A 57,347-nucleotide genomic window follows, 5' to 3' on the forward strand; every position below is an offset into this window, starting at 1 on the left:
AGATGGGAATGCCCAGACTCGCATGACCTCAATCCCTCGAACCGCCCGGTGCGGACCCGCATGCCGGGTGGTGTGGCAGGGGTGCGATCCGCAAGGATCGCCCCCCTATGCCGATGCAGGAAGCGGGCAGGCGGGTCAGCGCCGGGGCAGGGCGATCACCTGGCCTGTCTGCCCGTTGTCGTCCCTGGATGCCGACCGGCCCGACAGGATCCGCCATCGCGGCAGCCAGAGGGTCACCGTCGTGCCGATGCCGACGGCGCTTTGCAGGGTCAGCCGGCCGCCATGCTGCTCGATCAGGGCATTGGCCAGCGGCAGGCCCAGGCCGGTGCCCGGATGCTGGCGGCGATAGGCGGATTCGACCTGTCCGAAAGGCGCCAGAATGACGTCGAAATCCTTCTCTGCGATGCCGATGCCGGTGTCGCGGACGCTGATGCCGAAATCCCGACCGGGATCGTCCAGGACAGACAGGACGACGGTGCCGCCCTTCGGTGTGAACTTCAGGGCATTCGTCAACAGGTTGAGCAGCGCCTGCTTGAACTTCCGCTCGTCGACCCGCAGCCGCAGGGATGGCGTCTCGATCTCCGTCACCAGGTTCAGGCCGGCGCGTTCCGCCCGGTCGCCCAGCAATGTGCGGGTGCGGGCGAACAGGTCGGCCAGGCTGATTTCCGCCTCCTCCAGATCGCTGTGGCCAGCCTCGATCTTCGACAGGTCGAGGATGTCGTCGATGATCGACAGCAGGTGGCTGCCGGAGGAATGGATGTCGCCGGCATAGTCGGCGTAGCGGCGCGCGGCGCCTGAACCGAACATCTGCTCCCGGATCACCTCGGCGAAGCCCAGGATGGCATTGAGCGGCGTGCGCAGCTCGTGGCTCATATTGGCCAGGAATTCCGACTTCGCCCTGTTGGCGATCTCCGCCCGCTCCTTCTCGAGGCGGAGGGAGCGACTGTCCATGATCTGGCCGGTCACATCCGTGCCGACGCCGCGAAAGCCCTGGAAGGTGCCGTCGGCGTCGAAACAGGGCTTGCCCGCCAGGGCCCAGAAGCCCGGCTCGCCGCCCGGGCGGGCGAGGCGGATCTGCAGGCCGCGGAACGGTCGCCGTTCGCGAAACGCCGCCAGTCGCTCGTCGGAAGGGCCCTCGGCGACATGGTCCTCCATGAAGCGGATGCCGGAACGGTCGAGGATATCCGACGGCCCGTACTCCGTGGTCTCGAAGAAGCGCTCGGACAGGAAGCGGATATTGTGGCCGGCATCCGTCTCCCAGTACCAGTCGGATGCGACATCGGCATAGTCGCGGAAGCGGCGTTCGCTGCGCGCCAGTCGGCGGTCCGCGGCGAGCTGCCGGCGGAGCAGCCGCGTGGCGAAGGCCATGCCGACCGCCCATAGGATGAAGGTCGTGCCGCCCAGGCCGAAGACCACCAGGTTCTTGGCGGCCCGCGCGGCCTCCCCCATGCGGGTGGAGAAATTGTCCTCCAGCCGGGTAAGCCGGTGGTCGATCTCGTCGATCCGGGTGAGGGTCGCCATCCGCGCGCCGTGGCCGGCGCCGCTCTGGACCAGGGCATGCAGGTCCTGTCCCGCGGAAAGCAGCTCCGCCACCAGGGCATCGCCGGTTCGCCAGTCCGCCACCGCTGCCGCGAACGGTCCCCACCAGTCGAACAGCCGGAACAGGGTGATCAGCCCCCAATGGTCGTCCGGGTGGTTCTGGCCCCGCAACAGCCCGTCGCGCAGCACCGCGATATCGGGGACCGCCGCCTCCAGCTGCAGGCGTGCGTCCCGGTCGCCGCGCGGCACGTCGATCGCCTGCAGGAAGGCCCGATAGTCGGCGGCGCTGCCGCTCTCCGCATAGCGGTGGAGGTTCAGGACGGCGATCTTCTGTGCCTTGGAATAGCGCCCTTCGCCGGTGGCATAGGCGCGGGTGGCATTGACCACCTCGATCCCGGCCCAGCTTGCCGCGATGGAGACCAGCAGCAGGGCGACGAAGGTCGTGCCGATGAAGATGAAGCTGCGCTTGTGCCGGCGGACGATGTCGTCGGGACTGTCATTGAAGGGGGGCAGCGCGCCGCCCCCGGCGCCGATATAGGGGGCGGACCCGGCATGGAGGGCAGCCCTGGATGGCATATGCTGTCGTCCGCCAGCCATCGTCCCGCTTCGTCCCCCGCCGGGCCGGGGCGAAACGCCCCGGCAGTGAGGCCGCCTGTCGCGCGACCGGCAGGCGGCATGCATCGCTGCAGGCAGAGGACCGTCGCGGCCGCCTGCTGGCGCTCGATCGCTTCGGTGTTCCAGACGGCCGCGAACCGGCTGCCGGGGCGGCAGGCGCAAAAGGCCGCGGACCGCACAAGACGCTCCCGCGATCCGGCGGTTTCCCCCATACATGTCCAGGCATGCCGGCACCGGATCACCGCACGCCAATGTAGGCGATATCAATCCGCAATACATTTCGATTTTATCCCAAAATCGAGATATTTGCGCGGTTTCGCGCCTTTCGGACGATGGCTCGATATCGTTGGCAGTGCTAGCGGTAGGTGATGGAACATGCACCTCTGCATCCGACCCTGGCGGACGCGCCGTCGGAGGCGATCCGCGAACTGCTCGACCTCGTCGCAGCGGCAATGTTCATCGTCGATATCGATCCCGACGGTACGTTCCGGTTCGGCGGGCTGAATCGCACGCACGAGGATCTCACCGGCATGCGCAGCGCCGATGTCATCGGCCGGAAGCCGGAGGAATGCCTGCCGTCGGATGTGGCGGCGGCGGTCACCGAGCGCTATCGCCAGTGCATCGCGGCCGACGCCGCAATCGACTATCGCGAATGCATCGAGCATCCGGCCGGCCTGCGGTGGTGGCGCACCACCCTGATGCCGATGCGGGATCCGGCCAGCGGGCGTATCATCCGGCTTGTCGGTTCCGCCCTCGACATCACCACCGAGGTCGCGGCGCAGCAGCAGATGGAGGAACAGGCACGCCTCTACCAGGAGACCTTCGACCGGACCCCGGTGATGAAGCTGACGCTGGGCCCGGACCGACTGATCAAGCGGGTGTCGGACTACATGCTGCGGCGCCTGGGTTATGGTCGCGACGAGATGCTGGGTCACCTGTCCGGCGAGTTCATGACCGAAGAATCCGCCGCGCGCGGCCGCAACCAGGTGGTGCCGCAGACCCTGCGCGACGGCGCGGTGCATGACGTCCCCTATACCCTTCTGACGAAGGCGGGGGCGGAGGTCGACGTCCTGATCTCGGTGATCGCGATCCGGGACGGCGCGGGCGAGGTGATCGAGTTCAACCTGGTCGCGCTCGAAATCACGGAGCTGAACCGCGCGAACATGGCGCTGGCCGCCACCGTGGCGCGGCTGGACGATGCCCAGCGCCTGAACCAGGAGATTTACGACAGCACGCCCGCAATGCTCTACACCGTGGCCCCGGATCGCACGATCGTCCGGGTCTCCGATCATTGGCTGAAGGTCATGGGCTATGATCGGGAGGCGGTCATCGGGCGGACCTCGATGGACTTCATGGACCTGCCCTCGGCCCGCTATGCCCGCGAGGAGGTGATCCCGCGTTTCCGGCGCGAGGGGCAGATCACGAACATCCCCTACACCTTCCTGAAGGCGGACGGCACGCCGATGGAAGTGCTCCTCTCCTCCACCATGGTCTACGACGATGACGGCCGGGAACGGCGCGCCAACACCGTCATGGTGGATGTCACCGAGCGCAACCGGGCCTTCCGGGACCTGGACCGGGCGCATCGGGAAATCGTTGCCCAGGAAGAGCTGGAGCGCGAGCGCTATGACCGGACCCCGGCCATGCTCTACACCCTGGGTCCCGATTTCCGGATCATCGGCGTCTCGGACTACTGGCTCAAGGCGACGGGCTATCGGCGGGACCAGGTGATCGGGCGCCTGCCCTTCGACTTCATGACCGAGCGCGCCATGGTGCGTGCGCGCGAGGAGGTCATCCCGACGATGCTGGAGCGGGATCGCGTCGACGAGATTCCGCTGGAGCTCTTTCGCGCCGACGGTTCGGTGATGGAGGTCCTTCTGTCCTCCGTTGGGGAGCGGGGCGAAGAGGGCGGTTTCGAGCGCATCTTCTCCGTCATGCGCGACGTCACCGAGCGCAACCGGGCCCATCGCGACCTGGAGGCGGCCTATCGCGAGCTCGAGGAGAAGAACCAGGAGCTGGAGCATTTCGCGCATATCGCCTCCCACGACCTGCGGGAACCGCTGCGCAAGGTGCGCGCCTTCGCGGATCGGCTGCGGCGCAAGGCCGCCGCGGATCTCGGTGCCGAAAACCTGATCTACCTGGAGCGGATCGAATCCGCAGTCGACCGGATGCGCGACCTGATCCAGGACCTGATGGCCCTGTCGGTCGCCGGGTCGCGGGAAGTCCTGTTCGACCATGTCGACATGAGCACGCTCGTTCACCATGTCGCGGCGGATCTGGATCACGCGATCCAGGCCGTCGGCGGCACCGTGACGATCGAGGGCGATTTCTGCGCCGTTGCGGGCGATGCCTCGCAACTCGAACAGCTCTTCGCAAACCTTGTCGGCAATGCGCTGAAATACCGTGCCGCGGACCGGCCCGTGGAGGTAAGGATTGCTGCCCGGCAGGACGACCGGAACCTGTACCTCAGCGTGTCGGACAACGGCATCGGCTTCGAAAGCGACTATGCGGAGCGCATCTTCAAGCCCTTCGTCCGCCTTCATGGCCATGGCGCCTTTGAAGGCACCGGCATGGGGCTCGCGATTTGCCAAAAGATCGTTTCCCGCCACAATGGCAGCATTTCGGCCGACGGACGCCCCGGAGAGGGCGCCAGATTCCGCATCACCCTGCCGCGGGAGCGGCCGGCAGCCATCGGCCTGAGAGGGCCCGGAGCGTGAAGGGGCCGGGGATGCCCGTCTCGGTTGCGGAGGAGAAGACAGGCCCGATGGCCACGATCCTGATGGCCGACGATGACGAGGATGACCGCCTCCTCGCCTGCGAGGCGATGGGCGAGGCCGGGCTGAGCCACGACCTGCGCTTCGTTGCCGATGGCCAGGAGCTCGTTGACTACCTGACAAGAGGCGGCGCCTATGCGCCACCCGCTGCCGCGCCGCGACCGGCGATCGTCCTGCTGGACGTCAACATGCCGCGCATGAACGGCTGGGAAGCGCTGGTGTCGATCCGACGGCATCCGGAGCTGAAGGGCCTGCCCGTCGTCATGATGACGACGGCCTGGACCGATCGCGATGTCCGGCGCTGCTACGAACTTGGTGCCAATTCCTTCATCCAGAAACCGGGCTCGTTCGGCGAGCTCGTCAGGATCCTTGAGAATGTCGATCGCTACTGGTTCGGAACGGTCAGCCTCCCGGGCGCTTAACGAGGCCGCGGCCGTCGATGTCGTCCGGGTCGGCCTGATCGACGAGGACGGCTACGATGCCGAACTCTACCAGGACTATCTGGACGAGGTGTCGCCGGGCCGCTACCGGGTGCACTGGTACGGCGACGAGGTGCAGGGCGGAGAGGCGCTGCGCGGCAACGCCGCCGACATCTTCCTGGTCGACCATCGGCTGGGCGGGCATAGCGGCCTGGACATCGTGGACAAGGCCCGGCTGACCGGCCTCGACCGGCCGATCGTCGTGCTCACCGGCCAGGGCAGCCGCGCCATCGACCTGGAGAGCATGCGGCTGGGCGCCGCCGACTTCCTTGACAAGAACACCCTGTCGCCGGCGCTGCTGGAACGCTCCCTGCGCTACAGCCTGAAGCAGTGGCGGGTGGTGCGGCAGCTGGAGCGCACCAACGAGGAGCTGGAGACGGCGCGTCAGCAGGTGGAACTGCTGGCCAATACCGACTACCTGACCGGGCTCGCCAACCGCCGCCATTTCATCGAGCTGTGCGAGCGGATGCGCCAGCGGGCGCGCTTCGGCGGTACGGTGAACTGTTTCCTGCTGATCGACCTCGATCATTTCAAGCGGATCAACGACACCTTCGGCCATTCCGCCGGCGATTATGCGCTGCAGGCCTTCGGCCAGCTGATGCGGCGGGTGCTGCGCCCCAACGACATCATGGGCCGCATCGGCGGCGAGGAATTCGCCGCCCTGCTGCCCAATTGCGACCTGGACGGGGGCCGCGCGGTCGGCGAGCGGCTGCGCCAGGCGACGGAGGAGGAGGCGATCCGCCACCTGGACACCGAACTGGCCCTGACCGTCTCCGGCGGGGTCGCCGCGGTCGATACCGAACCGGGGGCGATCGACCGGGCCATGTCGCTGGCGGATTCGGCGCTCTATGCCGCCAAGCAGGCCGGCCGCAACCGGGTCTTCATCGCCGACTGACCATGACGCGGACAGCCATCTCGCCCCGGCGCCTCGCCACCTTGCGGGCGGGCGGCTAGACTTCGCCCGCCGCGGCCGGTGCCGCTGCCGCGCCGCCGGACGGGTCGCTGCCGATACGCTCTGGCGGCCGGCCGCCGCCGGCAGCCAGAGGGGGAACAAGAATGTCCGAAACGGCCTTCCGCTCCGCAACCGACCTTGCCGGCGCCATCCGCCGCAAGGAGATCGGCGCGCTTGAACTGCTCGACCACTACATCGCCCGGGTGGATCGCCACGACCCGGCGCTGAACGCCGTCGTCGTTCGGGATTTCGACCGGGCGCGGGAGCGGGCGGAGGCCGCCGATGCGGCGCTGGCCCGCGGCGAGGACTGGGGCCCGCTGCACGGCCTGCCGATGACGGTGAAGGAGAGCTACAACGTCGCCGGCCTGCCGACCACCTGGGGCGTGCCGGAGATGAAGAGCAATGCCGCACGCGCCAACGCGCTGGCGGTCGACCGCCTGCTGGATGCCGGCGCGGTGATCTTCGGCAAGACCAACGTGCCCTACCTCCTGTCGGACCTGCAGAGCTACAACGCGATCTACGGCACCACCAACAATCCCTGGGACCTGACCCGCGGCCCCGGCGGCTCTTCCGGCGGCGGCGCCGCGGCTCTGGCGGCGGGCCTGACCGGGCTGGAGATGGGCAGCGATATCGGCGGCTCGATCCGCAACCCGGCGCATTTCTGCGGCGTCTACGGCCACAAGCCGACCTGGGGGATCCTGTCGCCGCGGGGCCATGCCCTGGTCGACGTGCTGAACCCGACCGACATCTCCGTCATCGGGCCGCTGGCGCGCAGCGCGGAAGACCTGCAGCTCGCCGTCTCGCTCACCGTCGCGCGCGACCCGCTGGACGCGCCCGGGCTGAAGGTCGACCTGAAGCCGCCGCGCGCCCGCGCCCTGAAGGAGATGAGGGTCGCGGTCTGGCGCACCGACCCGATCATGCCGGTCGGCCGCGCCGTGGCGGAACGGCTGGAGCATGTGGTGCAGGCGGTCCGCGGCGCCGGCGCGGAGGTCACGGAGATCGAGCGTCCGCCTTTCGACGTGGACGAGGCCTGGGAGATCTACCAGTTCCTGCTGTTCGCCGTTCTCGCCGCCCGGCAGCCGCCGGAGCGCCATGCCGCCATGGTGCGGGAGGCCGAGGCCCTGGCCGCCGACGACATATCAGACCGGGCGATCATGCTGCGCGGCTCCACCTGCCGCTTCCGCGACTGGGCGGCCTATAACGAGCGGCGCGCCCGGCTGCGGGCGCATTGGGCGGAATTCTTCCGCGACGTCGACATCCTGCTCGCGCCGATCTGCGTGGTTCCCGCCTTCCCGCATCAGCAGCAGGGGGAACCGGCGGAACGCAAGTTGGATGTTGACGGCAATGCGGCCTCCTACTGGCGGCACATCTTCTGGGCCGGGATCACCGGCGTCTCCTTGCTGCCGTCGACCGTCTTCCCGGCCGGCCTGACGGGAGAGGGCTTGCCGGTCGGCATCCAGGCGGTCGGGCCGGAATATGGCGACCTGACCTGCATGGAATTCGCCCGCCTGGTCGGCCAGGTGATCGGCGGCTTCCAGCCCCCGCCGGGCTACGAGTAGGGAGCGCGGGCCGGCCGGGCAACGATCCCTCTTCGCAAGGGCGGGCGGCGGTGGCTAGACTGCCGCCGCCGCGGCGCTTCCGGCGCTGCCGAACGGGGGAACGAACATGTCCGACCTGGCTTTCCGCGCCGCGACCGACCTGGCGGCGGCGATCCGGCGCAAGGAGATCGGCGCCGTCGAACTGCTGGAGCACTACCTCGCCCGGGTGGAGAAGCATGACGGCGCCCTGAACGCCGTCGTGGTGCGCGACTTCGACCGGGCGCGTGCGCGGGCGAAGGAAGCCGACGCGGCACTCGCCCGCGGCGAACTCTGGGGGCCGCTGCACGGCCTGCCGATGACGGTGAAGGAGGCCTTCAACATCGCCGGCCTGCCGACCACCTGGGGCGTGCCGGAGATGAAGGGCAATGAAGCGGCCGGCAATGCCTATGCCGTCGACCGGCTGCTGGAGGCCGGCGCGGTGATCTTCGGCAAGACCAATGTGCCGCTGCTGCTGTCGGACCTGCAGAGCTACAACGCGATCTACGGCACGACGAACAATCCCTGGGACCCGTCCCGCGCGCCGGGCGGTTCCTCCGGCGGTTCGGCGGCGGCGCTGGCCGCCGGCATGACGGCCCTGGAGCTGGGCAGCGATATCGGCGGCTCGATCCGCAACCCGGCGCATTTTTGCGGCATCTACGGCCACAAGCCGACCTGGAACGCGCTGCCGCAGAACGGGCATGAGCTGTTCCCCCTGATGAACCCGGTCGATATCGGCGTGATCGGGCCGCTGGCACGCCATCCCGACGACCTGGCCCTGGCGCTGGACCTGCTGTCGGGACCCAACCCGCTGGATGCGGCCGGCCTGAAGGTCGACCTGCCCGCGCCGCGGACAAAATCCCTGCCCGAGATGAAGGTGGCGGTCTGGCGCGACGATCCGAAGATGCCGGTCGGCCGCGACGTGGCTGCCCGGATCGAGCATGTCGTCCAGGCGCTGCGCCAGGCCGGCACCGAGGTGCGGGAGATCGAACGCCCGCCCTTCGACGTCGAGGAGGCCTGGGACACCTACCGTTTCCTGCTGTTCGCGGCGCTGAACGCGCTGCAGCCCGACGAGCCCTATAACGGCATGGTCCAGGCCGCCGCCGGCCTGGACCCGTCCGACAGCTCCGAGATGGCGGGGATCCTGCGCGGCTCCACCTGCCGCTTCCGCGACTGGGCGGCCCACAACGAGAAGCGCGCGCGCTTCCGCGCCCACTGGGCGGAATTCTTCCGCGATGTCGACATCCTTCTGGCGCCGATCTGCCCGACCCCGGCCTTCCCCCACCAGCAGGAGGGAGAGATGGTCACCCGCAGCATGGAGGTCGACGGGCAGAGCCGTTCCTACTGGATGCAGGTGTTCTGGGCCGGCATCTTCGGCATGGCCTACCTGCCGGCGACTGTCTTCCCGGCCGGCCTGTCCGCAGGCGGCCTGCCGGTCGGGCTGCAGGCGGTCGGCCCGGAATATGGCGACCGCATGTGCATCGAGTTCGCCCGCGCGATCGGCCAGGTGGTGGGCGGTTTCCGCCCGCCGCCAGGCTACTAGCGGCGGACGGGCCCGACGCTTTCGTCGGGACGGGGTCAGGCCGCGCGGATTCCAGAGAGGAAGGTCGAGACCCTGGACTGCAGGGCTTCCGAGTGGGTCGACATGGTGGTCGAGGAGTCCAGGACCGCGCGGGCGGCCTCGCCGGCTTCAAGGGCGGCGCCGAGGACGCGGCTGATACTGTCGGAGACGCCCTGCGTGCCGGTGGCGGCTTCGGTGACGTTGCGACTGATTTCCTCGGTGCTGGCCGACTGCTGTTCCATCGCGGCGGCGATCGAGGCCGCGATGCCGTGCATCTGCATGATCGTGGCGCCTATCGACTTGATCGCCTCGACCACGCGGCCGGAAACCGCCTGAACCGCCGCGATCTGATGGCCGATATCGTCGGTGGCGCGGGCCGTCTGGTCCGCCAGCCCCTTCACCTCGGAGGCGACGACGGCGAAGCCCTTGCCGGCCTCGCCCGCCCGCGCCGCCTCGATCGTCGCGTTCAGTGCCAGCAGGTTGGTCTGCGCGGCGATGTCCTGGATCAGCTGCACGATGGTGGTGATCCGTGCCGTTGCCTCGGACATCTCGCCGACGATGGAGTCGGTGGCGGTGACCTCGCCCGCCGCCTGGTCGGCGATGGCATTGGACTGGGCCACCTGGCGGGCGATTTCGCGGATGCTGGCAGCCATCTCCTCACTGGCTGCCGCGACGGTCTGGACATTGGCGCTGGTCTGCTCCGCGGCGCTGGAGGCGGTAGTCGCCTCGAGGTTGGCGGTCTGCGCTATCTTGCTCATCTGGCCTGCGGTCTGGTTCAGATGCCCCGCGGCGGTTCCCAGCGCGTCGAGCGCTGCCGATGCGTTGCTGTCGAAGTCGGCGATCAGGGCATCGATCGCGGCTGCGCGTCGCGCCTTCTCGGCCTGCTCGGCGGACTGCGCCGCGACCAGGCGGCGGTTCTCCACCAAGCCGTCCTTGAAGACCTGGACGGCGCGGGCGATCGCGCCGATCTCGTTGGCGCGCTCGGCTCCACTGATCGGCACTTCGAGGTCGCCTTCCGCGAGCCGGCCCATCGCCGCCGTCACCGCGCTGAGCGGCCGCGAGATGCCGATCAGAACCGTGTGCAGCGAAAAGGCCATCGCCGCCAGGCCGGACAAAATCAACACGGCCATGATGATCTGGGATTGGGTGACCGCCTCCCGGTTTTCCGCATACCGGGCGGCTGCGACTTCCAGCTGGATCTCGATGAGGCCAGAGATCGCCTCGCTCAGCGGGTCGATCCCGGGATACAGTTCGCGCGAGACAAAACCCTCCAGCGACGCCATGTCCTGTGCCTGGAAGATGCCCCGGAGGCGTTCCACCAGAATGTCGGCCGTGCGCATCCGATCCGCCACCTCGGTGGCGAGGCTGGCCTCCTGCGGCACCATGCGGGTGCCGGCATAGGCCGACCAGGCGGAACCGATCCCGGCCTGCGCTTCGCCGAGGGATTGAAGTCCGCGCTGCCAGTCGATGCTGCCGGAGCGGACCTTGTGCGCGGTGTCGACGATGTTGACCGCATAATGATCCGCGACGAGCTTCAGGTCCCGCAGCGGCACGACCCGGTCCTGGTATATCTGCGCCAGCCGGCTGTCGGCTGCGTCCAGTGCGAACCAGCCGCTGCCGGCAATGCCCAGCAAGACCACTCCAAGAATGCCGAGTGCCGTCATCAGTTTCGCGCGGATCGTCTTCATCGTCTCTTCCTGGTTGAGTTCGGACTGGCCTCCTCCTTCCGCGCATCGCGCAACGCGAACCACGGGCACAGCACAGGGGGGCGACAGCGAAAGGGGGCCGACCCCGGTGAATATGATCGCTAAGGGTTATCGGTTCGTTGCCATTTGACAAAAATTGTAATTATGTCAAGGCCAATTGTTGCCTGTGGGCAGCAGTCGCCCGCCCCGGCGAAGCCGACGTTCTGCTCCCCTACTCGTCACCGGGGTGCAGAGGAACGGGCCGGCTCGTCACGGAAAGGACCCCGCCGTGTCACAGACGCGCCGCAGTCGTGGGGCATTCCGGACCCCGTGGTCGCAATGGACCGAAACCGGAGGCCCGAGCAATGTTCCGTCCATCGCCGTCGCCAGTTGCGCGCTCCCGCAGCCCCGCCTGGCTGCGCCGGCTCGCCCCCGGCATCCTGTTGGTCGTGGCGACGGCGCTCCCCGCCGCCGCCGAGGAACAGGCCGATCTGCGGGGGGAACTCGCGATCATGAATTCCACGCCTGGCAATGCGCTATTGGAGATGCGCTGCCATTCCGACAGCAATCGCAGGATCGCGGGGATCTCGGTGCCCGCGCGCGGTAGCAAGCAGACCAATTTCAGCGGATCCTGCGATGCTTACTACGCCTATGGCGAGGCTTCTGGCGCCGGGGATTCATTCACCTATACCTGCCGGGCATCGGTCGCGACCAAGCGCCGCGCTCATGCAGTGATGATTGTTCGTCCCAACATGCCCTGCGAGATCACGCAGTATTGAGAACCGCAGGGCCGGCTGCAGCCTGAACGCCCCCACCGCGGCGCCGGTGCCCTGGGCGCCCACGCTGGCCTTTCGCAGAACGCCTTGCTGGCCGTCCATGTTGGCAGGGCCGGACCGAAACACGATAGAGTCGGGAGCGCTTTGTCGGTCGGCAAGGAGGGATAGGCCGGCACATTTAGGGCGGTGTCAGCTGGGCTGGGGGATCACGGTGGAGCTTGTACAGGCGGCGCATGGGCAATGCAGGCGGGCGGCAGGGCTGTCCCGGCCGTCCATCCCCGACCGGTGGTTTGCCTCCCTGCCCCCCGGCGGCAAGCCATGGCGCCACGGCCGGTACGACCCGGGGTATGCCGGCTACGGACGGGCCCGCCACCGGATCCGGGACTGATGGTGTCGGGGCAGAGGAAGATGCCGCTCTCTCTCCGCCTCCCGCTGCAACTCGCGGTCTTTGGTACCGCCTATTTCCTCGGCGCGATGGCCTATGTCGCGCTGTACTGGCGCACCGGCGACCTGCCGCCTGTCTGGCCGCCGGCCGGCCTCTACCTCGCCGCCCTGCTGCTGGTGCGTCCGGTGCGCTGGCCCTGGTGGATCGCCGCGGCGGCACCGGCCGGCCTGGCGGCCTTCCTGATCGGCGGCTACGGCCTGTCGACCGCCATCGGCATGTTCGCGGCCGATACCGTGGCGGCCGCCACCGGCGCCTGGCTGGCGCAGCAGGCCTGCGGCCGCCCGTTCCGCCTGGCGGGGCTGCGCGACTTCGCCGTGCTGATCGGCGCGGGTGCGATCCTGGCGCCGATGCCGAGTGCGCTGATCGGTGCACTGGTGCTCGCCATCGGCGAAGGGCTGCCGTTCCAGGTCACCGTCGTGAACTGGTGGTCGGGCGATTTCACGGCCGTCGTGCTTGTCAGCCCGCTGATCCTCCTCTGGGTATCCGGCGAAAAGGTCTGGCCGCGACATTGGCGGCCCGCCGCAATGGGCGCAGCCCGCACCGCCGAACTCCTGGCATTGATCCTGGCGACCCTTGCCGTGCCGGCGGCGATCCTGACCTGGCTGGACTGGTCGTTCAGCTTCCTTGCCATGCCGGTGCTGCTGTGGGCGGCGATCCGGTTCGGTCCGCTCGAGGCGGCCCTGTGCAACCTGCTGCTTGCCGCTGTGGCCATCACGCAGACGATGAGTGGCCTTGGCGTCGGTTCGGCGGACTCCGGCGCGGTGGCGGAGCGGCTGCACTACCTCCAGGCTTTCCTCTCCTTCATGGCGATCGGCGCCTCGCTCACCGTTGCCCTGGCGCTGCGCGACTGGCGGGAGGCCGACCGCGCCCGTGCGTTGGGAGAGGCCCGCTGGACCGCGATGCTCGATCATGCGCCGGTGGCGATCGCCGTACTGGATACCGATGGCCGGGTGATCTCCACCAACAGGCGCTATGTGGAGTGGTACCGCCCCGACGGAGGGGAAGTGACCGGGACGAGAGCTGCCGACTATTTCCCGGCCGAGGTGGCCGAGCGGATCGCCCGGAACCTGCGCCGTGTCGTGCACGACCGGCAGCCTTTCGCCAGCGAGCATGACCTGCCGCAGACCGAGGGCGGACCGCGCCGGATCGAGGTGCTGCGCTTTCCGATGACCGACGACGCGGGGCGGGTGGTGGCGATCGGGGTCTTCGTCACCGATGTCACCGCGACCCGGCGCGCACAGGAACAGCTTGTCCAGGCCCAGAAGATGGAGGCGGTCGGCCAGCTCACCGGCGGCGTCGCACATGACTTCAACAACCTGCTGGCGGTGATCATCGGCAATCTGGAACTGGTGCAGGAGCAGCTGCCGCCGGACAGCGCCATGGCCCGCCATGTGGTTGCCGCGTTCCGGGCGGCGGAGCGCGGCGAGGCCCTGACCCGCAGCCTTCTGGCCTTTTCGCGGCGCCAGGCCCTGCGGCCGCAGTTGGTCGACCTGAACGAGGTGGTGCGCGGCATGCTGCCATTGCTGAGCCGCACTCTGGGCAGCCAGGTGCAGATCGAGATGGTGACCGCCGCCGGTCTGTGGCGGAGCGAGGTCGATCCGGCGCAGGTGGAGAGCGCACTGCTGAACCTGGCGATCAACGCGCGCGACGCCATGCCTGGCGGCGGCAGGCTGACCATCGAGACCGCGAATGTCCGTCTCGACCAGGGTTATGCGGGCAGCCTGGCGGAGGCCGTGGCGCCGGGCCAGTACGCGATGATCGCCGTCTCCGATACGGGCGAGGGGATGCCCGAGGAGGTGCGCGCCCGCGTCTTCGAGCCCTTCTTCACCACCAAGGAGGCCGGCCGCGGCACCGGTCTGGGCATGTCGATGGTGCAGGGCTTCGTACGGCAGTCGGGCGGCCATGTCGCGATCTACAGCGAGCCCGGTCATGGCACCACGGTGAAGGTCTATCTGCCGCGCAGCCATCGGCAGGAACCGGCGCCCGGCCGTGTGGCGGAGGATCCGGCGACGTCAGTGGACGACGGGTCTTCGACGGCCCGCAGGCATGTGCTGGTGGTCGAGGACGATCCCGACGTGCGTCAGCTGGCGATCGAAATCCTGGAGGCGGAGGGGCACCGGGTCATTGCCGCAGGCGATGGTGCCGCCGCGCTTGCCCTGGCCGCCGTCGAGGCGCGGATCGATCTGCTGCTGAGCGACGTCATCCTGGAGGGCGGCATGAGCGGGCCCGACGTTGCCGCTGCGCTGCAGGCGGAGCGGCCGGACCTGAAGGTGCTCTACATGTCCGGCTATACCGCGAACGGTGTCGTGCATCACGGCCGCCTCGATCCCGGAGTCGAACTGCTCGAGAAGCCGTTCCGGCGCGACCAGCTGCGCCGTTTCGTCCGCGACGCGCTCGCCGGTGACGCGGCGGCGGGTCAGGATTCCGCGGCACCGGGGTGAACCGCTTCGGTGCCGCCGCGGCGGGCCGCCGCCGTGACCGCCAGCACCATCAGCAGCAGGGCCAGTGTACTGGCGCCGGCCCGCAGGTGGTTCCAGAACAGCCAGGGTGTGGAGAAGTCGCGCCAGACCTGCGTCGGGTCGCCGAGGGCGGTGGCATCGACGACCGCCAGCGCCTGGTTCATCGGGACGTGGATCGCCACCGTCGTCGCGAAGGCGGCGAGCCAGGCGATCACCGCGCCGAACGACAGCAGCCCCGCCGCCTGCAATCTCCACGGCCGGAAGGTCAGGCAGGCGAGCGCGGCCGCTGGCAGGGCCCCGAAGAAGGACAGCGCGAAGAGCGGGTTGCGGACCGCGCGGTTGATGCCCTGCATCGCCTCGATCGCGGCGACCGGAGGGGCATCGTCCAGCCCCCAGAGCACGCTGCAGGAATAGGCATAGAAGAAGCCGGCCGCGAGGGCGAACAGGACGATGGACAGCAGCTGCAGGAGCCGGGCGAGGGCCGACATCTCGGGTCTCTCCGAAAAGGGCGGGCGGCAGGGATGCGCCCGCCCGCCGGCGCTGTCAATGCACCCGCGCATGCGCGGAGAGGCAGCCGGGCCGGGCATCAAATCGTCCCGATGCCGTCATCGCCGGGCCATTTTTCGCGACGAAGGTCCGCACCGCTCGGGACGGCGGCAGCGCGGCAGCCCCGGAAGGAGCCAAGGCAGAAGCAGACTGCCGGACCAGAGCCGCCATACCGGCGGCCTCGGAACAGGAGGTGCAAAGATGCGCAACGAGAACCACCCCGCGACCCCATCGGCAGGAGCCGGCATCGACCGTCGCACGCTGCTGGCGGGCAGCTTCGCGCTGGGCGCCGCCCTGTTCCTGGGCGGCACGGAGGGCGCACAGGCAGCCCAGCTGGACGCGCTGACCGGCGGGACCGTCGACCTGCCTGCCTTCCTGGCCCTGTCGCAGCGCCTGACCGGTCATGACGATCTGGACGAGGATCACGGCGCGGCCCTGCTGGAGGCCCTTCGCGGGGCCGGCCATGGCGGCGCCCTTGCAAATCTCCACACCGCAGTACGCGCGGCGGGCGCCGCGCCGGAGGCGGTGGCCGCCGCCGCGGCAGGCGAGGCGGTCGCAGCCCGCGCCCTGCTGCGCGGCTGGTATGTCGGCCTGGTGGCGATGCCCGGCGGGCAGGAGCGGCTGGTCGGCTACGACACCGCCCTGATGGCGGCGGTGACGGCCGACTTCATTCCGTTGCGTTCGTTCTGCGGCGGCGCGCCGCATTTCTGGGCCGCGCCGCCGGAACTCGACGACCTGCCGCTCTGACCGCAGCCGAACCCATCCCTGCAGGGGAGACGAGATCATGACCGACATGGCAACCGATATCCTGGTCGTCGGCTCCGGCGTTGCCGGCAGCCTGATCGCCTGGCGCCTGGCGAAGGCGGGGCGGAAGGTGACGATCCTGGAGGCGGGCCCGCGCCTGGACCGCTACGACCTGCTGGAGCGCTACCAGGCCGCGCCCGACAAGGACGACTACATGGCGCCCTATCCCGGCACCGCCCATGCGCCGGAGGCGGGCGGCAGCTCAGACTACATCATCGAGAAGGGACCCGACCCCTACGGCACCCAGTATATCCGCGGCGTGGGCGGCACCACCTGGCACTGGGCGGCGGCGACATGGCGCCTGCTGCCGTCGGACTTCCGCCTGCGCTCCACCCACGGTGTCGGCCGGGACTGGGCGATCTCCTACGACGAGCTGGAGCCCTGGTACCAGCGCGCGGAACTGGCGATGGGCGTGGCCGGTCCCGATCCGAAGGCCGAGGATCTGGGCTCGCCGCGCTCGGCGCCCTTTCCGCAGAAGGCCCTGCCGCTGAGCTACATGGACCGGCAGTTCGCCGACCGGCTGAACGGCAACGGCTTCCGCGTGGTGACCGAGCCGGTGGCCCGCAACAACGACATCTTCGACGACCGCCCGCCCTGCTGCGGCAACAACAACTGCATGCCGATCTGTCCGATCGGCGCGCAATACGCCGCCGAGGTGCATGTCGACAAGGCCGAGGCGGTGGGCGCGCAGCTGGTGGCGGACGCCGTGGTGCACGAAGTGCTGACCGATGCCGACGGCCACCGGGTCACCGGCGTGCGCTACAAGGCGCCGGACGGCAGCAGCCACAAAGTCACCGCGAACGTCGTGGTGCTGGCCGCGCATGGCATCGAGACGCCGAAGCTGATGCTGCTCTCCGCCTCCGAGCGGCTGCCGCAGGGGCTGGCGAACCGGTCGGGCATGGTCGGGCGCAACCTGATGGACCATCCGGCGATCGCCGTCTCCTTCCTGTGGGACCGGCCGGTCTTTCCCGGCCGCGGCCCGCAGGAGATGACCTCGGTCGTCAACTTCCGGGACGGCGATTTCCGCGCCCGTCATGCAGCAAAGAAGATCCACCTGGGGAACGTTGCCGACTATCAGGGGGTTACCGAGGCGCTGATCGCCGACGGCCGCATGGGGCCGGATCTCGACCGCGAGATCCGGGACCGGGTCGCCCGGAAGGTCAGCATCTCCTGTTTCCACGAACAGCTGCCCGACCCGGCGAACCGGATCCTGCCCAGCGCCGCGCACCGCGACGCGATCGGCATCCCGCGGCCGGAGATCCACTACAGGATAGAGGATTATGTCCGTGAAAGCGCCCGCCATACCCGCGATACCTACGACCGCATCGCCCGCCTCCTCGGCGGCACCGAGATCCGGCACCGCGACGGCTTTACCGGCAGTTCGCATATTATGGGGACCTGCATCATGGGGGCGGACCCGCGCGACTCCGTGGTCGATGCCGACTGCCGGAGCCACGATCATCCGAACCTGTTCGTCGCCGGTTCGGCGGTCTTTCCCTCATCGGCCTGCGTCAACCCGACCCTGACGATCGGCGCGCTGGCCCTGCTCAGCGCCGACACGATCGCCCGGGAGCAGGGCTGAGCCGGTGGCGGGCCGGCGGCAGCTGCGGTTTCCGGTGATGCGGTCCGCACGTATCATGGCGTCAGGAGGGCGCCATGCGGACCTGTCCGATCGCGATACCTGTCCTGGCTTTGCTGCTGGCCGCCGCCACGGCGGGCCAGGCCCTGGCCTGCGGCCCGCGCGCGGAGGTGCTGTTCACGGAAGGCGCGCCGGACAGCTTCGAGATCGTCAACCGCAGCCCGCCGGGCTGGGAGATCGAGAGCCTGCAGATCGACCTGCGCGGGGCGGTCGGCGGCCTCTATTTCGATCCGACCGAAGGCGGTGCCGGGACCAGCATGCCGGACCCGTTGCGGCCGCTCGGGAGTCCCGACGGGGGCACGGTGCGGCTCGTCGGCGCCAGCCCGGTCGCCGATGGCGATACCGCATTGCTGCTGGCGTTCGAAGGCTTCGCCGCCGGCGCCCGCTACATCCTGACCATCGACCTGGACAATCTGGGCGGCGGCTATGCGAATGCGGTGATCGAGCCGGGAGAGTTCGCGGGCGCGAGCCTTTTCGCCCGCTTCGCTGCCGGCCCGCACCGGGCGGAGGGCGAGGGGCTGTTCGACGGCGCCGGCCGGGCGGAGACCCTGGACAACAGCGCCTGCTCCTGAGCCGGCCCCGGACTGGCCAGCCGGCGGCGGGCATGCTGCAATCCCGCTGCAACCGAAGGGAGGAAGAGCCATGACCGAACGTGTCTGGAAGGTCTATCTGTCGGGCGAGATCCATTCCGACTGGCGGGAGCGGATCGCCGACGGCGTCGCCGCCGCGGGCCTGCCGGTGCATCTCGACGCGCCGGTCACCGAACATGCGGATTCCGACGATTGCGGGGTGGCGATCTTCGGCGCGGAGCCGGACAAGTTCTGGCACGACCGCAAGGGCGCGCAGCTCAATGCCATCCGCACCCGCCGGCTGATCGAGGATGCCGACCTGGTCGTCGTGCGCTTCGGCGAGAAGTACAAGCAGTGGAACGCCGCCTTCGATGCCGGCTTTGCCGCGGCGCTGGGCAAGCCGCTGGTGATCCTGCACCCGCCGGAGCACGACCATGCCCTGAAGGAGGTCGATGCCGCCGCCAATGCCGTGGCCCGCGATCCCGATCAGGTGGTGCAGGCCCTGGCCTACGTGATTCGCGGCGAGATGCCGGGCCGTACCGCCGGCCGCCTCGCCGCCGTGCCGAACTGAGGGACGAAAGATGGCCGAGAGCCTTGCCACCGGCGCCCCCGCATCTGCGAGGACATCGTCGGCGCTGCCGCATGCCTATACGGCGGCGCTGGCCCTGCTGTCGCTGGCGGCGATCGCCGCCGGCAGCTTCTGGCCGCTGATCGTGCTGGGCTGGCTCTTCCTCGGCCATGTCGCGTTGGAGGTAGTGCTGGGCAACCGCTTTCCGGCCCGCGACCCGGCACCGGTCGCGGAACACTGGACCTTCACGGCGGTGCTGCTCGCGGTCCTGCCGCTGCAGGTGGCGATCCTGGGCTTCGGCCTCTGGCGCCTGACCCTGTCGGCGGCGCCGGCAACCGTGCTGGAGTGGATCGGCATCGTGGCGCTGATGGGCTCCACGGCCGGCAGCTTCGGCATCACAGCCGCGCATGAACTGGTGCACCGGCGGGAGGGCTGGCAGCGCGCGGTCGGGATCGCGCTGCTGCTGATCGCGCATATCCCGCATTTCCGCATCGAGCATGTGCACAACCACCATCCCAATGTCGGCACGCCGAAGGACCCGGCCACCGCGCGGGAGGGGGAAAGCGTCTATGCCTTCTTCCCCCGCAGCATCGTCGGCCAGTACCGCTCCGCCTGGCGGATAGAGGCCGACCGCATGCGCCGCCGCGGCCGCAATGCCTACGGTGCCGGCAACCGCATGCTGCACTATCTGGCGCTGCAGGCCGTGCTGGATATCGGCGTGCTGCTGGTCTTCGGCTGGGCCGGCCTGGCGGTGCTGCTGGCACAGGCGCTGATCGCGGTCTGGCTGCTGGAGACGGTGAACTATGTCGAGCATTATGGCCTCCGCCGGAAGCCGCTCGACCCGGAAGGCCGGCGCTACGAGAAGCTTTCGGCCGCGCATTCCTGGAATGCCGGGCAGTCGGCGACCAATGTCGTGCTGTTCAACCTCGGCCTGCATTCCGCCCATCACATGGAGGCGGCACGGCCCTATCCCGCGCTCTACAACAGCGCCGACCTGCCGCAGCTGCCGACCGGCTATTCCGGCTCTGTGATGCTGGCGATGAACCCGCCGCTCTGGTTCCGCATCATGGCGCCGCGACTGGCGGCGGCGCGACTTGATGGTTGATGGAGTCCGAACTCCGCGTGTCCTGCGCCGCAGATAGCGCTTGGATGCGGCTGCGCAGGAAACCGGAGGGAGCCATGTCCGACGCCGATCTGTTCAGGCAGCTGCACCAGGGACCGGAAGTTCTGGTCCTCCCCAACGCATGGGATGCCGGCACCGCCCGGCTGTTCGCCGATGCCGGCGCGCGTGCGATCGCCACCACCAGTTCCGGCATCGCCTGGTCGCTGGGCTGCCGCGACGGCGACCGGGTGCCGCTTGATCTCTATCTGCAGGTGCTGCGGAACATCCGGCGGGTGGTCGATCTGCCGGTCAGCGCCGATATCGAGGGCGGCTATGCCGACGATCCGGCTCTTGTGCGGGACAAGGTCGCGCGCTTCCTGGATGCCGGCGTGGTGGGCATCAACCTGGAGGACGGCACCGCGGATCCCGACCTGGCCTGTGCCAAGATCGAGGCGGCCCGGCAGGCGGCAACGGCGGCAGGCATCGCCCTGTTCATCAATGCCCGGACCGACATCTGGCTGCGCGGACTCGCCGCCGGCCGCGAAGTCGAGGAGGCCCTCGACCGGGCCAGGCGCTACAGGTCGGCGGGATGCGACGGCCTGTTCGTACCCGGGCGCACGGACGCTGCCGGGATCGCGGCCGTCGCCGGCGGCACTGAGCTGCCGGTGAACGTGATGGCGCGGCCCGGCCTGCCGCCGCTGGCAACCCTGGCGGAACTCGGGGTGCGCCGTCTCAGTGCCGGCGGCGCCATTGTCCAGGCGGCGTGGGGGCATGCCCGCCATCTGGCGGCGGCCATGCTGCGCGGCGACAGCGAACATCTGTTCGACGGGGCGCTGGCCTATCCCGCCACCAATGCGCTGTTTCCAGTGCAGGGCGCGGAAAGCTGAGCTGTCGCGCGCTGGTGTCGGTCAACCCAGCATGACGGCGGTGCCGGCCGCCGCCAGGGCCTTGGCCAGCGCCGACGGTGGCGCCGTGTCGGTGACCAGGGCCGCGAAGCGGGCAGGCGGGGCGATCCGCAGCACCGCGTCGCGGCCGAACTTTGCCGCATCGGCGACCAGCACCGCCTTGCGGGCATGGGCCAGGGCCGCCTGCTTCACCGCCACCTTCTGAGGGTCGAAGTCGGTGGGCGCGCCGTCGGGCGCGAAGCCGGAGCAGCCGATTACGGCGATGTCGACCGCCATCGCGGCCAGCATCGCCGTGGCTGCGGCGCCGACCAGGGAACCGTCGGCGCCCCGCACCTGTCCGCCGGTCAGGTAGGTCTCCGTGCGCTGCGCCGCCGCCAGGATCGTCGCCGCGCCCATGGAGTTGGTGTAGATGGCGGTCAGCCGCCGCGGCAGCAGCGCCGCGGCCACGGCTTCCGCGGTGGTGCCGACATCCAGGTAGACCGAGGCGCCGTCCGGGACCAGCGCCGCCGCCGCCGCGCCGATCCGTGCCTTCGCCGCCACCGCGATGCCGCGCTTCTGGCGGTAGCTGAGGCGCACGCCGTCCTCCGGCAGGCCGGCGCCGCCGTGGAAGCGCTGCAGCAGCCCGGCCTCGTCCAGGCGGATCACGTCGCGGCGCACCGTCTGGGCGGAGACGCCATAGGCCTCCGCCAGTGCCTCGATCGTCGCATAGCCGCTGCCGCGCACCGTCTCCAGGATCGCGAGCTGCCGCGGGTTCAGATCCGCCTCGATATCCTCAGTTCCGCCCATGACAATCCCGGATGGCTGTGTAAGATAATTTACATCGCTGGCGCTGCCGGGCAATCCTTCCATGGCGGGGTCGTGGATGCGACCCCGTCCGCCTGTCTGCCGCCGGCTTTTCGCCAACCGAACCCGTTCGAGTGACGCATGCTGAGCCTCTGCCCGGACCGCGACCTGCTGTTGCGCACCGGTCCCGAAACCTGCCTGCCCTTCGACCCCTGGCGGCTGACCTGGCGCGACGCGGCGGTCCTGCCGGGTGCGGCGGCGCCGATCGCGCCCGCGGCGGCGATGGGCTGGCTGTTCGCGCGTTCCGACGCGCGCCGGGTGCCGGTCGCGGTGATCGGGCCGAAGGCGGCGACCGACCGCCACCGCGCGGTGGCGGAGGAGCTGGGGGCGGCGATCGGGCGCCTGCGGCTGCCGCTGATCACCGGCGGGAGGGGCGGGGTGATGGAGGCGGCGAGTCGCGGCTGCCTGGCCGCCGGCGGCCAGCCGATCGGCATCCTGCCGGACGATGAATGGCAGACCGCCAACGATTTCGTGGCGATCCCCCTGGCGACCGGCCTGGGACCGGCCCGGAATGCGGTGATCGCGCGCGCCGCCTTCGCCCTGGTGGCGATCGGCGGCGAGTACGGCACCCTGTCGGAGATGGCCTTCGGTCTGCATTTCGGGCGCCTGGTCGTGGCGCTGGAGAATGCGCCGGAGGTCGCCGGCGCCCGGCGCTGCGACAGTGTCGAGGAGGCCCTGGATGCGGTCGCCCGGCGCCTGTTCGCGCTGGACGGTTCGGCCGGGACGCCCGGGACGGGAGCTTGACCAAAGCCGGGTGCAGCCCGGAGAGGTATGTCATAAAACGATCACGAGAGTCTGATATGGAGGTTTTCGAAACTTCCAACGGCCTCCGTCAGGGTGGAAACATCGCATGACCCTGCGTCTGGTCACCGGCGCCTACCTTCTGTATCTCGCCGCCCCGATCCTGCTGCTGGTGGTGGGATCGTTCGGCGCGAGCTGGAGCAACACCCTGCTGCCCAGCGGCTTCACCACCGACTGGTATGCCCAGCTGGCCGCCGACCCGAGCTTCGTCCGCGCCTTCGAGACCAGCCTGCTGGTGGTCGCCGCGACCTGCCTGGTGAATGCCCTGGTGGGCGTGCCGCTGGCCTATGTCATCCACGGTGCAGCCCGCGCCGGGGTGCGCTTCGCGGCGCGCCTGGTCTCCCTGATGCCGATCGCGGTGCCGGAACTGGTCCTGGCCTTCGGCTTCATCCTGGTTTTCTCCAGCGACACCCTGCCGTTCCTGGGCAGCACCTGGCTGCTGGTGATGGGCCATGTCGTGCTGACCCTGCCCTACCTGCTGAACGTGCTGCTGGCCGACATGACCGCGCTGCGACTGGACGAGATGGAGCGGGCGGCGGCGACCCTGGGTGCCGGCTTCTGGCAGCGCTTCCGCGACATCGTCCTGCCGGGGCTGCGGCACAGCCTGCTGGCCGGGCTGATCACCGTCGCCGCGATCTCGATCGGCGAGTTCCAGCTGTCGAACCTGGTCGCCGGCTTCCTGAACCGGCCCTATCCGGTGGTCCTGCTGCAGGCCTTCTATGGCGCCACCGGCTTCGCCTGCGCGGCCACCGTGGTGCTGCTGGGCCTGGCGATGCTGGCGGCGGTGGCCGGCGCGCTGACCGCCCGCGCCAGCCGGGCGGGGGCCTGACAGTGGGGATCGATTTCCGCCAGGTCGGCTTCCGCTATGCCGCCGGGCAGGATGGTCAGGCCGCCGGGGTCGCCGATATCGACCTCGCGGTGGACGATGGCGAACTGCTGGCACTGATCGGGCCGTCCGGCTCCGGCAAGAGCACCCTGCTGAAGCTGCTCGCGGGCTTCTTCGACCCCCATGCCGGGCAGATCCTGGTTGACGGGCAGGACGTTGCCGGACTGGCGCCGGAGCGCCGCCGGCTGGGCATGGTGTTCCAGAACTACGCCCTTTTCCCGCATATGAGCGTGGCGCAGAACACCGCCTATCCGCTGAAGGTGCGCGGCATCGGCCGCGCCGAACGCCTGGCCGCCGCCGACGCCATGCTGGCCCGGGTCGGTCTGGCGGGCATGGGCGGGCGGGCGCCGGCCAGCCTGTCCGGCGGGCAGCAGCAGCGGGTGGCGCTGGCCCGCGCCCTGGTGTTCGAGCCGCGGGCGCTCTTGCTGGACGAGCCGCTGTCGGCACTGGACGCCGGCCTGCGGGTGGCGATGCGCGACGAGATCCGGCGGGTCCAGCGCGAGGCGGGGATCGCCACCATCCACGTCACCCACGACCAGGAGGAGGCGCTGTCGATCGCCGACCGGGTCGCGGTGCTGCGCGACGGCCGGCTGGAGCAGGTCGGCCCGCCGCAGGCGATCTACGACCGGCCCTGCAGCCGCTTCGTCGCCGGCTTCGTCGGCCAGGCCAATTTCATTGACGGCGTGCTGCGCGACGGTGGCGTGGTGGAGACGCCGCTGGGCGCCCTGCGCCATGCCGGCATCGCCGCACCCGGCCTGGTCTTGGCCGACGGCGCCGCTGTCACCGTGCTTGTCCGCCCGGAACGGGTGGAGCCGGCCGCCACCGGGGCCACGGGCCATCCGAACCTGCTGCCCGGGACACTGGGCGAGGACCGTTTCCTCGGCGCCGTGCGCCGCTACGACTTCCGGGTCGCCGGCGGGTTGCTGCGGGTCGAGAGCCGCCATCGCGACACGCCGGACGCGGTCGCGATCCCGCCGGAGGCGATCCGGCTGCTTCCGCCCGCCGCGGAAGCGTCCACCGAGGGGAGACCACCGACATGAACCGTCTGCTTGCCCTGGCGGCCGCCGCGCTGATCTCAGCGCCGCTTGCCGCCCCAGTTTCCGCCGCCAGCCTGGAGGGCCCGGAGCTCTATCCGGGCGAACAGGCGCTCTACGACGCCGCGGCCGAGGAAGGCCTCGTCGTCTCCTTCGACACCGGCCCGACCTGGGCGAACTGGGGCAGCCAGTTCAAGCGCTTCAAGCAGCGTTATCCGGAGGTGGAGATCGTCTATAACGACCTGGGTTCCGGCGCGACCGTGGTGGCGCTGGACAAGTCGCGCAACCGGCCGCAGGCGGACACCGCCTATTACTTTGCCGGCTCCGCCCTGGACGCCACCGACAAGGGGCTGACCGCCGCCTTCCAGCCGGTCAATTTCGACAAGCTGCCGGAGCCGTTCCGCCACCCGGAGGGCAAGTGGTTCACCATCCACAGCCTGAACGTCGCCTTCCTGGTGAACACCAAGCTGGTGAAGGACGTGCCGCAGAGCTTCGCCGACCTGCTGAAGCCCGACTACAAGAACAGCATCGTCTACCTGGACCCGCGCTCCACCGGCCAGGGCCAGGTGGTGACCTTCGCCGCCGCCTTCGCCAATGGCGGCGACATGGACAAGGTCGCGCCGGGCATCGACTATCTGGAGAAGCTGCACAAGTCGGGCAACGTCCTGCGGGTCGTCGGCACCACACCCTATGCGCAGTTCGTCAAGGGCGAGATCCCGATCTGGATCGGCTACGAGAATGACGGGCTGAAGGCGAAGTATACAGACGGCATGGGCGACGATGTCGCCGTGGTGATCCCGCAGGAGGCCTCTGCCGCCGCGCCCTATGCGATCAGCCTGGTGGAAGGCGGGCCGAACCCGAATGCCGGCAAGCTGTGGCTGAACTACATCATGACCGATACCGGGCAGACCACCTTTGCCGAGGGCTTCGTACGGCCATCGGTGCCGGGTATCGCCCTGCCGGCGGAGGTGCAGGAGAAGCTGCCGAACGCGCCGCAGATCCAGCCGCTGGACGTCGCCAAGGCGAAGGCCGCGAAGCCGGAGATCGACGCCGCCTGGGCGAAGCAGGTGCTGGGCCAATAGCGATCCGGCCAGGTCGAAGGGGGAGGGCGTGGCCATGGCTGCTCCGGGGATGACACCCGCCGGAATCCGGCTGGGCATGGCCCTGCCGGGCATCGTCATCGCCCTCCTGTTCTTCGCCCTGCCGCTGTCGACCGTCGCCGTGGAGGCGGCGGCCGATGGCGGCAGTGCCTTCGGCCGGCTGTTCGCCGACCCGGTTTTCTGGCGCGGCCTGCGCGGCACCCTGGTGCTGGGAATCACCGCGCCGCTCGCCTCCCTGATCGTCGGCACCGCGGTGGCGATGCATCTGGCGCGGCTGGCGCCGGCGCGGCGCACCGCCATGCTGTTCGTGATCTCGCTGCCGCTGACCTTCTCCGGGCTGATCGTGGCCTATGGCTTCATTCTGGTGTTCGGCCGGGCGGGCTTCGTCACCCTGTCGCTGGCGGAACTGGGCGCCGACCCGGCCGTGGTCGGCGGCTTCATCTATTCGCCGCTGGGCCTGGGCACGGCCTATGCTTATTACCTGATCCCGCGGGTGGTGCTGGTGGTGCTGCCGGCACTGCTGAACTTCGACCAGGGCCAGCTGGCCGCCGCCCGGACCCTGGGGGCGGGGCGCCTGCGGGCGCTGGCCGACATCCTGCTGCCACAGATCCTGCCCAGCCTGGTCGCCGCCTTCGGCCTGACCGCGGCGGTGGCGATCGGCGCCTACGGCACCGCGCTGGCCCTGGTCGGCACGCAGGTGAACATCCTGCCGCTGGTGCTGTATTCGCGGATCTCGGAGACCGGCTCCGACTTCCCCGCCGCCGCCGCCCTGTCGGTCGTGCTGATGGGAATCTGCTGTGCCGTCATCGCGCTGGCGGAGGTGGCGACCCTGCGCCGGACGCCGCTCTCCGCCCGCCGGGGGGCGTGACTGCCACGCGGCCGCGTTATCCGCTAGACTGCGGCGGCTGCGCGGCGGAGTGGATTGAATGCGGCGGACTATCGCTATCCTGACAATTGCAGTGTCTGTGCTGGCCGGCACCCTGTCCGACGGAACGCGGGCTCTGGCCCAGGACGGGGCCGTACCGGGGGTCACCGACAGCCGGATCCTGTTCGGCCAGTCCGCCGCGTTCGAAGGGCCCGCCGCGGCGCTGGGGCGCGACATGCGCACCGGCATCCTGGCCGCCTTCCGGGAGGCGAACGATGCCGGCGGCGTGCTGGGCCGGCAGCTGGAGCTGGTCTCGCTGGACGACGGCTACGAGCCCGCCCAGGCGATCGCCAATACCCGCCGCCTGATCGAGCAGGACCGGGTCTTCGCCCTGATCGGCGAGGTCGGCACGCCCACCTCCCGCGCCGTGCAGCCGCTCGCCACCGAGGCCGGCGTGCCGTTCATCGCGCCGTTCACCGGCGCCGGCTTCCTGCGGGCGCCGGAGCTGTCCAACGTGGTCAATATCCGTGCCTCCTACGCCCAGGAGACGGAGGCCTGGATCCACCACCTGACCAACGACCTGGGACTGAACCGGATCGCCATCCTGTACCAGGACGACAGCTTCGGCCGCGCCGGGCTGGAAGGGGTGCAGGCGGCGCTGGAGCGGCGCGGCATGGCGCTGGTCGCCGAAGGCGTCTACATGCGCAACACCACGGCGGTGAAGCGGGCGCTGCTGACGATCCGCAAGGCGCAGCCCCAGGCGGTGGTGATCGTCGGCGCCTATGCGCCGGCCGCCACCTTCATCACGGTCGCGCAGCGGATCGACTTCCGCCCGCTGTTCGTCAACATCTCCTTCGTCGGCAGCAAGGCGCTGGCGGAAAGCCTGGGTCGGGCCGGCGAGGGGGTGGTCGTCACCCAGGTCGTGCCGCTGCCGACCGATGCCGGCCTGCCATTGGTGGCGGCCTACCAGGCCGCGCTGCAGCGCCAGGATCCGAAAGCGGAGCCCGGCTTCGTCTCCCTGGAGGGGTATATCGCGGCACGACTGACCATCGCGGTGCTGCAGCGGATGGGCGAGCCCGTCACCCGGGAGCGTTTCCTGGAGGCGGTGACCGCCAGCGAGGCGATCGACCTGGACGGGCTGGAACTGCGCTTCGGCCCGCGCGACAACCAGGGCCTGGACCGGGTCTTCCTGACCGTCCTGCAACGCGACGGCAGCTATCGCGCGGTGGACCGGCTGTCGCGCAGCACCCTGCCGGCGGCGGCCCTGCCGCGCCCGGCCGACGCCACGCAGTGAAGGGCAGGGAACGGGGGGCGGTGGCCGGCACCGCGTCCGCCCCGGTCCGCTTCGGCATCAAGGCGCGCCTGTTCCTGGCGGTCGGCCTGCTGGTCCTGCTGACCCTGCTGGCCAGCCTGGTGGCCTGGATCGTCTTCCGCGACATCGAGGCGGCGGTCGGCCGGGTGACGGCGCAGAGCCTGCCGGCGATGGTCACCGCCCTGTCGCTGGAGGAGATGAGTTCCGAGGTCGCTGCCGCGGCGCCGGCGCTCGCCGCCTCCGCCACCGCCGCGGAACTGGCGCGGCGCGAGGCGCGGATGGACCGCAGGCTGGCCGACATGGCCGGGCTGGTGGAACAGCTACGCTCCGCCGAACTGGTGCCGGAGGCGACGGCGCATCTGACCGGCCACCAGGCCCAGGTCGGGGCGACCCTGGAGGACCTGACCGCATCGACAGGGGCCGCGCTGCGCGACGGCGACCGGCGGGAAGTGCTGGTTGCCCGCCTGGCGGACCGGCACCAGAAGTTCGCGGAGACCCTGGAGCCGCTGATCGACGATGCCGTGTTCGACATGGTGATCAGCGGCGAGCGCGAGGCGAGCCAGGGGCGGCGCGCGATCTCCCGCCTGGTGGAGGGCGGCGTCGGCCGGATCGACGCCCTTCTGACCATCGAATCGCAGACCAACCTGGCGGCCGGCCTGATGGGCCAGGCAGCCTTCGTCGAGGATCCTGCGCGACTGCCGCCCCTGGAGGAACGCTTCACTGCCGCGGCGGATACCATCCGGCGCCGGCTGCAGGACTTGGCGCCGCGCGGCGGCATTGCCGGCGGCGAACTCGGTGCGCTGCAGGAGGCGGTGGAGGCGATGCTCGCCTATGGCGACCCGGCCGGCGGCATCTTCGCCCAGCGCGCGGCCGTCGCCGGCGGCGGTGGCACGGGAGAGGAGGTGGCGGTCCTGGGCCAGGAGGCCGCGGCGATGCGGCAGGCGCACGAGGCGCTGCTGCTGCAGCTGGCGCCGATGGTCGACGACGCCTCCTTCAACCTGGTGACCGAGACGGCCGAGGTCTCCCGCACCAGCGGCGAGATCGTCACTGGCCTGATCGACATCGGCACCAGCCTGCTGCACACCCTGCTGACCATCCGGGCGGAGGGCAACCTGGTCTGGGGCCTGTTGTCGGATGCCGCCAACGTGCCGGATCCCAGCATGCTGGGGCCGCTGACGGAGCGCTTCACGGCCGCCGAGGCCACGATCGCCCGGATGCTGGCGGAGCTGCCGCCGACCCTGCATCCGGAGCCGATCAAGGCGGCGGCGTCGGGCCTGCTGGACTTTGGCCGCGGCGAGGACAGCCTGTTCACGACGCGCCGCGACGAGCTGCACCACCAGGCGCAGGCGGCCGCCGCGCTGGAGGACAGCCGCCGTCTGGCGGACGCGATCGGCACGGAGGTCGCCGCATTGGTCCGGGCCGCCCGGGCCCAGAGCGAGGCGGCGGCGAGCGGCACCTCCGCCGCGATCAGTGCCGGCCAGCTGGCGATGTTGCTCTTCACCGCGATCAGCCTGGTCGCGGCGGCGATCCTGCTCGGCCTCTATGTGGTGCCGCAGATCCTGCATCCGCTGGAACGGATCACCGCCTCGATGTCGGCCCTGGCCGGCGGCGACACGGCGGTGGACATTCCCGGCCGCGACCGCCGCGACGAGCTGGGCCGGATGGCGCAGGCGCTGGGCGTGTTCCGCGACACGGCGATCGAGATGCAGCAGAGCAACCTGCGTGAGATCCGCGAGACCCGGTCGCGCCTGCAGGACGCGATCGAGAGCATCTCGGAGGGCTTCTCCCTCTACGATTCCGACGACCGGCTGGTGGTCGCCAACACCAAGTACCAGCAGCTGATGCATCCCGGGCTGGCCGGCGAGGTGGTGCCCGGCATGACCTTCGAGCAGATCATCCGCCGCTCCGCGGAGCGCGGCTATGTGCAGGATGCCAAGGGCCGGGTCGACGAATGGGTGGCGGAGCGGGTCGCCAAGCACCGCAATCCGGGACCGGCCCATATCCACCGTCGCGGCGAGCTGTGGGTGCTGGTGTCGGAGCGCAAGACCGAGGATGGCGGCACGGTGGCGCTCTATTCCGACATCACCGAGCTGAAGCAGCGCGAGCAGGAGCTGGCCAGCAAGACCCAGGCGCTGGAGCAGCTCTCCAGCCAGCTTGCGAAGTATCTGTCGCCGCAGGTCTACGAGAGCATCTTCACCGGCCGGCAGGAGGTGAAGATCGCCAGCCAGCGCAAGAAGCTGACGGTGTTCTTCTCCGACATCGCCGGCTTCACCGAGACCGCCGACCGGATGGAATCGGAGGACCTGACCCAGGTCCTGAACCAGTACCTGACCGAGATGTCGAAGATCGCGCTCGCCCACGGCGCCACCATCGACAAGTATGTCGGCGACGCGATCGTCATCTTCTTCGGCGACCCGACCTCGAAGGGTGTGCGCGAGGACGCGCTGGCCTGCCTGCGGATGGCGGTGGAGATGCGGCAGCGGATGCGCCAGCTGCAGAAGATCTGGCGCGATGCCGGCATCGAGAAGCCGATGCAGACCCGGATGGGCATCAATACCGGCTATTGCACCGTCGGCAATTTCGGCAGCGAAGACCGGATGGACTACACCATCATCGGCGGCGGCGTGAACCTGGCCGCGCGGCTGGAAACGGCGGCGCCGCCGGGCGAGATCCTGGTCTCCTACGAGACCCATGCCCTGGTGAAGGACGAGATCGCCTGCGAGGAGCATGGCAAGATCACGGTGAAGGGGATCGCCGAGCCGGTCACCACCTACCGCGTGCTGGACGCGGAGGAGGCTGCGGCCCAGGCGCAGCGCCGGATCCGTGCCGAGGCGGCGCATCTGAAGCTGGAGGCCGATCCCGACCTGATGTCGCCGACGGAGCGGGCGGAGGCGCAGGCCATGCTGCGCCAGGCGCTGGAGCGGCTGTCCGGCTGAACCTGCGTCAGTTTGCGGCCGTTACAACCTCCGGTCTGTCGTCCTACCAAGGGGCATGCGCGGGCGGCCGATCCGCCGTGGCACCGGCACGGAGAGGGCGATGGCCGACCTCACCTTTCGCACCGAGGGGCTGACGAAGGTCTATGGCGAGGGGCCGGCGGCGGTGCATGCGCTGCGCGGCGTCGACCTGGAGATCCCGCACGGCGAACTGGTGGTGCTGCTGGGCCCGTCGGGCAGCGGCAAGTCGACCCTGCTGAACATCCTGGGCGGGCTCGACCGGCCCAGCGGCGGCCATGCCTGGTTCCGCGACACGGAGCTGTCCGCCCTCGACGATGACGGGCTGACCCGCTACCGGCGCGACCATGTCGGCTTCGTCTTCCAGTTCTACAACCTGATGCCCAGCCTGACGGCGCTGGAGAATGTCGAGCTGGTGACCGAGATCGCGCCCGACCCGCTGCCGGCGCGGGAGGCGTTGTTCCTGGTCGGGCTGGGCGAGCGGGTGGGGCATTTCCCGGCCGAGCTGTCCGGTGGCGAGCAGCAGCGGGTCGCCATCGCCCGCGCGATCGCCAAGCGCCCCACCGTCCTGTTCTGCGACGAGCCGACCGGCGCGCTGGATTCCCGGACCGGCACCGCGGTGCTGCAGGTCCTGCAGGACCTTAACAGCCGCATGGACACCACGGTCCTGATCGTCACCCATGCCGCCGCCACCGCGCGGCTGGCCGACCGGGTGATCCATTTCGCCGATGGCCGCATCCGCGAGGTGGTGCGGAATGCGGAACCGGTCGCCGCGACCGAGATCGCCTGGTAGCGCCGGCCATGCGACCGACCTTCACCGCCCTGGACCGGAAGCTCGTCCGCGACCTGTGGCGGATCCGCGGCCAGGCGCTGGCCATCGCCCTGGTGATCGGCTCCGGCATCGCGCTCTACGTGATGTCGGCCGGCATGCTGGCGGCCCTGTCCGATACCCGCGCCGCCTATTACGAGCAGTACCGCTTCGCCGACATCTTCGCGCCGACGGTGCGCGCGCCGCGCCGCACCCTGGCGCAGATCGCCGACCTGCCGGGGGTGACCGCGGTCGCCGGTCGTGTGGCGGCGCAGGTCCTGGTCGACCTGCCGGAGGAGGCGGCGCCGGTCTCCGGCCGGGCGGTGTCGCTGCCGGCGGGCGGCAATGGGGCCGGTGCGGCGAACCGGATCCACCTGGTCTCCGGCCGCCTGCCCGAAGCCGGCGCCGCCGATGAGGCGTTGCTGCTGGCCCCCTTCGCGGAGGCGCGCGGGCTGGGCCCCGGCGACCGGCTGCAGGTGACGATGAACGGGCGCCGGCGGGCGCTGGCGATCACCGGCACTGCGCTGTCGCCGGAGCATGTCTATTCGATCCCGCCGGGGGAACTGACCCCCGACGACCGCCGCTTCGCCGTGGTCTGGCTGGACGGCGACAGCCTGGCCGCGGCGTTCGACCTGGACGGCGCCTATAACGAGGCCCTGGTGACCCTGTCGCCCGGCGCCTCGGCACCGGCCACGATCGCCGGCATCGACCGGATCCTGGCGCCCTATGGCGGCACCGGCGCCTATCCGCGCAGCGACCATGTCTCCGACCGCTTCCTGACCGAGGACCTGAAGCAGCTGCACATGATGGGGCGGGTTCTGCCGCCGATCTTCCTGGCGGTGGCGGCCTTCCTGCTGAACATCGTGGTGTCCCGCCTGATCGAGTCCGAGCGCCAGGAGATCGGCCTGATGAAGGCCTTCGGCTATGGCGACCGCCAGGTGGCCGGGCATTATGCCCGCTTCGTCGCCGCGATCGTCCTGGCCGGCGGGCTGTTCGGCTGCGCCACCGGCAACTGGCTGGGGGCGGAGATCGCCCGCGTCTACCAGCAGTTCTACCACTTCCCCTACCTGATCTTCCGGCCGCCGCCGGCGGCGATGGCGGTCGCGGTCGCCGCCGCCCTGGCGGCCGCGGCGCTGGGGGTCGTCCTGGCGGTGCGCCGCGCGGTGCGGCTGACCCCGGCGGAGGCGATGCGGCCGCCGGCGCCGCAGGTCTATGCCCGTGCCGCGGGCGGCCTGCGCCGGCTGGAAGGTCTGCTCGACCAGCCCAGTCGCATGGTGCTGCGGCGCCTGGCGCGACAGCCGCTGCGCGCCGGCCTGACCTGCTTCGGCATCGCCGCGGCGATGGCGCTCACCGTCACCATGAACTTCAACCGCGACGCGGTGGCGGCGATGATCGACATCAGCTTCCACGTCGCGGAGCGGGCGGATGTCACCGTCACCTTCCGGGAGCCGCGCGGCCCGGACGCGGCGCTGGCGCTGCGGCAGATGGACGGCGTGATGGCGGCGGAGCCGGTGCGCGAGGTCGCCGTGCGGCTGGTGGGCGGCCGTTCCAGCCGGCTGGGGAGCATCACCGGGCTGGGGCCGCAGCCCCGCCTGAGCCGGGCCCTGACCGCCGACCTGGCGCCGGTGGCGATGCCGGAGCGCGGCATCGTCCTGTCGCGGGCGCTGGCGGAGCTGCTGGGCCTCTCCGCCGGCGAACAGGTGCTGGTCGAGGTGCGGGAGGGACGCCGGCCCACCCTCTCCGTCCCGATTGCCGGTATCGCCGACACCCTGATCGGCACCGGCGCCTATATGGACCTGGAGCGGCTGAACCGCCTGGCGGGGGAGGGGCCGCGGATCTCCGCCGTGCATCTGAGCGTCGACCCGGCGCAGATCGAGGCCCTGGCGGCAGGGCTGAAGGAGATGCCGCAGGTCGCCGGCGTCAGCATCCGGGCCGACGCGAAGGCGGCCTTCCGGCGCATGGTGGACGAGGGCTCCGGCGTGTTCCGCTGGACGATGACCCTGTTCGCCGCCCTGATCGCCATCGGCGTGGTCTACAACGCGGCACGGATCGCGCTGGCGGAACGGGCGCGGGACCTCGCCTCGTTGCGGGTGCTCGGCCTGACCAGGGGGGAGGCCGGCTACATCCTGCTGGGGGAGCTGGCGGTGCTGACCCTGCTGGCCCTGCCGCTGGGCGCCGTGCTGGGCTATGGCCTGTCGCTGTTCATCGCCGATGCCTTCTCCACCGACCTGTACCGGATCCCGGTGGTGATCGCGCCGGACGGCTATGGCAATGCGGCGCTGGTGGTGCTGGGGGCGGCCCTCGTCTCCGGCTGGCTGGTGCAGCGGGACGTGGCGCGGCTGGACCTTGTGGCCGTTCTGAAGACGCGGGAGTAGCGCATGACCGGGCGCGACGGTGCCGAAGAGACGAAGACGAAGGCTGTGCCGATGCGGCGGCGCCTGCTCACCAGGGGGCGCCTGACCCTGCTGCTGGCGCTGCTGCTCGCGGCGGCCCTGGTCAATGCCTTCTGGCCGCGGCCGGTCCTGGTGGACCTGGGCGAGGTGCGCCGCACCGCCCTGCAGGTGAATGTGGAGGAGGAGGCGAAGACCCGGGTGCGGGAGGCTTATGTCGTCTCCGCGCCCGTCACGGGCCGCCTGCTGCGGATCGAGGCGGAGCCCGGCGACCGGGTGGAGGGGCAGGCGACGCAGCTGGCGCGGCTGCTGCCGGGCGAGCCGGCCTTCCTGGACCTGCGGGCGGAAAGCCAGGCCCGCGCCGACATGGAAAGCGCGGAGGCGGCGCTGGCCCTCGCCAAGGCGGAGGAGGAGCGCGCCCGCGCCGAGCTGACCTTCGCCGGCACCGAGCTGGACCGGGCCCGCAAGCTGCTGGAGCGCGGCGTGATCTCGCAGGCCCATCTCGACCGGCTCGCCCTGGCGCATGCCTCCGCCCAGGCCGCCCTGCAGACGGCGCGCGCCGCGGTGCGGGTCCGCCAGGCGGAGATGGCGAATGTCGAGGCCCGCCTGCTGGGGCCCCGCGGCAACGGTTCGGGCGGCAACGGTTCGGGGGGCAACGGTTCGGGCGGCAACGGGCCGGACGGCGGCCTCGCAACGGGTCAGGCGCTGGCGGAGGCCGGTCCCCACACGGTCACCATCCGCGCACCGGTCGGCGGCGTCGTGCTGCAGGTACTCCAGGAAAGCGAGGCGATGGTGCTGGCCGGCACGCCGATCCTGGTGATCGGCGACCCGCTGTCCGACCTGGAGGTAGTCGCGGAGCTGCTGTCCACCGACGCGGTCCGGGTCGCCGAGGGCGATCCGGTGATGATCGACGCCTGGGGCGGTGGTGCGCCGCTGCACGGCGAGGTGGTGCGGGTGGAACCCTACGGCTTCACCAAGGTCTCTGCCCTGGGGGTGGAAGAGCAGCGCGTGAACGCGGTGATCCGCATCATCGACCCGCCGCAGGAGCGCCCTGGGCTGGGCCATGGCTTCCGGGTCACGGTCCGCATCGTGGTCTGGGAAGCCGCCGACCTGCTGACGGTGCCGTCCAGCGCCCTGTTCCGCAACGGCGCCGAATGGGCGGTCTTCGTGGCGGAGGACGGCCGCGCCCGCATGCGCCCAGTGGCGATCGGCCACAACAACGGCATCCGCGCGGAAGTTCTGGACGGGCTGTCGGCCGGCGACGATGTGGTCCTCTATCCCTCCGACCGGATTGCCGACGGCATGCGGGTGGCGCAGCGCCAGGTCACGGCGCCGGGCGACTGAGCGGAAGCGGTCCGCGCCGCCCCGGGGGCGGTGGTCAGGCGGCGCGCATCTGCCCCAGGAAGCCGTCGACCAGCTGGGTCATGCGTTCGGACTGCCGGGACAGGTCACGGGCCACGTCCAGCATGCGACCGCCGGCCTCGCCGGTTTCCGTCGCGTTCCGCGACAGCTGCCCCATGCCGGCGGTCACCTGTGCGCTGGAGCCCGCGGCCTCCTGCACACTGCGACTGATCTCCTGCGTGGCGGCTCCCTGCTGCTCGACAGCGGCGGCGATGCTGGTGGCATGGTCGCTGATCGTGCCGATGGTGCGGCCGATGCCCTGGATCACGCCGACCGCGTTACCGGTCGCCGCCTGGATGGCGGCGATCTGCCCGGTGATCTCCTCCGTCGCCTTCGCGCTGCGGTTCGCGAGGTTCTTCACCTCGGCGGCCACGACAGCGAAGCCGCGGCCGGCCACTCCCGCCCGGGCGGCCTCGATGGTCGCGTTCAGGGCCAGCAGGTTGGTCTGCTCCGCCATTTCCTGGATCAGGGTGACCACCTCGCCGACCTTCTGTGCGGCGCGGGACAGGCCTTCGATCGTGTCGCGGGTATGCTCGGCCTCGGTGACGGCGTCGCGCGCGATGCGGCTCGAATCCGAGACCCGGCGGCCGATCTCGCCGGTGGAGGCGGCGAGTTCCTCCGCAGCGGCGGCGGCGGTCTGGATGCTGCCGGCGGAGACCTCGCTTTCCCGCGCCACCTCGCCGGTCTGGCGGTCGGATTCCTGCGCCACCGACGCCAGGCTCTCGGCCGTCGTCATCGTCGTGCCGACGGCACCCGTGACCGCGCCCAGGACCGTCTCGATCTCGCTCTCGAATGCGCGAATCGTGGCCTCGATGGCGCTCTGGCGCTGCTCGCGCTGCGCCTGTTCGCGCTCCTTTTCCGCCTGTCGTTCGGCCTGGGCGACCCGCTCCTCGCGCAGGCTCGCCTGCATCCGCCCGAGCGCCCGCAGCAGGGCGCCGGCTTCGTCCCGGCGACCCGATTCAAGGGTCCCTTCCAGATCGCCGCCGGCGACCCGCTCGGCCGCGGCGACGGCAGTGCGGATCGGCCGCACGATGCCGCGTGCCAGCAGGGCCGCCGCCGTCAGACCGGCAACCACGATCAAGCCCAGCAAGGCCAGCGTGATCTGCAGGTCGGCGGCTACGATCTCCTCGGCCTCGCTGCGGAATGTATAGCCATGCACCGCCACCTCCTCGACCAGGGCGGTGAGATCGCTGGCGATCTGTGCGTCCTGACGCTGCACGACGGTCAGGGTCGGCAGGCTGGTGATCGGTGCACCGTCGACTGTGCGGCCGGTCAGGATCATGTCGCCCTTCGCCTTCCAGTCGGCTGCCAGGGCCTGGATCGAGTCCGCCTGGGACACCGCCAACGGGTCGCCGGCGAGACGCTCGCGAACCACGTCCAGATTGCCCTGGAAGGCCTCGTAGGCGGCATCGATCGCGGCCCGGTCCACTTCCGAACCGAAGCTCTGGGAGAGGCTGATCGCCTGGCTCATGTGGCGCGCCGCCGCCGCGAAATCGGTCTGTGCGGCACGGGCATGACTGATGCCCATCAGCGGGCCGTCATACATGCCGGTGACCAGCTCGCCGACCGAGGTCACCGCCCGAAGCGCATAGAGCCCCTGTCCGGTGGCGAGCAGAACGAGAAGAAGAAAGCCGGCAACAAGCTTCATGCGGATCGACATGGAACGCTCCGGGGCAGGAGGCCGCAGGGGACCGGTCGGACGGTCGGCAGCCTATTCGGTGACTTCGATCACCATCTTCATCTTCGGGTGGATCGCGCAGCGCACATCGACCCGGCCCGCCTTCTCGAAGGCGATGGCCTGACTGTCGCCCGGCTTCTGCAGTCCCAGGTTGAACTTGTTGCCGCCGGATGCGGACATCACGTTGTGGGCGACCCTGTCGTCGTTGAGGAAGACGATCTCCTCGCCCACCCGGACGGTGACCTTCTCCTGGTCGAAGGTGCTGCCCTTCTGCCGGACTGTGATGTCGGCAGCGAGGGCGATGCCGGCAGACAGGCTGCCGGCCAGGGCCAGGACGAGGGTGAAGCGGGACATCGGTTGGCTCCTCTGTTGCGGATTGCGGGGCGGCTCGGAGGGGTCAGCGCGGCAGGACAGGCAGCACGACAGGCGCGAGGTCGCCGGTCAGGGTGCCCAGGAAGGCCATCAGGTCGTCGCGTTCGGCCGCAGTCAGCCGCAGCGGCTGCATCTCCGGCGACAGGCTGGGGCGCTGGATGCCGCCTGACTCGTAGTGCGTCACGACCTCGTCCAGGGTCAGCAGCGAGCCGTCGTGCATGAAGGGCGCACGCCGTGCCAGGTCGCGCAGTCCCGGGGTCTTGAAGGCATGCTGCATGGTCGGAATGTCGGGCAGGAACTTGCCCCGGCCGGGATCCTCGTCCGCCAGCCCGATATCGTGGAAGCTGTCGTCGCTGAAGTTCCAGCCGCTGTGGCACAGGTTGCAGCGGGCCTTGGTATTGAAGACGACGAAGCCGCGTTTGGCGCTGTCGGGGATCGCCTCCTCGTCGCCGTCGATCCAGTCGTCGAAAGGTGCCCGGCTGGCGATGACGGTCCGCTCGTATGTGGCGATCGCCTGTACGATCGTGTCCGGTGTGATGCCTTGGCCGGGAAAGGCCTCGCCGAAGCGCGCCCGGTAGCCCTGGATCGCTTCCAGTTCGTCGACCAGCTGATCGAGGTCCTGGTTCATCTCCTTCTCGGCGGTGATCGGGCCGAGCGCCTGTTCCTCGAGGGTCCCGGCCCGACCGTCCCAGAAGAATATGCTGCCCCAGGCCCCGTTCAGGATCGTCGGCGTGCGCCGCGGCAGCTCCGCCATTTCGTGGCCGACACCCTTCGGCAGGCCGTCCTGCCAGCCATAGCCCGGGTTGTGGCAGGAGGAACAGGCCAGCATGTTCGAGCCGGAAAGCCGGGTGTCGAAGTACAGCAGTTTGCCCAGCGCGACCTTCTGCGGGCTGTAGGGGTTCTCTTCCGGGAACGGGATATGGTCGGGACGCTGGTAGGCATCCTTCATTTCCTGCGGCACCGTGACGTCTTCGGCGATGGCCGGGTGGACGGTTACGGCGGCAAAGAATGCGGCTGCGGCCAGGGCGAAGATCGTGGCCTTGGTCGGTCCCATGGACTCCCCCCTCGGATTGCTGCTCGCGCCGGGGCGGCGCGGACCAGCCGGTTGGTTGAACAGGGAGAAAGTCGCCGCTGCGGATGAAAAAAAAGTAAAGTCGCGGCTAGTCAAAATGGCTAGGAATATTTGGCAGAAACACATAATCACCGGCTGCAGGTCCGGTGGGACTTGCCGCTGGTTTGCGTCAGTTCCGCCTGTGGCCTTTGGACCTGGGCCGCGATGCGCTGTCGCAACCTTTCTGTCGCGGTGCGACCCTGCCGAGGGGGCGCGGTGGGGGCGCTATGCGCCGCGCGCGGGCCGTGCCCGGTTGCTTCGCCGGCTGAACTTCATTGCCGGATGGGCCAGGCTGTCGCGGTCGCCGGTCCAGGCATAGGCCAGCAGCACAGGCTCCCGTCCGGCCGTGGTGATGGTGTGGGTATGGCCGGGCAGGTTGAGCACCATGGATCCCGGCGCATAGACGCCGGTGTCGTTCTCGCTCCAATGGCCGGAGAGGGAGAGATAGCTCTCCGTGATGCCCTCGTGGCAATGCGCCGGATAGGTGGCGCGCGGGGCGAACAGGACCAGGCCCAGGACCAGGTCCGGCCAGACCACCGGACCGGACGGCCCCAGCAGCTCGGCATAGGCGTATTTCGTCACGATATGGCGGGGCATGCGCTCATAGCCGTATTCCCAGGCGAGGCTCGACTTCACGTTGTCGATCGCCTTGATCATCGACCGCATCACCCCGTCCAGGCCGTTGTCCAGGGCCCGTTCCAGATGGGCCTGCACCGGTTTCGTCTTGGGTTCCGGTGATTCGACGGCCGGGTCGGCCGCCAGCGCCTTGGCCAGCCGGTCGCGCACGGTGCGCATATGCGTGCGGATGGTCGGGCTGCCGCCGGCGGAGCCATTGCGATAGGCGTAGTCGAATTCCTGCATGGCGTAGTACCAGTCGGCCTCGACCGACAGCTTCTGCGTCATGGCGGTGGCTCCCGGCAATCCGTCGCAATCCTCCCGGACCGGGGCAACGCATCGCGCGGCACAGGGGTTCCGGTTCGGCCCGTCAGCGCTCCGCGGCGACGGCCTTGATCTCGACCTTCAGGTCGGGATGGGCGAGGGCGGAGACGCCGATCATTGTCCAGGCGGGGTAGGGCGGCTTCATGTAGCGCTCCTTCACCGCGATGAAGCCGGGCAGATGTGCGGGCAGGTCCACGTGGTAGCTGACCAGTTCGACGATGTCGTCATAGTCGAGCCCGGCCTGCTGCAGGATCAACCCGATGCGCCGGAACGCCAGGTCCGCCTGTTCGGCCAGGTCGGCCGGCATGCTGCCGTCCGGCGCGCGGCCCACCTGGCCGGAGACATAGACGAAGCCGCGTGCCCGCACCGCGGGCGAGAACTGGAACGACTCGAAACTCTTTGTGCTGCCGAAGGCCGGGTCGTCGGCCGGCAGGTCGATGGCATCCCTGGGCATTGCCTGACCTCCTCCTACTCCGATGGTGTCTGGGCATCCTGCCGTGCCGCGGCGGCACCGGCGGGCAGGCGGAAGGCGACCAGCGCATCGCCCAGCGGCTTGCGCAGCAGCGACGAGCCGCCGGCGGCCAGCACCACGTACTGCATGCCGTCGGTCTTCGAGACGAAGGTCATCGGCGTCGCCACGCCGTCGAAGGGCAGGTCGTGCTGCCACAGGGTCTGGCCGGTCCAGGCGTTGATGGCGCGGATACGGGCATCCATGCTGGCGCCGATGAAGATCAGCCCGCTGGCGGTGACCAGCGGCCCGCCGAGGTTCGGGCTGCCCCATTCCGCCGGCCCCAGCATGCCGGCAACCAGCGGCACCCGGCCGAACGGCACCTGCCAGCGGCGTTCTCCGGTATCCAGGTCGACGGCGGTCAGGGTGCCCCAGGGCGGCGGGTTGCAGGGCACGCCCAGCGGCGACATCAGGACGCCGCGGCGCATGCCATAGGGCGCCCCCTTCTGCCGCGCCCGCTCGCCGCCGCCCAGCGGCCCGGCCACCGTCTCGTCCAGTTCCGCCGTCGGGATCAGCCGTACCCACTGCACCAGGTTCATGACATTGCCGATCACCAGCCGGCGCACCGGGTCGATGGCGACCCCGCCCCAGTTGCTGCCGCCGCCGAAGAACGGCCGCTGTACCGAACCGCGGACACTCGGCGGCGTGTAGAGGCCGTCCGCGCGCAGCTCCCGCACGGTGTCGGCGCACCAGTCGCGATCCAGCGGCGTGAGGCCCCAGGCGTCGTCGGCGGTGAAGCCCTGGTCGGCGATCGGCTTCGGCAGGGACGGCACCGGCTGGGTCGCGGCGCTGCTCTCGCCCGGTACGTCGCTCTGCGGCACCGCGCGCTCATGCACCGGGAACAGGGGCGCCCCGGTCAGCCGGTCCAGCACCCAGAGCTGCCCCATCTTCGTCGCCTGCACCAGCGCCGGGACGGTGCGGCCGTCGCGATAGACCTCCGTCAGTGCGGGCTGCGCCGGCATGTCGTTGTCGAACAGGTCGTGATGGATGATCTGCCGTGCCCAGAGCCTGGTGCCGGTGGCGGCGTCCAGCGCCACCACCGCGTTCACCGCGTCGAGCCGGTCGCCCGGGCGGAAGCCGCCCCAATAGTCCGGGCTGGGGCTGGTGGTCGGCACATAGAGGATGCCGCGGCCGGTATCCAGCGACATCGGCGCCCAGGCATTGGCGGCGCCTGTCTCTGCCACCAGGTCGGCCGGCACCGGGTCCCAGGTCCAGCGCAGCGCGCCGGTGCGGACGTCATAGGCGCGCACCACCCCGTCGGGCATGTCGGTGCGCTGGTTGTCGCCGATCGCGGTGCCGACGATGGCCAGGTCCTGGAAGATCACCGGCGGCGAGGTGATGTTCAGCACCCCTTCGCCGAAGATATCCGCATCGTTGATGTCCAGGCTGCCGCCATCGCCGAAATCGGTGCAGGGCGCGCCGGAGCGCGCGTCCAGCGCCAGCAGGCGGCCGTCCAGCACGGGCGCGATGATCCGCTGTTCGCAGGTGCCGCCGCCGCCATCGGCTGCCGCCCAGTAGCTGACGCCGCGGCAGATCAGGGAATGCTGCTGGTCATAGTCGCGCGCCAGCGGCGGATCCGGCTCGAAGCTCCACAGCTCGGCGCCGGTCTCCGGCACCAGCGCCACCACCCGGTTGTAGGGGGTGCAGATGTAGAGGGTGCCGTCGGCCAGGATCGGGTTCGCCTCGAACGTGGTGGCGCGATTGCCGTCGCCGCCGTTGGAGAAGTCGCCTGTGCGGTAGACCCAGGCCTGCTCCAGCTGGCCGACATTGGCGGCATCGATCTGGTCGGCGGGCGAATACTGGCCGCCGCCGGCAGCGCCGCCATAGGATGGCCAGCCGGCATCGTCCTGGGCGATGGCAAGGCCGGACAGCAGCAGCGCGACGGCCGCGAGAGTGCCAGGCAGGAGGCGGTTCATTTCGCGCTCCTCCGGCGTGCCTGCAGCCAGGCGATCAGGAATCCCAGCGCCGCCAGAAAGGCCGTGCCGGCGGCGAGGATCGCGGCCATGACCGGTTCGTTGAGGGCGATATCGGCGAAGATGCCATAGACCATCATGATCACGACGGCCGCGGCGAACATCCCCCAGGCCAGCAGCAGAAGGGCGATGATCAACAGCATGGACGGCGGGGCATCGGTCCCCCAGAAGCAAAAGGAACAATTGGCGCGACGCTAGCCGATGTATCGTAGCGGGCCAAGGCAGGCTGAGATGAGATCTGCGCGCAATGGCGTCACATGTGGCAGTATCCGCGCCGGCGCGTGCGGCTGGGCCATGAAGGGGGAGACGAGGATGCAGGCAAGGACAGAGCAGGCGCAGGCCGGTCGCCGACCCCGGCCGGGTGCGATCAGCGCCGCCGCGGCACTGGCATTCGGCCTTTGCGCCACGCTGGCCCTGGTTGCCGGCGCCGGCCCCGCATCGGCGGCGGAGGGCGATGGCGGGGCGCCGGCCGCCATGGCGCAGCTCGATACCTTCAACAAGGCGATGCGCGGCAGCTATGCGGCTGCCCGCACCGTGCTGGCCGATGCCTCACGGCCGGTTATCCTGGTGGGTGGCGATACGGTGGTCCTGATGACCGCGGACGGTCGCGACAGGCGTATCTATACGCCGCCGCTCTATCACAGCCTGAAGGCGGCCAGCCACGTTGTGCTGGGCCTCACGGGCGCCATGGCCCCGGCCCTGGACGGCGTCTCGTCCGGGACGGGCTGGCAGGACGCCCTGCGCCGGATCGATGCCGAAATCGCCGCGCTGCAGCCGCATCTCGACCAGCTCGGCCTGTCGACCGAACAGGCGGACCGCCAGAAGAAGATCATGGCCCGGGTGCGCACCTATATCGCCGGCGCATTGCCGCAGGCGGCACCGGATCGTGCGGCCTTCACAGCGCTGATGGCGGAGATCAAGCCGCTCTGGCTGGCCGATGTCGCCGATGCCGCGCGGGCGCAGCTCACGACCCTGGACGGCATCGTCGACGAATGGCGGGCCGCGATGGACCCGGCGGACTGGGACAGGCTGCATGTGGTGATCACCGGCGTGCGTGCCGCGCGCGCAGGCAACCTGCAGGTACAGTATTTCCTGCGCGTGCTGAAGGAGCGGTCGCCCGGCGACCGTGTGATCTATACGGAGAACCTCTTCGCACCGGAAGCCGCCATGGGCCTGTACGCCGCCACGATCGCGGACCGCGCCCTGAGCGATCTGGTGTTCGGCGACACCTTCCGGATGGAGCACGACCTGCTGGGCTATGCCGCCGGCACGATCCTGGACGACATCCTGAGCGGCGCCGCCCCCCGCTGATCGCCGCCGACCGGGGCGGAAGGGGGGCATCTGTCGGACTTCGCCGTTTCGCGGGACGGGCTACACTCCAGCGGATCCGCGGGGGGGGGGCCGAGCGGCGTGGGCAGGAAGCTGAGGGGCAGGAATGATCAGGCATGATTGGCGGGTTCGCGCGCTTGCGGCGGCGGCCGCCCTTCTGCTCGCGGCGCCAGTCGCGGTGGCAGACGCGGACAAGGGACAGTCCGTAGAGATTTCGGCCGGGGACGGCGGGCGTGTCAGGCCCGCCGCGGCGGCCGATTCCGGTCAGGGGCGCTACGGCCAGGGACCCGCGGCGGCACAGGTCGCGCAGTTCAACACCGTCATGCGGGGCATCTATGGCAAGGCACGTAAACAGCTCCTGGCGGCAACGCGACCGGTGATCGTGGTCGCGATCGGCGGCGAGGTCACCCTGTTGAACGCCGACGGCAACCAGGAGACACGGACCTCCGTGCCGCCCGTCTTCCACACCCTGAAGTCCGTCGGCCATGTGGTGCTGGGGCTGGTCGGGGCGGTCGTGCCCGCCCTGCAGGGGCTGCCGGACGGCACCGGCTGGAAGCAGGACCTGAAGGACGTCGCCGCCGCCATCGACGCTCTGGAGCCGCAGCTCGACGGGCTCGGCCAGACCGCGGAGCAGGCGGCGCGCCAGCGACAGATGCTGGCCGCGGCGAAGGACTATATCGCCACGGCACTGCAGGAGCCGCAGCCCGATCGCGCCGCGTTCACCGGCCTGATGGACCGGATCAGGCCGCTCTGGCTGGCGGACGCCGCCGATGCCGGGCGGATGCAGATGGTGGAGCTGAACCGGATCGTACAGGGCTGGCGGGCCGCCATGCCGCCGGAGGATTGGGCACGGCTCCGCGTCGTGGTGCTGGGGCCGCGCGCGCCGCGCGCGAACAATGCGCAGACCCGCTATTTCGCCCGCCTGCTGGGAGAGAGGGCGCCCGGAGAGCGGGTGATCTATGCCGAGAACCTGTTCGAACCCGCGCAGGGCATGAGCCTGCTCGGCGGCGTGGTGATGGACCGCGCCCTCTCCAGCCTGGTGTTCGGCAATGCCTACCGGATGGAGGAGGATCTGATGGGCTTCGCCGCCGGCGGCGAGATCGACCTGCTGCTCTCGGCCGCGACGGCGGAGTAGGCCGCCCCGGCCCGCCACCTGCGCCGGGCGCACAGGTGGCGGGATCCGGTCGGCCCTGCTCAGGCCGCGCCCAGATAGATCCGGTTGTGGGTGGGGCTGATCACCACCTCGTTGATGCAGACATGGGCGGGCAGGCGGGCCAGGAACAGGCAGAGCTCGCCGGTATCCTCCGCCTGCACCATCTTCGCCTTGTCCTCGTCGCTGACCGGCACCGGGCGGTTGTCGAGGATCGGCGTGGCGACCTCGCCGGGCAGCATCGCGGTGGCGCGGATGCCGTTGCCGCATTCCTCCTGGTTCAGGCTCTCTGACATCGCGCAGACGCCGTGCTTGGCGGCGTTGTAGGCGGGGCCCGTCAGCTTCGTCACCCAGCGGCCCGCCCAGGACGAGACGTTGATGATCAGCCCGTCCTTCTGGCGCCGCATCATCGGCAGGACGGCGGCACAGCAATAGTAGGTGCCGTCCAGGTCGATCCGCACGACCTGGTCCCAGCCTTCGCGGCTGACATCCTTCCAGCTGCGCTTCAGGATGTTGATGCCGGCGGAGTTCACCAGGATGTCGAGCCGGCCGAACTTCTCCTCGATGCGGGCGGCGACGGCCTCCACCGCATCGCCGTCGGCGACGTCGAGCGGCTCCAGAACGATCTCGCCGCCCTTGTCGCCGGCCGCGCGGATCGCGGCGGCGACCTCTTCCAGCTTCTCCCTGCGGCGGCCCGACAGCACCACGTGCATGCCCGCCGCCGCATAGGCCAGTGCCGCGGCGGCACCGATGCCGGTGCCGGCGCCGGTGATCCAGGCCACCTTGTCCTTCAGGTCTCTCATCCTGCGGTTCCTCCCCCGTCATGGTCGCGGCCCCCCTGAAGCCTGATAGGGGCGCGCTGCAGAATACCGGAGGAGGCTTACCCGCTACCGGCCCGCCCTGTCCATGCGGTCCGGCCCGGGCCATCGGCCGCTCCGAGGGGTCAGGAGGCCGAGGACCCGCTGCTGGCCGCGTTCTCGCCGCTCTGCTGCATCAGCCGCTCGATCGCGGCCTGCAGTTCCGGCAGCCGCACCGGCTTGTACAGCAGGTCGTCCAGGCCGGCGTCCAGATAGCCCTGCCGGTGCTCCGGTGTTGCATCCGCAGTCAGGCCGAGGATCGGGATCCGTTGCAGCGGGCCGGGGACGATCCGCACCGCCCGCGCGACCTCGGTGCCGGTCAGGCCCGGCATCTGGATGTCCAGCAGCAGCAGATCGGGCACGGGCGGTTCGGACGGCAGCCGGGCATCGCGGTCCGGATCCTGCGCCTGGACGCCGTTGCGGCCGCGCTCCGCGGCGCGCACGGCGGCGAGCGCTGCGGTGCCGTCTGCGACGAGGTGCGGGCGATGCCCGATCCGCTCCAGCAGGGCGCCCAGCAGCATGCGATTGGTGTCGCTGTCCTCGGCGACCAGGATGTCATAGCCGGACGTCGTCGCCTGCAGGGCGCCGGCGGCTGCCGCGACCGGTCCGAGGCGCCGGCCGGGCGCCCTCGCGCTCACCGGCATCGGTGACATGCGGCCCGGGGCATGCAGGCGCTCCACCGGCACGGTCAGCCGGAAGCTGGCGCCGGCGCCGGGCATGCCGAAGGCTTCAAGCCGGCCGCCCATGCCGGCGATCAGCCGGGCGCAGATCGCCAGGCCGCCGGTGCCACGCTGCACGGCATTTCCCGGCGGCGCCGCGGCGCCGCCGCCCGCGCTTTCCGGCGCCACCGCCAGAAGCGGGTTCTCCGCCGGATCGAAGCCATGACCGGTGTCGCGGACGGTCACCATCAGGTTCAGTCCATAGCGGGCAGTCAGGCAGCGCGCGGCGATGGTGACGCCGCCGGCATCGGTGGCGCGGACCGCATTGCCGACCAGGTTGATCAGCACCTGCCGCAACGCGCCGACATCGACCGACAGGTGCGACGGCAGTTCCGGATCCAGGTCGCGCCGAAGCCAGATCCCCTTCGACGCCGCCTGGGCGCTGAACAGGGTGAAGACCTCTTCCACCAGGGTCGCCGGCGCCATCGGCTGCGGCCGGTCGCGGCGCTCGCCGGCCTCCAGCCGGGACAGGTTGAGCAGGTCGTTCAGGATCCCGGACAGCGCTTCGGTCGACAGCCGCAGCGCGGCAAGCCAGTCGCGCTGCTGGCGCTCCAGGCTGGAGCCTTCGAGCAGGGCGATGCTGCCCATCATGCCGGCGATCGGCGTGCGCAGCTCGTGGCTGACGGTGCCGAGGAACCGCGAGCGCGCCCGCAGCCCCGCTTCCGCCGCGGCCTGCGCCTCGGCATAGCGCGCCTCCATCCGGTCGTTGACATGCAGCACGTTGGCGACGATCAGCAGCACCCCGGCCGTGGCGAGGCCGGCACGGTAGTAGTGCATCAGGTCCTGCAGGTCGGCCGGCAGGCGGGAGGGCGGGACATGGCCGGTCGCCTTCAGCCAGAACATGGCGGCCAGGGCGGCCAGAAGCGCCAGGGCCACGCGCAGGCCGGCGCGCATGCTGATGGTGAAGCAGGCAAGCCCGATACCGACCGGAACGACCTGCATGAAGTCCCAGATCCTGCCGCCGCCGAACCACCAGGCAACGAACCCCTGGACGAAGAAGGTGGCGACCAGCACGCCCGACAGGGCGGTCAGCGGCAGGCCGCGGCGCAGCAGGAAGGGCAGGGCGCTGTTGATACTGCCCACCAGCATCAGCAGGATCAGGCCGATATAGGGTGGCTTTGCGATGCCAAGGCCGATTCCCGCACCCAGCCCCCAGGCCATCGCACCCAGGCCGAGCAGCGGGCCGATCACGATCAGGATGCGCGCACGGATCTGGCTGTGCCGGTCCGCGGGGAAGCCGTCCGGCAGGAAACGGTCGGGCAGGGTGTCGAGCCACGACCAGGCGCCACGGCGGGCCCGGCCACTGCCGGTTGCCGGCCGGTAGGCCCGGCCTCCCGCCGGCGGGACCGGCAGGCCGCCTGGATCGGCACGCCCGGCATTGGACGGGCCGGCATCGGGCGGCAGGTCTGCGGTTGGTGGCAAGGTCATGATCCCAGTTATTCCAACGCGTGCGGAAAAGCCATTCGACAAAAGTCTAGGCTGTCATTCCCGGCGGGGCGGTCCCTGCCCGCAACCGGCCCGACTCTTGCTGGTAACAACCGGACTGTTCGTTTCTGGGACGCGGGGGCGCAATGGGTTATTCGCAGACAGCGCTGCCGGGAGGAGAGGGGCCCGAACGCGCGGCGGGTGAGGGTGCCGGTGCCGGCGGCAGCCCCTGGGATTCGCCAGGGGTGCATGTCGCCGTTACCCGGCGTGACCTTCCGACCGACCTGATCGGCCAGCGGCTGTTTGCCGTCTGGCATCGCCTGCGCGACCGCAACGGCGGCATGCCGCCGTGGATCGATGTCGCCGCGCTGGACGTGGCGGATGCCGTCCCGGGCGCGATTCTGGCGCTTCCCGACGGCGGGCGATCGGACCGTTTCCGGGCATCTTTCGTCGGCGCCGAGGTGCGGCGGATCTGGGGCGACGACTTTACCGGCCGGGTGATGCACAGCCGCGTCTTCCCGGAAATGTCGGACGCGGTCACCTGCGGCATGGCCAAGGCGCTGCAGGAGGGGCGGCCGGTGGCGGCGGAATACCGGGTGCAGATCGCCTTTCGCATCTCCTACCTGCATGTCGCCTTCCTGCCCTTCATGGGACCGCGGGACCCGGGATCCCGAAACCAGAGCGCCCGCTACCAGGGACCGCGCGTTCTGGTGCACCTCAACTTCTCGAACATCACCGTCCGCGATGCCCGCGACTGGCGGACGACCCTGGAGACACAGTCCCGGATCCAGCGTCTCCTCGACAGCCAGGAGCCAGGCTGAGCCCGTCGCCGCCCCGGTAGCGATCGAGAGCCCCGCTCGGGAGGGCGGATCGCCGCCATCTTCGTCACGTCATCTTGAAGCGCCGCGGCGCCGCTGCGACCGCTTGCGGCCTTGCCTCGCGGCGGCGCTTGGCGGACCCTCCGCAGCATCATGAGACAGGACAAGCTCTTCGCGCGGCCAACCCCGCGCGCTCCAGCGCCGCGCATTTCGGGCGGGCGCCGGCTGCTGGGCGCGGTGGCGGCGCTGTGCGCCGTCCTGCTGGCGGCGCTGCCGTCGCCGGCCGCGACCGACGGGCAGCCGCCCGGCAAGGTCGCCGCCAGTCTGATCGCGGAGCCGGCAGCGATCGCCGCCGGTGAACCATTCTGGGTCAGTCTGCGCCAGGATATTGCCCCGGAATGGCACACATACTGGCGCAATCCCGGGGATTCCGGACAGGCGACCTATATCGACTGGACCCTGCCGCCGGGCTTCCGCGCGGAACCGATCGCCTGGCCGGTGCCGGAGCGGGTGCCCTACGGCCCGCTGATGAACTTCGGCTATGAGGGCCGCGTCGACCTGCTTGTGCGGATCCACCCGCCCGAGGACCTGCCGCCCGGCCGTCCGGTCACCCTGCAGGCCGAGGCGGAGTGGCTGGTCTGCGCCGATGTCTGCATTCCGGAATATGGCAGCTTCGACCTGACCCTCCCCGTGGCCGCAGAGCCGGCCCCGCCGACGGCGGCGCGCCAGGCAGCGTTCCATGCCGCCAGGGCGGCCCTGCCGAGCCCGTCGCCCTGGCCGGTCGGGGCCGCACTCGACAATGGCCAGCTGCGCCTTGCCTTCGCAGCACCGCAACTGGCGGCGGCGCTGCGTGCGGGTGGCGACACGGCGATCGCCGACGGCGTGTTCAGTTTCTTTCCCGACAGCGACGGTGTGATCGTCAACGCGGCGCCGCAGGTGGCGATGCTGGACGGCGACACCGTCGTCCTGCGGACCGAGGCGGCCGCCAATGCCGGCAATGGTGCAGGCGCGGCCCTGTCGGGCCTGCTGGTCGCCCATATGCCGCCGCAGGACGGCGCCGCCGGGAAGCCGGTCGTGCAGGGCTTCACTTTCGAGACCGCCTTGCAGGCCGGTCCCGGCAATGCCGCGGTCCCGGCGGGTGCCGGCGGCGATGGCGGCGCCGGACGCCCCGGCGCGCCGGCGGCCCCTGCCCAGGGCGGCCTGCTGCCGGATGCCCTGGCAGGTGTCGGCCTTCTGGAGGCGTTGCTGCTGGCGCTGGCCGGCGGCATCATCCTGAACCTGATGCCCTGCGTCTTCCCGGTGATCGCGATGAAGGCCCTCGGCCTGGCGCAGAAGGGAGGCGCGGCGCGATCCGCGATCCGGATGCACGGCCTGGCCTATGCCGCCGGGGTTCTGGTCACCTTCGCGGCGATCGGCGGGGCGCTGCTGCTGGTCAAGGCCGGCGGCGCGGCGGTCGGCTGGGGCTTTCAGCTGCAATCGCCGGTCTTCGTCGCGTTGATGGCCTACCTGATGCTGGCGGTCGGCCTGAACCTCTCGGGCCTGTTCACGGTGGGGGAGGGGCTGATGGGCCTGGGCCAGGGGCGTCTTTCCGGCTCCGGCGGCGGCCCGGGCCATGCCGGTGCCTTCCTCACCGGCGTGCTGGCCAGCGCGGTGGCGGCGCCCTGCACCGCTCCCTTCATGGCCACCGCGATCGGCTTCGCGCTGACACGGTCGCCGCCCGTGGCCCTGGCGGTCCTGCTGGCGGTCGGCCTGGGCATGGCACTGCCCTATCTGCTGCTGACCTGGGTGCCCGGCGCGCTGCGCTTCCTGCCGCGGCCCGGGGCCTGGATGGAGCGGCTGCGCCAGGTCCTGGCCTTCCCGATGTATGCCGCGGCGGCCTGGCTGGTCTGGGTGCTGAGCCAGCAGGCCGGGCCGACCGGGGTGATCGTGGTCCTGGGCGGCGCCGTGCTGCTGGCCTTCGGCTTCTGGCTCTGGCAGCTCGCCAAGTCGGCAGGGCAGGCCGGCGGCCGCCGCCCTGCCTGGCGCCTTGCCGGCGGCGGTGCGGCCGTGCTGGCGCTGGCCGGCGCGGTGGCGCTGACCTTCTCCCTGCGGCCGCCCGACCTCGCCCTGCAGGCCGATGCCGCTGCGGCGGGCGAGGCGCGCACCGGCAGCGGGCCGGCATGGGAACGCTATTCGCCGGCCCGGCTGCAGGCCTTGCAGGCGGACGGCCGGCCGGTCTTCGTCAACTTCACCGCGGCCTGGTGCATCACCTGCAAGGTGAACGAGCAGGTGGCGCTCTCCAGCGCGTCGATGCGGGAGCTTTTCGAAGCGGGCAACGTCGCCTACCTGAAAGGGGACTGGACCAACCAGGATCCGGAGATCACCCGCATGCTGGAGCGTTTCGGGCGCAGCGGCGTCCCGCTCTATGTCCTTTTCGCGCCCGACGGCAGCATCGAGGTGCTGCCCCAGATCCTCACCGAGGCCGGCGTCGCGGCCGCCCTGCGGCGCCTTCCGGGCGGTGCGGCGGCGGACCGGGCCGGCCTGGACCGGCCCGCAATCGATCCCGACAGCCGTCTTCCTTCCGACCGACCGGACCATGCCGCAGGAGCAGACCATGCTTAAGCTGACCCGTCGTTTCGTCCTGACCGCCGTGGCGGGCTTCGCCGCCCTGTCGCTGGCCGATCTTGGCGCCGCCGAGGCCGCGCCCGAGGTGGGCAAGCCCGCGCCGACATTCACCGGCACCAACCTGGAGGGCCAGGAGATCGCGCTGGCCGACCTGAAGGGCAAGACCGTGGTCCTGGAATGGACCAACCACCAGTGCCCCTATGTCGAAAAGCACTACGGCACCGGCAACATGCAGGCGCTGCAGAAGGCGGCCACCGGCAAGGGGGTCACCTGGATCAGCATCGTCTCGTCGGCGCCCGGCCTGCAGGGCCATGTCAGCGCCGCCGAGGCCAGGGCGCTGACCGCCGAACGGGATGCCGCCCCCAGCGAGGTGGTGCTGGACCCGGACGGCACCATCGGCAGGCTCTATGGGGCCCGGACCACGCCGCACATGTTCGTCATCAATCCCGACGGCACCCTGGTCTATGCCGGCGGCATCGACGACAAGCCGACCGCGCGCTGGTCGTCGGTCGAGAATGCCAACAACTATGTGCGGATGGCGCTGGCGGACCTGGAGGCCGGGCGCTCCGTCGGTACGCCGACGGCGCGGCCCTACGGCTGCAGCGTGAAATACACCCACTGAGCGGCAGCCAGATGGGGCGGCGGCCAGATGGGGCGGCGGCACGGTCACGACCGGCGGCAGGCGCTGCGCCTCGGCGCCGGGGCCCTGCTGGGCGCCGGTGCGGGCGCCGTCATGCGCCCGGGCGCGGGCGGGGCCGTTGCGATCGCCGCGGACAGCGCGGTGGCCGTGACGGAGCGTGCGCGCGCGTTTCTCGCCCTGCTGCCGGACGGCCAGGCCCGGAAGGCGTTGCTGCCGTTTGACGATGACGGCAGGCGCGACTGGCACTACACGCCGCGGCGCCGGCCCGGCGTCACCCTGGAGGAGATGCCGGCCACCGCCCGCACCGCGCTCTGGGACCTGCTGGGCACGGTGCTGAGCGCGACCGGCCTGGAGCGCACCCGCGACGTCATCCGCACCGAGGCGGCGCTGGCGGCGATCACCGGCAATGTCTCCTTCCGCAATCCGGAGAACTATGCCCTGGTGGTCTTCGGCGCGCCGCAGCAGCGCATGCCCTGGGGCTGGCGGTTCGAAGGGCATCACCTGTCCCTCAATGTCACCCTGGTCCCCGGCGATCGGACAACCGGCGATCCGCCGGCGATCGCGGTCACGCCGGCCTTCTTCGGCGCCAATCCGGCCACCGTGCCGGCGGGGCACAGCCATGCCGGGCTGCGTGCCCTGGGGGCGGAGCAGGACATCGCCTGGGATCTGGCCGGCAGCCTGACCGCGGCGCAGCGCGACATGGTGCTGCTGCAGCCGCGGACCTTCGGCGACATCCTCACCGGGCCGGGGCGGGAGGACAGCCTGAAGGCGCCTGCCGGCCTCGCCTTCGACCGCCTGTCGGAGACGCAGCAGGGCCTCATGCTGGCCCTGGTCGACAGCTACCTGGCTGCGATGCGGCCGGAGATCGCGGCGGCGCAGCGGGCGGCGATGCGCGATGCTGGCCTGGCGCGGCTGCATTTCGCCTGGGCCGGGGCATTGCAGCCCGGCCGGCCGCATTACTTCAGGCTGCACGGACCGACAGCGGTCATCGAGTTCGACAACAGCCAGAACGATGCCAACCATGTGCATTCGGTCTGGCACCGGCCGGGCCATGATTTCGGCGGCGACCTGCTGGCCGGCCATTATGCCGGGGACCGGCACTAGCGGACGGCGGCATGCATGAGGCGGCCGCGCAACGAGCTCGGCCATGCAGGCAATGCAGACCTACCGTTCCGGCGCTGTTCAGCGCCGTGCCGCCGGGATAGAAGAGCGGCAATGCCGGCCGGCGCGGATGCCGGCCGTCCGCCATCCGGCCGGCCGTCCTGCGGCGGTCCGGCCCTGCGGTGCCTGAAGCGGAACGCCACCATGCCTTCACCTTTCGCCCTGCTGCCGGCGGCGGCAACGGCGTCCCTTACGGTCCGGCCGTCATGAAGACCGGCGGCTTTCACGGCGGCGCGGCCGGTGCTGCGGAGGCCGACCTGCAGGCATCGGACATGCCGGCGGCCGGCCCGACGGACCGGCGGCAGGACCGGGTGGTGCTGGGGATCGCGCTGGTGGTGCTGGCGGCGATGACCTTTCCGCTGCTGAACGCGTCGGTGAAGTTCCTCACCGCCTTCTATCCGCTGCTGATGATCATCTGCATCCGCTACTTCACGCACATGGTCTATACCAGCATCGCCTTCTTCCCGCGCTACGGCTGGCGGCTGTTCTGGCCCTCCCGTCCGGTCCTGCAACTGGCCCGGTCGCTGCTGCTGCTGGGCGCGACCGCCTGCTTCTTCAACGCCGTCACCACCCTGCCGCTCACCACCGCCTCGACCATCGCCTTCACCGGGCCGCTGCTGATCACCGCCCTGTCGGTGCCGCTGCTGGGGGAAAAGGTCGGCATCCAGCGCTGGAGCGCGGTGGCGGTGGGTTTCCTGGGCGCGGTGATCGTGGTGCAGCCCTGGGCCGGCGGGCCACAGGGCGATGCCGGCGGGCCGGCCTCCTACCTGGCGGCGCTGTCGGCCTTCGGCAGCGCGCTCTGCTATGCCTTCTACCAGATCGCCGGGCGCAAGCTGGCCGCCCACGACCCGCCGGAGACCTCGATCTGCGTGACCGCCGTGGTGGCGGTCATCGTCACCGGCATCGTCGGCATCTTCCAGATCGACTGGGTGCCGATGGTGGAGTGGTGGCATGTCCTGGTCTTCGCCGCGACCGGGCTGTTCGGCGGCTTCGGGCATTATTTCGTCACCCGGGCGCTGGTCTACGCCCCGGCATCGGTGCTGTCGCCGTTCGACTATGCGCAGCTGCTGGGGGCGACCCTGCTGGGCTATTTCATCTTCGGCAACTTCCCGGACATCTACACCTGGATCGGCGCGGCGATCATCGTTGCCAGCGGCATGTTCATCACCTGGCGGGAATACCGCCTGTCGATCGCCCGCCGCCAGGCCGCGGCGCTGGCGCTCTGACACGGCCGGCGGACCGGACATGCACGCGGCACTGTCGCTGCGCCGGCGCCTGCGCTAAGACCATGGCCATGGATATCGGTCACGGCTTTCTGCAACTGGACGAGGTGAAGCTGCATTACGCGCGCAGCGGCGACGCGGGGCAGCCGCTGATGCTGTGCGTGCACGGCTTCCCGGAATACTGGCACATGTGGCAGCCGCTGCTGGAGGAGTTCGGCCGCGACCATCTGGTCGTGGCGCCGGACATGCGCGGCTACAACCTCTCCGACAAGCCGGCGGATGTCGCCGCCTATGCGCCGAAGAAGCTGGTCGGCGATATCGACGGGCTGCGCCGCGGCTTCGGCGCGGAGCGCTTCACCCTGGTGGCGCATGACTGGGGCGGGGCGGTCGCCTGGGCCTATGCCATCGCCCATCCGGAGCGGCTGGACAGGCTGGTGATCATCAACGCCACCCATCCGGCGACCTTCCTGCGCGACCTGCTGCGGCACCGGCCGCAGACCGAGGCCAGCCAGTACATGCGCCTGTTCCGGTCGCCGGAGGCGGAGGCGAAGCTGTCGGCCGACAATTATGCCTGGATGTGGGACTTCACCTTCCGCCGTCATCACGAGGCCGGGCAGATGAGCGATGCCGACCGCGACGCCTACCTCGCCGCCTGGTCGCAGCCCGGCGCCCTGACCGGCGGGCTGAACTGGTATCGCGCCACCCGCATGCCGGTGCCGAAGCCGGAAGAGGCCGATCCCGCCGCAGCCCTGCCGCCGATGCCTGACACGACGGTCCGGGTGCCCACCCTGGTGATCTGGGGGGAACAGGATCATGCCCTGCTGCCGCACCTGCTGGAGGGGCTGGAGGAGTATGTTCCCGACCTCACCGTCCATCGCCTGCCGCAGGCGAGCCACTGGGTGATGCAGGAGGAGCCGGACCAGGTGCGCCGGATCATCCGCGACTATATCGCGGCGCAGCCGTGAAGCGACCGCCGGTCCCGCAGGGATGAGCGCGCCGGACGGCCCGCCCGTCGGCGCGATCGGGCCGGTCGCGCCGGCCAGCCGGCTGCAGGACCGCTTCGCCGTCGGCATCGGCTTCATGCTGCTGGGCGTGCTGAGCTTCCCGCTGATGAACGCCTCGGTGAAATATCTGACCGGCTTCTACCCGGTCCTGATGATCGTCTGCCTGCGCTATGTCAGCCACTTCCTGTTCACCGCCGCGGCCTTCACGCCGCGCTACGGCTGGCGGCTGTACGTGCCGTCGCGGCCGGGGATGCAGCTCGCGCGCTCGCTGCTGCTGCTGACCTCGACCGGCTGCTATTTCTTCGCGCTGACCGCGCTGCCGCTGACCACGGCGGTTACCATCGGCTTCACCACCCCGCTGATCGTCACCGCCCTGTCGATGCCGCTGCTGGGGGAAAAGGTCGGCATCTACCGCTGGTCGGCGGTGGTGCTGGGCTTCACCGGTGCGGTGATCATCGTGCAGCCCTGGGGCGCGGGCCCGCAGGCCGATGCCGGCGCGGTCTCCCCCTACCTGGCGGCGGGGTCCTCGTTCTGCAGCGCCACCGCCTATTCGCTGTACCAGATCCTCAGCCGCAAGCTCGCCGCGCACGACCCGCCGGAAACCTCGATCGTCTTCACCGCGACGGTGGCGGTGGTGATCACCGGCATCGCCGCCCTGTTCGTCGTCGACTGGGCGCCGATCCAGGCCTGGTGGCACATCCTGCTGTTCGCGGCGACCGGCTTCATCGGCGGCTTCGCCCACTATTTCGTCACCCGCGCCTTCGTCTATGCGCCGGCCGCCCTGCTGTCGCCGTTCGGCTATGGACAGCTGCTGACCGCGACCGCGCTGGGCTATGTCATCTTCGGCGATTTCCCGGACGCCTGGACCTGGCTGGGCGCGGCGATCGTCACCGCCTCCGGCCTGTTCATCACCTGGCGGGAATATCTCGCCGCCAGGGCGCGGAACCAGCTGTGAGCCTGCCGAAGAGCCGCGCCGGCGATGTCCGCCTGGCGGTCGACCCGGCCGCGATGGCGGCCGATGCCGGGCTGGTCTTCATCGGCCGCATCCGCACGCCCTGGACCGACCTCGATGCCTGCCCGAAGAACCTGCGCGAGGCGCGGCAGCGGATGGGGCAGGGCGGCACGGCCTGGGCAGAAGTCGATCCGCCGTTCCGGCCGGGCCTGGCGGGCCTCGAAGGCCAGCGCCACCTGATCCTGCTCTACTGGATGGGGCAGGCGTCCCGCGACCTGATCGTGCAGGCGCCGGCTCACCGGCCGGCGCCCGTCGGCACCTTCGCGCTGCGCAGCCCGGCGCGGCCGAACCCGGTCGCCCTGGCCGTCGTGTCCCTCCTGGGCCTGGAGCCCGGCGCCGGCCGGCTCCATATCGACGCCATCGACTGCCTGGACGGCACGCCGCTTCTGGACATCAAGCCCTGGCTGCCCGGCGTCGACCTGCCGCCGGGCGGAACGGCACCGGGTCAGCCGGCGTAGACCGCCCGCTCGTAGTCCTCGTAGGCGTGCATGAAGCCCGGCTCGGCGAAGGGCAGGGACTGGGTCATGATCACCGCCGCCAGGTCCTTCGCCGGGTCGATCCAATAGTGGGTGTTGCAGACGCCCGCCCAGGCCAGCGAGCCGGCGGAGCGCATGCCGGGGGCATCCTCCTCCAGTCGCAGGAAGGCGAAGGCGTGGGTCTTCTTCAGGCCGGGGAACAGGTCGACATCGGCGGTGACCGGCGGTGCCGCCGTCTTCATGACGCCGACGGTCAGGTCGCCGATCTGGTTGGCGCACATGGTGGAGACGCTTTCCGGCGTGAGGATCCGCGCACCGTCCAACTCGCCGCCGCGCAGGATCATGCGGCAGAACCGCAGATAGTCCGGCGCCGTCGAATAGAGGGCATGGCCCATGCCGTAGAATTCCGGCTGCGGCGGCGGCGCCAGCTCGAAGGGCGCGAACTGCCCGTCCTCGCCGCGCGCTTTCAGCTCGGCGAGCCGGGCGGCCATGCCGCCCTCGCATTCGAACCCGCTGGAGGCCATGCCCAGCGGCTGCAGGATCTCCTCAGTGACAAATGCATCGATGCGGCGGCCGTCAACCGCCTCCACCGCCTGGCCCAGCCAGTCGATGCCGATGCCGTAGTCCCAGCGGCTGCCCGGATCGAAGGCCAGCGGATAGTTCAGTGATGCCTTCATGCCGGAGACGATGGTCGGATGGCCGGTCTTCTCCATCCAGCGGGGCACGTCCGGGTTCCAGAACTCGTAGCAGAAGCCGGAGGTATGGGTCGCCAGGTGGCGGATCGTGCATTCGGTGCGCGGCGCGCGCAGCACCGGCTCATCGCCGTTCCAGCCGTCCAGCACCTTGATGTCCCGGAAGGCGGGGAGGATCTCCGCCACCGGCGTGTCCATCGAGAGCTTGTTCCGCTCGATCATGATCATCGCCGCGACGGAGCCGACGGCCTTGGTCATGGAAAAGATGCGGAA

Annotated in this window: 47 protein-coding genes (1 of these 47 running past the window's edge); 33 read left to right on the top strand and 14 right to left on the bottom strand. The window is 70.4% G+C overall.

The window, feature by feature from the left end:
- Nucleotides 1-135: 135 nt before the first annotated feature.
- A complete protein-coding gene (locus ACFOGJ_RS17510) occupies nt 136-2,115 on the bottom strand; it encodes a sensor histidine kinase (RefSeq protein WP_379902862.1) in 1,980 nt (659 codons plus the stop codon).
- A gap of 407 nt (nt 2,116-2,522) precedes the next feature.
- On the opposite strand from ACFOGJ_RS17510, the gene ACFOGJ_RS17515 reads away from it, so the two are divergent.
- The 5 genes from ACFOGJ_RS17515 to ACFOGJ_RS17535 all read left to right on the top strand — a co-directional run bounded on the left by ACFOGJ_RS17515 (nt 2,523) and on the right by ACFOGJ_RS17535 (nt 9,476).
- Complete coding sequence (locus tag ACFOGJ_RS17515; RefSeq protein WP_379902865.1) at nt 2,523-4,871, top strand: PAS domain-containing sensor histidine kinase; 2,349 nt, start codon at nt 2,523-2,525, stop codon at nt 4,869-4,871.
- Between the two features lie 47 nt (nt 4,872-4,918).
- Nucleotides 4,919-5,350 carry a response regulator gene (locus ACFOGJ_RS17520; RefSeq protein ID WP_379902867.1) on the top strand — a complete coding sequence of 144 codons (432 nt, stop codon included), beginning with the start codon at nt 4,919-4,921 and terminating at the stop codon, nt 5,348-5,350.
- Complete coding sequence (locus tag ACFOGJ_RS17525; RefSeq protein ID WP_379902870.1) at nt 5,304-6,302, top strand: GGDEF domain-containing protein; 999 nt, start codon at nt 5,304-5,306, stop codon at nt 6,300-6,302. The genes ACFOGJ_RS17520 and ACFOGJ_RS17525 overlap by 47 nt, the downstream gene beginning before the upstream one ends.
- Before the next feature lie 161 nt (nt 6,303-6,463).
- Nucleotides 6,464-7,918, top strand: coding sequence for an amidase (locus tag ACFOGJ_RS17530; RefSeq protein ID WP_379902872.1), 1,455 nt, complete (start codon nt 6,464-6,466; stop codon nt 7,916-7,918).
- A 106-nt stretch (nt 7,919-8,024) separates the two neighbouring features.
- Nucleotides 8,025-9,476, top strand: a complete 1,452-nt coding sequence (locus tag ACFOGJ_RS17535; protein ID WP_379902874.1) for an amidase — start codon at nt 8,025-8,027, stop codon at nt 9,474-9,476.
- Nucleotides 9,477-9,511: 35 nt separating this feature from the next.
- Here ACFOGJ_RS17535 and ACFOGJ_RS17540 read toward each other — a convergent pair whose 3' ends face one another.
- Entirely contained in the window at nt 9,512-11,182 is a 1,671-nt protein-coding gene (locus ACFOGJ_RS17540) for a methyl-accepting chemotaxis protein (RefSeq protein WP_379902876.1), read from the bottom strand.
- Between the two features lie 362 nt (nt 11,183-11,544).
- On the opposite strand from ACFOGJ_RS17540, the gene ACFOGJ_RS17545 reads away from it, so the two are divergent.
- Both ACFOGJ_RS17545 and ACFOGJ_RS17550 read left to right on the top strand, forming a co-directional pair.
- Nucleotides 11,545-11,958 carry a hypothetical protein gene (locus ACFOGJ_RS17545; RefSeq protein WP_379902878.1) on the top strand — a complete coding sequence of 138 codons (414 nt, stop codon included), beginning with the start codon at nt 11,545-11,547 and terminating at the stop codon, nt 11,956-11,958.
- Between the two features lie 405 nt (nt 11,959-12,363).
- Nucleotides 12,364-14,841 carry an MASE1 domain-containing protein gene (locus ACFOGJ_RS17550; RefSeq protein WP_379902881.1) on the top strand — a complete coding sequence of 826 codons (2,478 nt, stop codon included), beginning with the start codon at nt 12,364-12,366 and terminating at the stop codon, nt 14,839-14,841.
- On the opposite strand, the gene ACFOGJ_RS17555 is transcribed toward ACFOGJ_RS17550, so the two are convergent.
- On the bottom strand, nt 14,817-15,347 hold the full coding sequence (locus ACFOGJ_RS17555) for an anthrone oxygenase family protein (RefSeq protein WP_379902884.1): 531 nt from the start codon (nt 15,345-15,347) through the stop codon (nt 14,817-14,819). The genes ACFOGJ_RS17550 and ACFOGJ_RS17555 overlap by 25 nt on opposite strands.
- A gap of 259 nt (nt 15,348-15,606) precedes the next feature.
- On the opposite strand from ACFOGJ_RS17555, the gene ACFOGJ_RS17560 reads away from it, so the two are divergent.
- From ACFOGJ_RS17560 to ACFOGJ_RS17585, 6 genes are all read left to right on the top strand, one after another.
- Complete coding sequence (locus ACFOGJ_RS17560) at nt 15,607-16,152, top strand: sugar dehydrogenase complex small subunit (protein ID WP_379902887.1); 546 nt, start codon at nt 15,607-15,609, stop codon at nt 16,150-16,152.
- 37 nt (nt 16,153-16,189) lie between these two features.
- Nucleotides 16,190-17,791: a GMC family oxidoreductase gene (locus ACFOGJ_RS17565; RefSeq protein WP_379902889.1), complete on the top strand. Its 1,602-nt coding sequence runs from the start codon at nt 16,190-16,192 to the stop codon at nt 17,789-17,791.
- A gap of 74 nt (nt 17,792-17,865) precedes the next feature.
- Nucleotides 17,866-18,420: a hypothetical protein gene (locus tag ACFOGJ_RS17570; protein WP_379902891.1), complete on the top strand. Its 555-nt coding sequence runs from the start codon at nt 17,866-17,868 to the stop codon at nt 18,418-18,420.
- A gap of 70 nt (nt 18,421-18,490) precedes the next feature.
- Nucleotides 18,491-18,988, top strand: a complete 498-nt coding sequence (locus ACFOGJ_RS17575; protein WP_379902894.1) for a YtoQ family protein — start codon at nt 18,491-18,493, stop codon at nt 18,986-18,988.
- A 10-nt stretch (nt 18,989-18,998) separates the two neighbouring features.
- The gene (locus tag ACFOGJ_RS17580) at nt 18,999-20,090 is read left to right on the top strand and encodes an alkane 1-monooxygenase (RefSeq protein WP_379902896.1); all 1,092 of its coding nucleotides are present in this window, start codon (nt 18,999-19,001) and stop codon (nt 20,088-20,090) included.
- Between the two features lie 74 nt (nt 20,091-20,164).
- The gene (locus ACFOGJ_RS17585; protein WP_379902899.1) at nt 20,165-20,974 is read left to right on the top strand and encodes an isocitrate lyase/PEP mutase family protein; all 810 of its coding nucleotides are present in this window, start codon (nt 20,165-20,167) and stop codon (nt 20,972-20,974) included.
- A 21-nt stretch (nt 20,975-20,995) separates the two neighbouring features.
- Here the strand turns inward: ACFOGJ_RS17585 and ACFOGJ_RS17590 are convergent, their stop codons facing one another.
- Complete coding sequence (locus tag ACFOGJ_RS17590) at nt 20,996-21,841, bottom strand: DeoR/GlpR family DNA-binding transcription regulator (RefSeq protein ID WP_449288592.1); 846 nt, start codon at nt 21,839-21,841, stop codon at nt 20,996-20,998.
- Nucleotides 21,842-21,916: 75 nt separating this feature from the next.
- Here ACFOGJ_RS17590 and ACFOGJ_RS17595 point away from each other — a divergent pair, with 75 nt between their 5' ends.
- The 10 genes from ACFOGJ_RS17595 (at nt 21,917) to ACFOGJ_RS17640 (ending at nt 35,326) form a co-directional block, all read left to right on the top strand.
- Nucleotides 21,917-22,579: a TIGR00725 family protein gene (locus ACFOGJ_RS17595; RefSeq protein WP_379902906.1), complete on the top strand. Its 663-nt coding sequence runs from the start codon at nt 21,917-21,919 to the stop codon at nt 22,577-22,579.
- Between the two features lie 106 nt (nt 22,580-22,685).
- Complete coding sequence (locus tag ACFOGJ_RS17600) at nt 22,686-23,465, top strand: ABC transporter permease (protein ID WP_379902909.1); 780 nt, start codon at nt 22,686-22,688, stop codon at nt 23,463-23,465.
- A 2-nt stretch (nt 23,466-23,467) separates the two neighbouring features.
- Entirely contained in the window at nt 23,468-24,562 is a 1,095-nt protein-coding gene (locus ACFOGJ_RS17605) for an ABC transporter ATP-binding protein (RefSeq protein ID WP_379902911.1), read from the top strand.
- Nucleotides 24,559-25,638, top strand: a complete 1,080-nt coding sequence (locus ACFOGJ_RS17610) for an extracellular solute-binding protein (RefSeq protein WP_379902913.1) — start codon at nt 24,559-24,561, stop codon at nt 25,636-25,638. Before ACFOGJ_RS17605 ends, ACFOGJ_RS17610 begins: the two co-directional genes overlap by 4 nt.
- Before the next feature lie 34 nt (nt 25,639-25,672).
- Entirely contained in the window at nt 25,673-26,524 is an 852-nt protein-coding gene (locus ACFOGJ_RS17615; protein WP_379902916.1) for an ABC transporter permease, read from the top strand.
- Nucleotides 26,525-26,615: 91 nt separating this feature from the next.
- Nucleotides 26,616-27,815: an ABC transporter substrate-binding protein gene (locus ACFOGJ_RS17620; RefSeq protein ID WP_379902918.1), complete on the top strand. Its 1,200-nt coding sequence runs from the start codon at nt 26,616-26,618 to the stop codon at nt 27,813-27,815.
- Nucleotides 27,816-27,835: 20 nt separating this feature from the next.
- On the top strand, nt 27,836-30,769 hold the full coding sequence (locus ACFOGJ_RS17625) for an adenylate/guanylate cyclase domain-containing protein (protein ID WP_379902921.1): 2,934 nt from the start codon (nt 27,836-27,838) through the stop codon (nt 30,767-30,769).
- 100 nt (nt 30,770-30,869) lie between these two features.
- Nucleotides 30,870-31,577, top strand: coding sequence for an ABC transporter ATP-binding protein (locus tag ACFOGJ_RS17630; protein ID WP_379902923.1), 708 nt, complete (start codon nt 30,870-30,872; stop codon nt 31,575-31,577).
- 8 nt (nt 31,578-31,585) lie between these two features.
- On the top strand, nt 31,586-33,967 hold the full coding sequence (locus ACFOGJ_RS17635; RefSeq protein WP_379902926.1) for an ABC transporter permease: 2,382 nt from the start codon (nt 31,586-31,588) through the stop codon (nt 33,965-33,967).
- Nucleotides 33,968-33,970: 3 nt separating this feature from the next.
- Nucleotides 33,971-35,326, top strand: coding sequence for an efflux RND transporter periplasmic adaptor subunit (locus ACFOGJ_RS17640; protein ID WP_379902929.1), 1,356 nt, complete (start codon nt 33,971-33,973; stop codon nt 35,324-35,326).
- Nucleotides 35,327-35,360: 34 nt separating this feature from the next.
- Here the strand turns inward: ACFOGJ_RS17640 and ACFOGJ_RS17645 are convergent, their stop codons facing one another.
- From ACFOGJ_RS17645 to ACFOGJ_RS17675, 7 genes are all read right to left on the bottom strand, one after another.
- Complete coding sequence (locus ACFOGJ_RS17645) at nt 35,361-37,043, bottom strand: methyl-accepting chemotaxis protein (protein WP_379902932.1); 1,683 nt, start codon at nt 37,041-37,043, stop codon at nt 35,361-35,363.
- A 51-nt stretch (nt 37,044-37,094) separates the two neighbouring features.
- Complete coding sequence (locus ACFOGJ_RS17650) at nt 37,095-37,415, bottom strand: cupredoxin domain-containing protein (RefSeq protein WP_379902935.1); 321 nt, start codon at nt 37,413-37,415, stop codon at nt 37,095-37,097.
- A 43-nt stretch (nt 37,416-37,458) separates the two neighbouring features.
- A complete protein-coding gene (locus ACFOGJ_RS17655) occupies nt 37,459-38,487 on the bottom strand; it encodes a cytochrome-c peroxidase (protein ID WP_379902938.1) in 1,029 nt (342 codons plus the stop codon).
- A gap of 282 nt (nt 38,488-38,769) precedes the next feature.
- Nucleotides 38,770-39,447 (bottom strand): dimethylsulfonioproprionate lyase family protein, encoded by a 678-nt coding sequence (locus ACFOGJ_RS17660; protein WP_379902941.1) that lies wholly within the window; start codon nt 39,445-39,447, stop codon nt 38,770-38,772.
- Nucleotides 39,448-39,529: 82 nt separating this feature from the next.
- On the bottom strand, nt 39,530-39,937 hold the full coding sequence (locus ACFOGJ_RS17665) for a RidA family protein (protein ID WP_379902944.1): 408 nt from the start codon (nt 39,935-39,937) through the stop codon (nt 39,530-39,532).
- A 14-nt stretch (nt 39,938-39,951) separates the two neighbouring features.
- On the bottom strand, nt 39,952-41,907 hold the full coding sequence (locus ACFOGJ_RS17670; protein ID WP_379902946.1) for a pyrroloquinoline quinone-dependent dehydrogenase: 1,956 nt from the start codon (nt 41,905-41,907) through the stop codon (nt 39,952-39,954).
- Nucleotides 41,904-42,107 carry a hypothetical protein gene (locus ACFOGJ_RS17675; RefSeq protein ID WP_379902949.1) on the bottom strand — a complete coding sequence of 68 codons (204 nt, stop codon included), beginning with the start codon at nt 42,105-42,107 and terminating at the stop codon, nt 41,904-41,906. The genes ACFOGJ_RS17670 and ACFOGJ_RS17675 overlap by 4 nt, the downstream gene beginning before the upstream one ends.
- Before the next feature lie 169 nt (nt 42,108-42,276).
- On the opposite strand from ACFOGJ_RS17675, the gene ACFOGJ_RS17680 reads away from it, so the two are divergent.
- Nucleotides 42,277-43,275, top strand: a complete 999-nt coding sequence (locus ACFOGJ_RS17680; RefSeq protein WP_379902951.1) for a hypothetical protein — start codon at nt 42,277-42,279, stop codon at nt 43,273-43,275.
- Nucleotides 43,276-43,471: 196 nt separating this feature from the next.
- Nucleotides 43,472-44,428 (top strand): hypothetical protein, encoded by a 957-nt coding sequence (locus ACFOGJ_RS17685; RefSeq protein ID WP_379902953.1) that lies wholly within the window; start codon nt 43,472-43,474, stop codon nt 44,426-44,428.
- 59 nt (nt 44,429-44,487) lie between these two features.
- Here the strand turns inward: ACFOGJ_RS17685 and ACFOGJ_RS17690 are convergent, their stop codons facing one another.
- Nucleotides 44,488-45,246: an SDR family oxidoreductase gene (locus ACFOGJ_RS17690; RefSeq protein WP_379902955.1), complete on the bottom strand. Its 759-nt coding sequence runs from the start codon at nt 45,244-45,246 to the stop codon at nt 44,488-44,490.
- 140 nt (nt 45,247-45,386) lie between these two features.
- Nucleotides 45,387-47,447, bottom strand: a complete 2,061-nt coding sequence (locus tag ACFOGJ_RS17695) for a histidine kinase dimerization/phospho-acceptor domain-containing protein (protein ID WP_379902958.1) — start codon at nt 47,445-47,447, stop codon at nt 45,387-45,389.
- A gap of 143 nt (nt 47,448-47,590) precedes the next feature.
- Here ACFOGJ_RS17695 and ACFOGJ_RS17700 point away from each other — a divergent pair, with 143 nt between their 5' ends.
- The 8 genes from ACFOGJ_RS17700 (at nt 47,591) to ACFOGJ_RS17735 (ending at nt 56,364) form a co-directional block, all read left to right on the top strand.
- A complete protein-coding gene (locus ACFOGJ_RS17700) occupies nt 47,591-48,265 on the top strand; it encodes a hypothetical protein (protein WP_379902960.1) in 675 nt (224 codons plus the stop codon).
- A gap of 150 nt (nt 48,266-48,415) precedes the next feature.
- Nucleotides 48,416-50,863: a protein-disulfide reductase DsbD family protein gene (locus ACFOGJ_RS17705; RefSeq protein WP_379902962.1), complete on the top strand. Its 2,448-nt coding sequence runs from the start codon at nt 48,416-48,418 to the stop codon at nt 50,861-50,863.
- Nucleotides 50,856-51,488: a redoxin domain-containing protein gene (locus ACFOGJ_RS17710; protein ID WP_379902964.1), complete on the top strand. Its 633-nt coding sequence runs from the start codon at nt 50,856-50,858 to the stop codon at nt 51,486-51,488. Before ACFOGJ_RS17705 ends, ACFOGJ_RS17710 begins: the two co-directional genes overlap by 8 nt.
- 27 nt (nt 51,489-51,515) lie before the next feature.
- Entirely contained in the window at nt 51,516-52,610 is a 1,095-nt protein-coding gene (locus ACFOGJ_RS17715) for a DUF3500 domain-containing protein (RefSeq protein WP_379902966.1), read from the top strand.
- 179 nt (nt 52,611-52,789) lie between these two features.
- Nucleotides 52,790-53,893, top strand: coding sequence for a DMT family transporter (locus ACFOGJ_RS17720; RefSeq protein WP_379902968.1), 1,104 nt, complete (start codon nt 52,790-52,792; stop codon nt 53,891-53,893).
- A 68-nt stretch (nt 53,894-53,961) separates the two neighbouring features.
- Complete coding sequence (locus tag ACFOGJ_RS17725) at nt 53,962-54,855, top strand: alpha/beta fold hydrolase (protein WP_379902970.1); 894 nt, start codon at nt 53,962-53,964, stop codon at nt 54,853-54,855.
- A gap of 22 nt (nt 54,856-54,877) precedes the next feature.
- The gene (locus tag ACFOGJ_RS17730; protein WP_379902972.1) at nt 54,878-55,849 is read left to right on the top strand and encodes a DMT family transporter; all 972 of its coding nucleotides are present in this window, start codon (nt 54,878-54,880) and stop codon (nt 55,847-55,849) included.
- Nucleotides 55,846-56,364 carry an SAM-dependent methyltransferase gene (locus tag ACFOGJ_RS17735; protein WP_379902974.1) on the top strand — a complete coding sequence of 173 codons (519 nt, stop codon included), beginning with the start codon at nt 55,846-55,848 and terminating at the stop codon, nt 56,362-56,364. Before ACFOGJ_RS17730 ends, ACFOGJ_RS17735 begins: the two co-directional genes overlap by 4 nt.
- Here ACFOGJ_RS17735 and ACFOGJ_RS17740 read toward each other — a convergent pair.
- Nucleotides 56,352-57,347, bottom strand: partial view of a serine hydrolase domain-containing protein gene (locus ACFOGJ_RS17740; protein WP_379902976.1) — the 3' portion only. 150 nt of this gene lie beyond the right edge of the window; 996 of the gene's 1,146 nt are visible here — the last part of the coding sequence; its start codon lies off the right edge, out of view; the stop codon is at nt 56,352-56,354. The two genes, ACFOGJ_RS17735 and ACFOGJ_RS17740, sit on opposite strands and share 13 nt — an antisense overlap.

The sequence above is a fragment of the Marinibaculum pumilum genome, assembly GCF_042646425.1.
In the GTDB taxonomy this organism is placed as follows: domain Bacteria; phylum Pseudomonadota; class Alphaproteobacteria; order Ferrovibrionales; family Ferrovibrionaceae; genus Marinibaculum; species Marinibaculum pumilum.

Excerpts from the sequence above, each read along its gene's own strand:
- ACFOGJ_RS17510 (WP_379902862.1), bottom strand. The coding sequence starts at position 2,115 with ATGCCATCCAGGGCTGCCCTCCATGCCGGGTCCGCCCCCTATATCGGC.
- ACFOGJ_RS17515 (WP_379902865.1), top strand. The coding sequence starts at position 2,523 with ATGGAACATGCACCTCTGCATCCGACCCTGGCGGACGCGCCGTCGGAG.
- ACFOGJ_RS17520 (WP_379902867.1), top strand. The coding sequence starts at position 4,919 with ATGGCCACGATCCTGATGGCCGACGATGACGAGGATGACCGCCTCCTC.
- ACFOGJ_RS17525 (WP_379902870.1), top strand. The coding sequence starts at position 5,304 with ATGTCGATCGCTACTGGTTCGGAACGGTCAGCCTCCCGGGCGCTTAAC.
- ACFOGJ_RS17530 (WP_379902872.1), top strand. The coding sequence starts at position 6,464 with ATGTCCGAAACGGCCTTCCGCTCCGCAACCGACCTTGCCGGCGCCATC.
- ACFOGJ_RS17535 (WP_379902874.1), top strand. The coding sequence starts at position 8,025 with ATGTCCGACCTGGCTTTCCGCGCCGCGACCGACCTGGCGGCGGCGATC.
- ACFOGJ_RS17540 (WP_379902876.1), bottom strand. The coding sequence starts at position 11,182 with ATGAAGACGATCCGCGCGAAACTGATGACGGCACTCGGCATTCTTGGA.
- ACFOGJ_RS17545 (WP_379902878.1), top strand. The coding sequence starts at position 11,545 with ATGTTCCGTCCATCGCCGTCGCCAGTTGCGCGCTCCCGCAGCCCCGCC.
- ACFOGJ_RS17550 (WP_379902881.1), top strand. The coding sequence starts at position 12,364 with ATGCCGCTCTCTCTCCGCCTCCCGCTGCAACTCGCGGTCTTTGGTACC.
- ACFOGJ_RS17555 (WP_379902884.1), bottom strand. The coding sequence starts at position 15,347 with ATGTCGGCCCTCGCCCGGCTCCTGCAGCTGCTGTCCATCGTCCTGTTC.
- ACFOGJ_RS17560 (WP_379902887.1), top strand. The coding sequence starts at position 15,607 with ATGCGCAACGAGAACCACCCCGCGACCCCATCGGCAGGAGCCGGCATC.
- ACFOGJ_RS17565 (WP_379902889.1), top strand. The coding sequence starts at position 16,190 with ATGACCGACATGGCAACCGATATCCTGGTCGTCGGCTCCGGCGTTGCC.
- ACFOGJ_RS17570 (WP_379902891.1), top strand. The coding sequence starts at position 17,866 with ATGCGGACCTGTCCGATCGCGATACCTGTCCTGGCTTTGCTGCTGGCC.
- ACFOGJ_RS17575 (WP_379902894.1), top strand. The coding sequence starts at position 18,491 with ATGACCGAACGTGTCTGGAAGGTCTATCTGTCGGGCGAGATCCATTCC.
- ACFOGJ_RS17580 (WP_379902896.1), top strand. The coding sequence starts at position 18,999 with ATGGCCGAGAGCCTTGCCACCGGCGCCCCCGCATCTGCGAGGACATCG.
- ACFOGJ_RS17585 (WP_379902899.1), top strand. The coding sequence starts at position 20,165 with ATGTCCGACGCCGATCTGTTCAGGCAGCTGCACCAGGGACCGGAAGTT.
- ACFOGJ_RS17590 (WP_449288592.1), bottom strand. The coding sequence starts at position 21,841 with ATGGAAGGATTGCCCGGCAGCGCCAGCGATGTAAATTATCTTACACAG.
- ACFOGJ_RS17595 (WP_379902906.1), top strand. The coding sequence starts at position 21,917 with ATGCTGAGCCTCTGCCCGGACCGCGACCTGCTGTTGCGCACCGGTCCC.
- ACFOGJ_RS17600 (WP_379902909.1), top strand. The coding sequence starts at position 22,686 with ATGACCCTGCGTCTGGTCACCGGCGCCTACCTTCTGTATCTCGCCGCC.
- ACFOGJ_RS17610 (WP_379902913.1), top strand. The coding sequence starts at position 24,559 with ATGAACCGTCTGCTTGCCCTGGCGGCCGCCGCGCTGATCTCAGCGCCG.
- ACFOGJ_RS17615 (WP_379902916.1), top strand. The coding sequence starts at position 25,673 with ATGGCTGCTCCGGGGATGACACCCGCCGGAATCCGGCTGGGCATGGCC.
- ACFOGJ_RS17630 (WP_379902923.1), top strand. The coding sequence starts at position 30,870 with ATGGCCGACCTCACCTTTCGCACCGAGGGGCTGACGAAGGTCTATGGC.
- ACFOGJ_RS17635 (WP_379902926.1), top strand. The coding sequence starts at position 31,586 with ATGCGACCGACCTTCACCGCCCTGGACCGGAAGCTCGTCCGCGACCTG.
- ACFOGJ_RS17640 (WP_379902929.1), top strand. The coding sequence starts at position 33,971 with ATGACCGGGCGCGACGGTGCCGAAGAGACGAAGACGAAGGCTGTGCCG.
- ACFOGJ_RS17645 (WP_379902932.1), bottom strand. The coding sequence starts at position 37,043 with ATGTCGATCCGCATGAAGCTTGTTGCCGGCTTTCTTCTTCTCGTTCTG.
- ACFOGJ_RS17650 (WP_379902935.1), bottom strand. The coding sequence starts at position 37,415 with ATGTCCCGCTTCACCCTCGTCCTGGCCCTGGCCGGCAGCCTGTCTGCC.
- ACFOGJ_RS17655 (WP_379902938.1), bottom strand. The coding sequence starts at position 38,487 with ATGGGACCGACCAAGGCCACGATCTTCGCCCTGGCCGCAGCCGCATTC.
- ACFOGJ_RS17660 (WP_379902941.1), bottom strand. The coding sequence starts at position 39,447 with ATGACGCAGAAGCTGTCGGTCGAGGCCGACTGGTACTACGCCATGCAG.
- ACFOGJ_RS17665 (WP_379902944.1), bottom strand. The coding sequence starts at position 39,937 with ATGCCCAGGGATGCCATCGACCTGCCGGCCGACGACCCGGCCTTCGGC.
- ACFOGJ_RS17670 (WP_379902946.1), bottom strand. The coding sequence starts at position 41,907 with ATGAACCGCCTCCTGCCTGGCACTCTCGCGGCCGTCGCGCTGCTGCTG.
- ACFOGJ_RS17675 (WP_379902949.1), bottom strand. The coding sequence starts at position 42,107 with ATGCTGTTGATCATCGCCCTTCTGCTGCTGGCCTGGGGGATGTTCGCC.
- ACFOGJ_RS17680 (WP_379902951.1), top strand. The coding sequence starts at position 42,277 with ATGCAGGCAAGGACAGAGCAGGCGCAGGCCGGTCGCCGACCCCGGCCG.
- ACFOGJ_RS17690 (WP_379902955.1), bottom strand. The coding sequence starts at position 45,246 with ATGAGAGACCTGAAGGACAAGGTGGCCTGGATCACCGGCGCCGGCACC.
- ACFOGJ_RS17695 (WP_379902958.1), bottom strand. The coding sequence starts at position 47,447 with ATGACCTTGCCACCAACCGCAGACCTGCCGCCCGATGCCGGCCCGTCC.
- ACFOGJ_RS17700 (WP_379902960.1), top strand. The coding sequence starts at position 47,591 with ATGGGTTATTCGCAGACAGCGCTGCCGGGAGGAGAGGGGCCCGAACGC.
- ACFOGJ_RS17705 (WP_379902962.1), top strand. The coding sequence starts at position 48,416 with ATGAGACAGGACAAGCTCTTCGCGCGGCCAACCCCGCGCGCTCCAGCG.
- ACFOGJ_RS17710 (WP_379902964.1), top strand. The coding sequence starts at position 50,856 with ATGCTTAAGCTGACCCGTCGTTTCGTCCTGACCGCCGTGGCGGGCTTC.
- ACFOGJ_RS17715 (WP_379902966.1), top strand. The coding sequence starts at position 51,516 with ATGGGGCGGCGGCACGGTCACGACCGGCGGCAGGCGCTGCGCCTCGGC.
- ACFOGJ_RS17725 (WP_379902970.1), top strand. The coding sequence starts at position 53,962 with ATGGATATCGGTCACGGCTTTCTGCAACTGGACGAGGTGAAGCTGCAT.
- ACFOGJ_RS17730 (WP_379902972.1), top strand. The coding sequence starts at position 54,878 with ATGAGCGCGCCGGACGGCCCGCCCGTCGGCGCGATCGGGCCGGTCGCG.